A 57,082-nucleotide genomic window follows, 5' to 3' on the forward strand; every position below is an offset into this window, starting at 1 on the left:
CACTGAGTGGTTCTCGATGTACGGTCGGGAACACAACAATGACATTCGTTGTTGGTTTTTGAAACATCAATAGTGTTTCGGCGGCCATAGCGAGAGGGAAACGCCCGGTTACATTCCGAACCCGGAAGCTAAGCCTCTCAGCGCCGATGGTACTGCAGGGGGGACCCTGTGGGAGAGTAGGACACCGCCGGACTTCCTTTACACGAAATGGCCACCCAACGCTGGGTGGCCATTTCGCATATACGGACACATTCGTCCACAGGCGTCGGCCGATCTCTGTTCGCAGGGATCGGCCGACGCCTTTCGCCTTCGTCGGGATAGGCGAACCAGCGGGTAGTGTCGACACATATGAGCGGCTTCTCGGGACACGTGCCGGGGAGCCGCGAGTAACGGCGGCTCCTGATCGGTCTGTTCTTCGGGGGAGTAGCGACATTCGCGCAGCTGTACGCGACTCAAGCGCTGTTACCGCAGATCGCGTCGGCGACGGGTACGCAGCCGGCGCAGGCGGCGCTGACCGTGTCGGCATCCACGCTCGGGCTCGCGGTGGCTGTCCTGCCGTGGTCGGTTGTTGCGGACCGCATCGGGCGCGTCGCGGCGATGGCCATCGGAGTCGTGGCGGCGACGGTGCTGGGGGCGTTGTCGCCGCTGGCCCAGGACCTGGGAGTGCTCCTGGTGCTTCGGATCGTGGAGGGTGTCGCCCTCGGTGCGGTCCCGGCGGTGGCACTCGCCTACCTCAGCGAGGAGGTGGATGCCCGCCACGTCGCGGCAGCGGCAGGGTCGTACATCGCCGGGACTACTGTCGGGGGCCTCACCGGTCGTGTGGTGTCCGGTCTGTTCGGTGAAGCCGCGGGATGGCGATGGGGGGTGGCATCCGTCATCGGGGTGTGCGTCGTGGCATCCGCGATCTTCTTGGCTCTCGTGCCGCGCGCGAGAGGATTCGTGCCCGGCCGAACGCGGGCGATCGCCGGGCCGACGGTGGTGGCCCGGCTCCTGGTGAACCTGCGCTCGGGGCGCCAGCTGGCGCTGTACGCGCAGGGTTTCCTGCTCATGGGGGCGTTCGTCGCCGTCTACAACTACCTCGGCTTCCACCTGGCGGCCCCGCCGTTCCTGCTCGCGCCGGGCGTCGTCACACTCCTGTTCCTCGCCTATCTGGCAGGGACCGTATCTTCGCCGCGCGCCGGGGCGCTGGCCGTGCGACGCGGGCGGTTCCCCGTGCTCGTGGCATCCATCGGGGTGATGGCGGCGGGGGCGGCGCTCCTGGCGGTGCCGGTGACCCTCGTCGTCATCGTCGGGCTCGTCGTGTTCACGGCCGGCTTCTTCGCCGCGCACGCGGTGGCGTCGGGATGGACCCCTGTCGCGGCGGTTCCGGAGGCCCGAGCCCAGGCCTCCTCGCTGTACTACCTGGGCTACTACGGCGGCTCGAGTCTGTTCGGGTGGCTTCTCGGCGTGGTCTTCGCGCAGAGCGGCTGGTCGTGGTTCGTGGTCGTCGTCGTCGTGATGTGCGCGGTGTCGGCGGGGCTGGCGCTCCTCGCCCTGCGGCCTCGCCGCATCACCTGAGCGAAGCTCCCGACGCGCCGGGTCAATCCCTCACCACGATGTCGTCGATCACGACTAGCGTCGGTACGACGACATGAGGAGGTCGCGAGTGGACGACGCCGACGAGCTGCTGACGGCACGGACGCCGGAGGACGGGATCGAGGAGAGCGCGGCGGAGGATGCCGCCGAGAATCTCGTCGAGATCAGTTACGACGAGCAGCGCTATCCGGCACGTCCGCGACGTCTCCGTCCGCGTGATCAGTTCCGCGGCGGGACGCTCCGACGGTTCCTCACCGACCCGCGGAACGCGAACGGCGGCAATCCCTCGTACGTCGAGTGGCTCGTGCGGCAGTCGATGCTCAAGGACGCCGACGTCCTGAGCCGTCAGCTGTCCGGCCAGCCGTCGATGTGGCGAAACCCGTACGCGCGTCCGGATGCACGCCGCGCGATCGAATCCACCGACGTCTGGTTCACGGCGTACCCGATCTCCCTCATGGCGCGTCCGGGGGAGTCGTTCCTCGACGCGCTGGGTGATGAGGCGCTGTGGGAAGCCTTCGAGTGGGTGGGGATCAATGGCATCCATACCGGTCCGGTGAAGCGTGCCGGCGGGATCAGCGGCTGGCAGGAGACGCCCAGCGTCGATGGGCACTTCGACCGCATCAGCACGCAGATCGATCCGGAGTTCGGTGACGAGAACGCGTTCCGGAGGATGGCCGACGTGGCCGACGCGCACGGCGGCAGCGTCATCGACGACATCGTGCCCGGCCACACCGGCAAGGGCGCCGACTTCCGCCTCGCGGAGATGGCGTACAAGGACTATCCCGGGATCTACCACATGGTCGAGATTCCCCGCGAGGACTGGGGAATGCTGCCCGAGGTGCCGGCCGGGCGTGACTCGGTCAACCTCGACGCCCAGACCGAGCGCGAACTCAGCGCCCGCGGCTACATCATCGGCGAGCTCCAGCGCGTGATCTTCTACACCCCCGGGGTGAAGGAGACGAACTGGAGCGCGACGGCACCGGTCGTGGGCACAGACGGGCTCGAGCGGCGCTGGGTCTACCTGCACTACTTCAAGGAGGGGCAGCCCTCGATCAACTGGCTCGACCCGACCTTCGCCGGCATGCGGCTCGTCATCGGCGACGCGCTGCACTCCCTGGGCGACCTCGGGACGAGCGCGCTGCGCCTGGATGCCAATGGCTTCCTCGGCGTCGAGAAGAGCGCCGAAGGGCTGCCGGCGTGGTCGGAGGGACACCCCCTCTCGCACGCGGCGAACCACATCATCGCGGGGATGGTGCGCAAGGTCGGGGGCTTCACGTTCCAGGAACTCAATCTCACGATGGAGGACATCCGCGACACAGGTGCCGTGGGGGCCGACCTGTCGTACGACTTCGTGACGCGTCCCGGCTACCACCACGCCCTGGCGACGGCGAACACCGAGTTCCTGCGGCTGGCGCTGACGACCGCGCTCGAGACCGGTGTGGAGCCGGTGCAGCTCGTGCACGGGATGCAGAACCACGACGAGCTGACCTACGAACTCGTGCACTGGGCGACGACGCACCGGGACACGCTGTACCCGTTCCGTCACGGCGAGTCGACCGGTGCGGAGATCGCGGAGACCGTCCGCGCCGAGCTCACGCAGGCCCTCACGGTGGATGCGGACTACAACCTCGTCTTCACGCAGAACGGCATCGCGTGCACGACGACGTCACTGATCGCCGCCACGCAGGGCAAGGCGACGCTGGGCGACATCACCGAGGCCGACGTCCCCGCGATCCGCGACGCGCACCTGCTGCTGGCGAAGTACAACTCCTGGCAGCCGGGCGTCTTCGCGCTCTCCGGATGGGACCTCACCGGCTCCCTCACGCTTCCAGCCGATGAGGTGCGTCATCTGATCTCGTCCGGCGACACGCGGTGGATCGAACGCGGTGCCCACGATCTCCTCGACGTGGCCCCCGACGCCGCCACGTCGGCATCCGGGATGCCGCGCGCGCGATCGCTGTACGGGTCGCTCGCGCAGCAGCAGGCCGACCCCGAGTCGTTCCTGTCGGGGCTGCGGGAGATCCTGCGCATCCGTAGCGAGAACGAGATCGCCGTGGCATCCCAGGTCGACATCCCCCAGGTCGGGCACCCCAGCATGCTCGTGATGGTCCACCGACTGGACGGGGGCGACCGCCGCCGTGAGGACGCTCCGCTGCAGATCACCGTTCTGAACTTCTCGGGCGAGAGCATCGAGGGAACCGTGCGGTCCGAGTGGCTCGTCCCGCAGAGCACCGCGGTGGATGCCGCCACGGGCGACGTCGTGGGCCGGGTCGACGAGCTGCAGAGCTTCGCGCTCGAGCTCGGCCCGTACGCGGGGCTCTTCTTGCGGATGCAGGCGCCGGAGGCCGCCGAGGACTGACCGGCGCCGGTGTCGGCGGCCACGCGTACGCTCCGGCGTATGAGTGAGCCCTCGCGATGTGTGGTGCCCGGCTGCGGCGACGCGGCGGCCGCGGGTGCGCCGGTCGAGCTGTGCGCTCCGCATCTCGCGGCCGCCGCCGAGTGGGTGGGGCGCCGCGACGGCGTCACCGACGTGCTGCCGACACCGTGCCTGCTGTGCGGCGCGCGGCTCGGCGTGCGCTGGCCGAGCGGGTGGCTGTGCGCGGTGTGCGAGTGGCGGCACGGTGAGCCCGTGGATGCCGAGCTGCCCCCGCCGCGCGTCGACGTCGTGTACTACCTGCGATTCCGCGATCGCGTGAAGATCGGAACGAGCGCGCAGCCGCGGCAGCGGCTTCGAGCGATCCGCCACGATGAGCTGCTGGCGTTCGAGCGCGGCGATCGAACGGTCGAGCGGCGCCGTCACACGCAATTCGCGGCCGATCGTCTCGGCGGGTCGGAGTGGTTCGACCGCAGCGAGGCGCTCGACGCGCACATCGCCGCGCTCGCGTTCGGGGTCGACGATCCATGGGACCTCCTCGCGCGCTGGACGAGTGAGGCGTTCGCGCGGCAGGGCTGACGGATTCCGACGGCACAGGCGACTCCAAGGCATGCGCCCTAGCGTGAGAGTCCCGACCACCAGGAGGGCGTTCATGGGCTTCCTCGATCGACTGTTCGGCTCGGGCGACGACGACCGTCGTGTGCCCCCGCCACCCCCTGCTCCCGTTCCGGCGAGCGGATCGCGAGACGCCGAGGGGCGGTATGCCCCGCCGCCGCCGCCGGCCGCGAGCGGGACGGCATCCGGTCCCTCGTCCGACGACGCCCGCGCGCTCGAGCGGTACCGCTACCTCTTGCGGACGGCGCCGCCGGAGACCGTCGAACAGGTGCACGCGGAGGCCTTCGCACGGCTCACGCCGAGCCAGCGGCAGCAGGTCCTCCACGAGCTGTCGTCGGGGCTGCCGGCGGCCGAAAGACCGGCCGGGGACGATCCGGCGTCGCTCGCGCGCGCGGCCACCCGCGCCGAGTACAGCCGCCCGGGCTTCATGGAACGGACGTTCGGCGGACGATCCTTCGGCGGCGGCATGGGCGGTCCGAGCTTCGGGTCGATGCTCGGCGCGTCCATGCTCGGCACGATCGGCGGCTACGTCGTCGGTTCCGCCCTCGTCGGCTCGCTCTTCGACCCCGGCTACGCCGCCGGATACGAGGACGGCCTCCTGGCGGACGGCGAGGGCGCGGCATCCTTCGACGATCCGGGTGTCGCCGACGCCGCCGGGTTCGATGACTTCGGCGGGGATTTCGGCGGCGACTTCGGATTCTGACCCGGCGGACACACGGCGCGGCCGCCGCGGACGTGCCCGACCCGAGTATGCGGCGCGCGAAACCCGCCCGCGCGGCGGTCTCGCGCTAGGGTCGAGGCCATGTCCGGCTCGTCGCCGAGCGAGCGGCTCGGTCTTCACCGCAGCCTGCTGACCAGCCAGCTGCTGCAGGCCTCGGCGACCGTGCTCGCCGCGGCCGTCACGTTGGCGCTGGGGCAGATCCGGGATGTCACGCTTTTCCTCACGGGCGCGGGGATCATCTTCGCGTGCGCCGCGCTCGTCGTGCTGACCGCCCGCGAGGCCCTGCCGGCCTGGCTCGTCATCGCCGCACCGGTGATCGACATCGTCGCGATCGGCGTGATGCGCGAGAGCGCGCCGGTGGCCGGCATCGGTCTGTTGTGGGCCTTCCCGGCGGTGTGGCTCGGTTCGGTCTGCGGAATCGCGGGCGTCGTGGGTGTCACGGCATCCGCCTCGGCGATCATCACCTACCAGGCATTCGATGAGGCGCAGCGGATCGCCGCGTCGACCTTCGTCCTGCCGTTCACGCTCGCGGCGCTGGCGACGATGTCGCACTTCGCGGCACGCCGCACGCGCGCCCAGAGGTCCTTGTTGGAGGACCAGTCCGCGGAGTTGCGACGTTCGCTCGAACGCTCCCGGCGCCAGGGCGACCTGGTCACGGAGGTCCTGGATGCCGTCGACTTCGGCGTCATCCGGATCACCGCGGAGGGGGAGTACGCGGTCAGCAACGAGGCCCACGCCCGTCTGCAGGCGAGCGCCGACCCGCTCACCCCGTCGTCAGCGGCGTTCAGCGCCGACGGCATCACGCCTCTCGAGCCGGACAAGACCCCCCTCGCGCGCGCGAGGTCCGGCGAGGTCTTCGAGGGGGAGCTGGTCTGGTACGGGGTGCCGGGCGAGGACCGGCGCGCGCTCAACGTGACGGCTCGACGACTGCCCTCGCATGACGGTGTCGACAGCGGCAGCGTCGTCGTCTCGCGCGACGTCACGGCGGAGGAGCTGGCGCTCCGGGCGCGGGAAGACCTCGTCGCGAGCGTCTCCCACGAGCGCCGCACCCCGCTCACCTCGATCATCGGTTACCTCGAACTGGCCCTGGACGACGACGACCTCGCGCCGGCCACGCGGGAGCAGCTCGAGATCGCGGAACGCAACGCCACGCGACTTCGCGAGCTCGTGGCCGACATCCTGGCGATGTCCGCGGCCTCCCGTCACGGTGTCGGCTTCGCGCTGAATCCCGCCGTGGCCGACGTCGCGGAGATCGTCGAGAGCGCGGTGACCTCGGCCGCTCCACGCGCGGCGGCGCACGGCATCCGGATCGATGCGACGGACGTCCGCGCGTGCCCGGCCGTGGTCGACGCGCATCGGCTGCGCCAGGTCGTTGACAATCTGCTGTCCAACGCTGTGAAGTACAACCACCGTGACGGCGTCGTCACGGTGTCCGTCGGACGAGAGGACGACACCGTCGTGATCAGCGTCGCCGACGACGGCCAGGGCATCTCCGCCAACGAACAGGGGCGCATCTTCGAGCGCTTCTTCCGCGCCGACGAGGTCCGCAACTCCAGCGTGCACGGCAGCGGCCTGGGACTCGCCATCAGCCGCGACATCGTGCGCGCCCACGGCGGCGACATCACGGTGCGCAGCGAGCCCGGGGCGGGTTCGGTCTTCACCGTGCGACTGCCCCAGAAGGGAGGCGCGGCACCATGGTCTTCGACCCGCTGAGCCTGCAGACGGCCGCTTCCCTCGTGATCCTGGTGTCGGCGGTCATGTACCTGCTCGACACCCTCATGCTCCGCGACGCGCTGCCGGGGCGGTTATGGGCGGCGGCGTTCCTCTCCGGGCTCTTCTCCGCCGTCTGCTACCTCGTGTGGCTCGCGGTCCCGGGCTCGTTCATCGCCATCGCCCTGGGCAATGGGGCCTTCGTCGCCGCGACCGCCTTCATCTGGCTCGGGAGCGTGGCGTTCAACGGACGCCGCCTGCGCATCCCCGCCATCGTGACGGCGGTCGCGCTCCTCGCCGTCACGGCCGCAGCGCTCATCGACGGTGCACGGGGCGACTGGGCGGGTGCGGTTCCGCTGTTCGTGGGCAACGCCCTGTTCGCCGTCCTCGGCGCGATCGAGACACGCCGCGGAGCCATCCGGCGACGGTGGAGCGCGGCGGGCCTCACCGTCGTGCTGCTCATCGAGGCCGTGTGGTTCATCCTGCGCGTCATCGTCTTCCTCGCGCAGGGACCGGACAGTGAGGTGTTCCGCACCTACTTCGGAACCGTGATGTCGGCGTTCCTCACCATGACGCTCGTGGTGGCCGCGGTGGTGGTCACCGCGGTGCTGCGTTCGAGCGAATCGACGCTGCGCGGCAATCCCGAGACGCGGCATCTCATCGTCGATCGCAACGGCGTGCTGCTGAGGGAATCGTTCGGCACCGTGCTCACGATCCTCGTGAGCCGGGCGCGCGCCGCAGGCGAGGACCTCTGCGTCATCGGCATCCGCGTCGACGATCTGCGGCGCGTCGCGACCGCCTTCGGACCGGAGGAAGCCGAGGAGATGGCGCAGGCGTTCCGGTCCTCCGTCCGCCGACACGCCCCGACCATGGCCCTCGTCGGCGAAGCGGATGCCTCGGGACTGTCCGTCGCCTTCTCCACCGCGCTCGCCACGGATCACCGCCGGCTGGTGCGCATCATGCACGAACGCATCGTGACGGACCTGTCCGCGCTGGGCACCTCCGTCGTCCCGGTGGTGGGGATCGGAGTGGCCCTGGCCTCCGTGGACGGTTCGGACGGCCCGACGCTGGTGGACCGTGCGGACGCGAAGGCGGGTCTTGCCGCGACGACGGGCGAACAGCCCTTCGGCCTCACGACCGAATGACCGCGCGCCTCGTCAGTCGGTGACGGGAGAGTCGGGAGACCCCGCTGCGAGCGCCTGCACGCGCGCCCGCAGCTCGCGGGGGCGAAACGGCTTCGTCAGGTAGTCGTCGGCACCCGCTTCGCGGGCGAGGCGTTCCTCGGTGGCATCCACTCGGGCGCTCACCATCAGGATGCGGGTGTCGCTGAATTCGCGGATGCGGCGCGCGGTGTCGAAACCGTCCAGCCCCGGCATGCTCACGTCGAGCGTCGTCACCAGGGGGTCAGTGCGTCGGACGATCTCGATGCCGGAGAGGCCGTCGACCGCCGTGTGGACGACGAAGCCCGCCGGCTCGAGGACCGCGGTGATCAAGGAGCGGATATCGACGTCGTCCTCGATGACGACCACGACGTTCGAATTCGGCATGATGACACTCCGCCAACCTGTCGGGAGGCGCGAATGTCGCCCGGGAAAAGCGTAGTCCACCCCGCACGGGCCGGGTCCGCGGAAGGGGTGGCTGTGGCATCCTCGAGGGGTGACCCTCCTCGCGCTGACCGGCGGAATCGCGTCGGGCAAGTCCACGATCTCGCGGATGCTCGCCGAACACGGAGCGGTGGTGGTCGATGCCGACGCGATCGTGCACGACGTGCAGGCGCCCGGCTCGCCGGTGCTCGCGGCCATCGTCGATGAATTCGGGTCGGACGTCGTGCGGCCGGACGGCACGCTCGACCGGCCCGCGCTCGGGGCGCGGGTGTTCGGCCATCCCGAGCGGCTGGCCGCGCTGAACGCCCTCGTCCACCCGGCGGTACGCGAGGAATCGCAGCGCCGGTTCCGGGAGGCGCTGGCCTGCGACCCGCGAGCCGTCGTCGTCTACGACGTGCCGCTGCTCGCCGAGTCGCGCGGCACGGGGGAGTGGGACCTGGTCGTCGTGGCGCACGCACCGGCGGAGCAGCGTGTGCAGCGACTCGTCGCGCAGCGGGGGCTGTCGGAGGCCGACGCGCGCGCCCGCATCGCCTCGCAGGCCGGCGACGACGAGCGACTCGCGCTCGCCGACGTCGTGATCGACACGACCGGCGATCTGGATGACACCCGCCGTCAGGTCGACGAGCTGTGGGGGCGGATCGCCGGACGCTGATGTCGCGACAGCGCTCGCGCATGCCCATGGGCGGTGCGGGCGGATCGCCGGGTGCTGACGTCCCGGCAACGCGCGCGCTCGCGCATGGCGAACGTGTGGCGGCCCCGATGTCGGAGGCCCCGCCTACGCTGGAATCATGCAGGCCACGCGTTCCGTCCGCCCCTTCGAGGTCGTCAGCGAATACTCCCCGTCCGGCGATCAGCCGCAGGCGATCGCCGACCTTGCCGCGCGCATCAACGCCGGCGAAACCGACGTCGTGCTGCTCGGCGCCACCGGTACCGGCAAGTCCGCGACGACGGCGTGGCTCGTCGAGGCCGTGCAGCGGCCCACCCTGGTGCTCGCGCACAACAAGACCCTCGCGGCGCAGTTGGCGAACGAGTTCCGCGAATTGATGCCGAACAACGCCGTCGAGTACTTCGTCTCGTACTACGACTACTACCAGCCCGAGGCGTACGTCCCGCAGACGGACACCTTCATCGAGAAGGACTCCTCGATCAACGCGGAGGTCGAGCGCCTGCGGCACTCCACGACCAACTCGCTGCTGTCGCGTCGCGATGTCGTCGTGGTGTCGACGGTGTCCTGCATCTACGGCCTCGGTGCTCCCGAGGAGTACCTGCGCGCCATGGTCGCGCTGCAGGTGGGGGAGCGGTACGACCGCGACGCCCTCATCCGCAAGTTCATCGCGATGCAGTACAACCGCAACGACGTCGATTTCTCGCGCGGCAACTTCCGCGTCCGCGGTGACACGATCGAGATCATCCCGGTGTACGAGGAGTACGCGATCCGTATCGAGATGTTCGGCGACGAGATCGAAGCGCTGTACATGCTCCATCCCCTGACGGGTGATGTCGTCCAGAAGATGGACTCCGTGCCGATCTTCCCCGCCTCGCACTACGTCGCCGGGACCGATACCGTGCAGCGCGCGATCGGCACCATCGAGCACGAGCTGGGCGAGCGGCTGAAGGAACTCGAGTCGCAGAACAAGCTGCTCGAGGCGCAGCGGCTCCGCATGCGCACGACGTTCGACCTGGAGATGCTGCAGCAGCTCGGATTCTGCTCGGGCATCGAGAACTACTCGCGCCACCTCGACGGGCGCAACGCCGGCGACCCGCCCCACACGCTGCTCGACTTCTTCCCCGACGACTTCCTCCTCGTCATCGACGAGTCGCATGTGACCGTGCCGCAGATCGGCGCGATGTACGAGGGCGACGCCTCGCGCAAGCGCACGCTCGTCGAACACGGCTTCCGCCTCCCGAGCGCGATGGACAACCGCCCGCTGCGCTGGGACGAGTTCAAGAACCGCATCGGTCAGACGGTGTACCTCTCGGCGACCCCCGGGCGCTACGAGATGGGCATCGCCGACGGGGTGGTCGAGCAGATCATCCGCCCGACCGGCCTGGTCGACCCCGAGATCGTGGTGAAGCCCTCGAAGGGACAGATCGACGATCTGCTCGAGCAGATCCGTCTGCGCGTCGAGCGCGACGAGCGCGTGCTGGTCACCACCCTCACCAAGAAGATGGCGGAGGAGCTCACCGACTTCCTCGGCGATCACGGCGTGCGCGTGCGGTACCTGCACTCCGACGTCGACACGCTCCGCCGCGTCGAACTGCTCACCGAGTTGCGCGCGGGCGTGTACGACGTCCTCGTCGGCATCAACCTCCTGCGCGAAGGTCTCGACCTTCCCGAGGTGTCGCTCGTGGCGATCCTGGATGCCGACAAGGAGGGGTTCCTGCGCAGCGGAACGTCTCTCATCCAGACGATCGGTCGTGCGGCCCGCAATGTGTCGGGCGAGGTGCACATGTACGCCGACAAGATGACCGACTCGATGCAGAACGCCATCGAGGAGACCGAGCGACGCCGGGAGAAGCAGATCGCCTACAACAAGGCGAACGGCATCGACCCGCAGCCGCTGCGCAAGAAGATCGCGGACATCACCGAGGTGCTCGCGCGCGAAGCCTCCGACACCCGGAGCCTGCTGTCCCGCAACGACAAGGCCGGCAAGGGCAAGTCGCCCGCGCCGCAGCTGCGGCGCACCGGGATCGCCGCCGAAGGCGCCGATCAGCTGGAGTCCACGATCGCTGACCTCACGCAGCAGATGCTGGCGGCGGCGAGCGAGTTGAAGTTCGAGCTCGCCGGGCGCCTGCGCGACGAGGTTCAGGACCTCAAGAAGGAACTCCGGGCGATGGAGCGCGCCGGCCACGCCTGAGCGGGGGAGTCCGATGGAGCGAGGAGTCCGATGGAGCAGAGAGTCTCGCTGATCACGCTCGGCGTGGCGGACCTCGAGCGGTCGCTGCGGTTCTACGAGCGACTCGGTTGGCGTCGGCACGCCGATTCGGTCGACGGGGAGGTCGCGTTCTTCGACGTCGGCGGGATGGTCGTGGCGCTGTGGGGCCGCGAGAAGCTCGCCGCCGACTCGGCGGTTTCGGACGGCGGCGGCTGGGGTGGCGTCACTCTCGCGCACAACGTCCGCACGCCCCGCGAGGTCGACGGCATCCTCGCCGACGCGGTCGCGGCCGGCGCGACGCTGGGGCGCTCGGGCGCGCCGACCCCGTGGGGCGGATACTCGGGGGTGTTCGTCGATCCGGACGGTCACCCGTGGGAGGTCGCGGTCAACCCCGGCTGGCCCCTCGATGCCGACGGGCGACCGCGCCTCCCCTGACGGGCGGCCCTCACGCCGTTCGGGGTCTCGGCCGCGGGCAGGCCTCGGGTGTTCCAGCCTCGTGTCCTGTCTCAGGGGCAGTGCAGCAACGGCTTCGGTCCGGAACGGTCGACGCTGTGCTCCGACATGGGGTGACCGCACAGCGGGCACGGGCGCACGGTGCGCACCGGCTCGGGCGTCGTCTCGTAGGGGCCGACGGACGCCGGTCCAGCGAGGCGAATGAGTCGTGTGTTGATGTATTGATACCACCCGCCGGCGGCCCGGACGCGCGTGCGCAGCGGGGGTCGGTCGGCATCCTTTTGTGCCATGATTATTAGTGTACTAACTATTTGAGGAGGCGGGCAGGTGGACGATCCGTTGCGGTTGGAGAACCAGGTCTGCTTCGCCCTGGTCACGGCGGCGCGCAACATCGTGTCCATCTATCGACCCGTGCTCGAGCCGCTCGGTCTGACGCATCCGCAGTACCTCGTGATGCTCGCGCTGTGGGAACACGCGCCGCGGTCGCTCAGTGGGCTCGCCGCCGAGCTGGCCATGGAACCGGCCACGTTGTCGCCGCTGGTGAAACGTCTTGAGGCGCAGGGGCGCGTGCAGCGTACGCGGCGGGCGGACGACGAGCGCGTCCTCGATATCGACCTCACCGACGAGGGGCATGCGTTGCGTGAACGCGCCCTCGAGGTGCCCGCGCAGATCATGGCGCGGGTCGGCGTCGACGAGACCGCGCTCGTCGCGCTGCGAGACGGACTGGCGCCGTTCGCGGGGCGCTTCGACTCCGCGGGGTGAGGCCGCCGCGGCGCGCCGCGGGGCGCTTCGACTCCGCGGGGTGAGGCCGCCGCGGCGCGCCGCGGGGCTGCGCACTCTCGCACATCCGTGCGCCGGAGGCGAACCCGGGGCCGATGTCGGAGGGGGAACCTAGACTTGACGGGTGCCCATCGTTCCTGTCTCGTCTCCCGGAAACACCAGCGGAAAGCTCAGTGTTCGCGGTGCCCGCGTCCACAATCTGAAGAACGTCGACCTCGACATTCCGCGCGACTCGCTCGTGGTGTTCACCGGCCTCTCGGGGTCGGGAAAGTCGAGCCTCGCGTTCGACACGATCTTCGCCGAAGGGCAGCGTCGGTACGTCGAATCGCTGAGCGCGTATGCCCGCCAGTTCCTCGGCCAGGTCGACCGTCCCGACGTCGACTTCATCGAGGGCTTGAGCCCGGCGGTCTCGATCGACCAGAAGTCGACGAACCGCAACCCCCGGTCGACGGTCGGCACGATCACCGAGATCCACGACTACATGCGTCTGCTGTGGGCCCGTATCGGCGTGCCCCACTGCCCCGACTGCGGAGCCCGGATCCAGCGCCAGACGGTGCAGCAGATCGCCGACCAGCTCATGGAGCTCCCCGAGCGCACGCGGTACCAGATCGTGGCACCGGTCGTGACGCAGAAGAAGGGCGAGTTCGTCGACCTCTTCAAGGAGCTCAGCGCCAAAGGCTACGCGCGCGCCGTCGTCGACGGTGAGCTCGTGCAGCTCGCCGAGCCGCCGACCCTCAAGAAGAGCTACAAGCACGACATCGCGGTCGTGGTCGACCGACTCGTGGCATCCGGAGACATCCTGAGCCGCGTCACCGACTCCGTCGAGACCGCGCTCGGCCTCGCCGGCGGCATCATGCAGGTGAACTTCGTCGATGAGGAGGGGGATGCCGCCTGGCAGTCGTTCTCCGAGAAGCTCGCGTGCCCCAACGGCCACCCGCTGCAGCTGACCGAGATCGAGCCCCGCACGTTCTCGTTCAATGCCCCCTTCGGCGCATGCCCGGTGTGCTCGGGCCTCGGCACCCGCATGTCCGTGGACGTCGATCTGATGCTCGGCGACGAGGAGCTGTCGATCCGCGACGGCGCGATCCTGCCGTGGACGACGCAGGGCAAGGGGCTGTTCCAGTACTACGAGCGCCTGCTCGAAGGACTTGCGCGCGACCTCGACTTCTCGCTCGACACTCCCTGGCGCGACCTGCCGACCGACGTGCAGAACGCCGTCTTGCGCGGCGAGAACTACAAGGTCACCGTCAAGTGGAAGAACCGTTATGGCCGCGAGATGCGGTACTCGTCGGGCTTCGAGGGCGTCGTGCCCTACATCGAGCGGCAGTACCTGCAGGCCGAGTCCGACGCGCAGCGGCAACGCTGGTCGGAGTACCTGCGTGAGGTTCCTTGCGCGGTGTGCGACGGCGACCGGCTCAAGCCCGAGGTCCTCGCGGTGCTGGTCGACGGCACCTCGATCGCCGCGGCATCCCGCATGAGCCTGTCCGACGCGCGGGAGTTCTTCTCCAAGCTCACGCTCACCGAACGCGAAGCGACGATCGCCGCCGCGGTGCTCCGCGAGATCCGCGCGCGCCTCGACTTCCTGCTGCAGGTCGGCCTCAACTACCTCAGCCTCGGCCGCGCCGCCGGCACGCTCTCGGGCGGCGAGGCGCAGCGCATCCGTCTGGCGACGCAGATCGGGTCCGGCCTGACCGGTGTGCTCTACGTTCTCGACGAGCCGTCGATCGGCCTGCACCAGCGCGACAACCGCCGCCTGATCCAGACGCTCGAGACGCTTCGCGATCTTGGCAACACGCTCATCGTCGTCGAGCACGACGAGGAGACCATCCACGCGGCCGACTGGGTCGTCGACATCGGCCCGCGCGCCGGCGTCGACGGCGGCAACGTCGTGCACTCGGGACCCCTCGCCGAACTGCTCGACGACGACCGCTCGCTGACGGGCGCGTACCTGTCGGGGCGCCGGTCGATCGAGGCGCCGAAGAAGCGCCGCAAGATCGACAAGAAGCGCCAGATCACCGTCGTCGGCGCTCGCGAGAACAACCTGCAGAACGTGACCGTGGACTTCCCGCTCGGCGTGCTGACCTCGGTGACCGGCGTGAGCGGTTCGGGCAAGTCGACACTGGTCAACGGCATCCTGTACGAGGTGCTCGCCTCGAAGCTCAACGGCGCGCGCCGCGTGCCCGGCAAGCACACGCGCGTCACGGGCCTCGACAACCTCGACAAGGTCGTGCACGTCGACCAGGCGCCGATCGGCCGCACCCCGCGCTCGAACCCGGCGACCTACACCGGTGTGTTCGATCGCATCCGCACGCTGTTCAGCGAGACGCCCGAGGCGAAGGTGCGCGGCTACCAGGCCGGGCGCTTCAGCTTCAACGTCAAGGGCGGGCGCTGCGAGGCGTGCTCGGGCGACGGCACGCTCAAGATCGAGATGAACTTCCTGCCCGACGTGTACGTCGACTGCGAGGTCTGTCACGGCAAGCGGTACAACCGCGACACGCTGTCCGTGCACTACAAGGGCAAGAACATCGCCGAGGTGCTCGAGATGCCGATCTCGGAGGCCGCGGAGTTCTTCGAGCCGATCCAGGCGATCCACCGGTACCTCAAGACCCTCGTCGACGTGGGCCTCGGGTACGTGCGTCTGGGGCAGTCGGCGACGACGCTCTCTGGCGGCGAGGCGCAGCGCGTCAAGCTCGCGACCGAGCTCCAGCGTCGCAGCAACGGTCGCTCGATCTACGTGCTCGACGAGCCGACGACGGGTCTGCACTTCGAGGACGTCTCGCTGCTGCTTAAGGTGCTCAACGGCCTGGTCGACAAGGGCAACACCGTGATCGTCATCGAGCACAACCTCGACGTCATCAAGAGCTCCGACTGGGTCATCGACCTCGGCCCCGAGGGCGGTGCCGGCGGCGGCACGATCGTCGCGACCGGGACGCCCGAGCAGGTGGCGCAGGTCGCCGAGAGCCACACCGGCGCGTTCCTGGCCGAACTCCTCGAGACGGGTCGCACCGGCACGCAGCGCAACACCGCCGAGCGCGAGCCGGAACTGGCCCGCGCGGGGGCCTGAGCCGTGGCATCCCGGGAACGGGTGTCGCACCTGCCCTACCGTCCCAAAGCGGGGGAGATCCCCACGAACCCGGGGGTCTACCGCTTCCGGGATGCCGAGGGGCGAGTGCTGTACGTCGGGAAGGCGAAGAACCTGCGCGCGCGCCTGTCGAACTACTTCGCGCCGCTGTACTCCCTGCACGAGCGCACGCGGCGCATGGTCACGACCGCGGCGTCGGTGGAGTGGACCGTGGTACCCAGCGACGTCGACTCGCTGCAGCTCGAGTACATGTGGATCAAGGAGTTCGATCCGCCGTTCAACGTCCGGTACCGCGACGACAAGTCGTACCCGTTCATGGCGATCACCCTCGCCGATGAGGCGCCGCGGGTGATCGTCACGCGCAACCCCAAGATCCGCGGAGCCAAGTACTTCGGGCCGTACCCGAAGGTCTGGGCGGTCCACGACACGATCGACCTGATGATCAAGGTCTTCCCGATCCGCACGTGCAGTGACGCGTCGTACAAGAAGGCGATGCAGTCGGGCCGCCCGTGCTTCCCGGGGCAGATCGGGCGCTGCGGCGGACCGTGCTCGATGAAGGTGACCATCGAGGAGCACCGCGCGATCGTCGACGACTTCGTGGCCTTCATGTCGGGCGGCGACCAGAGGTTCACCAAGGCGCTCACCGCTCGCATGATGGAGGCCTCGGCCGCCATGGATTACGAGGCCGCTGCCCGCTACCGCGACAAGCTGCAGGCCATCGACGCGGTGCTCGGCAAGAGCGCCCTGGTCCTCCCGGCCGACACGGATGCCGACCTCTTCGGTATCGCCGAGGACGAGCTCGCGGCGACCGTGCAGCACTTCGTCGTCCGCGGCGGCCGCGTTCGCGGTGTGCGCGCGACCACGATCGAGAAGGAGATCGACATCTCCGGCGCCGACCTCGTCGACCAGGTGCTGCAGCGCACGTACGGCGACGCCACGGCCGCGGACATTCCGCGGCAGGTGCTCGTGCCCGAGCTGCCGGACGACGCCGAGCAGCTCGAGGCGTGGCTCCGGGATCGACGCGGTCGGCCGGTGTCGTTGCAGGTCGCGCAGCGCGGGCCCAAGGCCGACCTGCTCAAGACCGCGACGCTGAACGCACAGCAGGCGCTCGTGCTCCACAAGACGCGCCGCACGAGCGACTACGTCGCCCGCTCACAGGCGCTCACCGACCTGCAGGAGGCCCTCGGGCTGGCGGAGGCGCCCCTGCGCATCGAGTGCTACGACGTCTCGCACCTCTCGGGCACCAATGTCGTGGCATCCATGGTCGTGTTCGAGGACGGTCTGCCGCGCAAGGACCAGTACCGCTCGTTCGGCGTCGCCGAGACCACCGACGACACCGATTCGTTGTACCAGGTGCTCACGCGCCGACTGGCGTACGTCGACCGCCCCGAGGACGACGAACGCGAGACCGTCGGCGGAGCGATCGTCGCGGATGCCGAGAGCCCCGAGGCGACCGCTGACGGCGAGGTCGTGACGACGCGCAAACGCCCGCGGTTCGCCTACCGACCCCAGTTGCTCGTCGTCGACGGCGGGCAGCCGCAAGTCGCCGCCGCCGCGCGCGCCCTGGCGGACGCGGGCCACGAGGAGATCGCGCTGTGCGGCATCGCCAAGCGACTCGAGGAGGTGTGGCTGCCGGGGGAGGAGTACCCGGTGATCCTTCCGCGCACGTCCGAGGCGTTGTACCTGCTGCAGCGCCTGCGCGACGAGGCGCACCGGTTCGCGATCACGCATCAGCGCAAGCGCCGCAAGCGCGACATCTCCAGCGTGCTCACCGAGGTGCCGGGGCTGGGCGACGCCCGCATCAAGGCGCTGCTGCGGCACTTCGGTTCGGTGACGGCGTTGAAGAACGCCTCGCCCGAGGAGATCATGGAGCTGCCGGGGATCGGACCGACCCTCGCCGAGGCCATTCACGCCCGACTGTCTCGGTAGGCTGGGAACCCGACGAAAGGGCGCATCATGCAGGCGGGACCGGACACGCCCGGCGAGATCCTCATCGTCACGGGAATGTCGGGCGCGGGGCGTTCCACCGTCGCCAACGCCCTCGAGGACCTCGACTGGTACGTCGTCGACAACCTGCCGCCACGAATGCTGCGTCCGCTGCTCGATCTGACCGAGCGTGCCGCGGGGGCGGTGCCGCGCGTGGCCGTCGTCGTCGACGTCCGCGGGCGTTCGCTCTTCGGCGACCTGCCCGAGGCGATGCGCGCGCTGCAGGCCGACGGTCAGGTGCGCGTGGTGTTCCTGGATGCCTCGGACGCGGTGCTCGTGCGGCGGTTCGAGGCCGTGCGGCGACCGCATCCGCTGCAGGGCGACGGCACGATCCTCGACGGCATCCGGCGCGAGCGGGAGCGACTGACGCCCATCCGGGAGACGGCCGACGTCGTCATCGACACGTCCGCGTACAACGTGCACCAGCTGTCGCTCCGCACCGTCGAGCTGTTCGGCGAGGAGGGCGCGGCACGGCACACCGTGACGCTCATGAGCTTCGGGTTCAAGTACGGGCTGCCCACCGACGTCGACCTCGTCGCCGACATGCGGTTCCTGCCGAACCCGTTCTGGAACGAGGAACTGCGGCCCCTCACCGGCGAGGATCCGGCGGTGCGCGAGTACGTCCTCGCCCAGGAGGGCGCGCGGGAGTTCCTCGACGCCTACTCCGCGGTCCTGCGCCCCGTGCTGGCGGGCTACGAACGCGAGAACAAGCGGCATTCGGTCGTGGCGATCGGATGCACCGGGGGCAAGCACCGGTCGGTCGTGATGGTCCGTGAGCTCGCCGCCCGCATCGGCGAGCTGCCCGGCGTCGCGGTCAGGATGACTCACCGTGACCTCGGCCGCGAGTAGGCTGTACCCTCGTCCCCGCCGCCTCGGCAGCCTCACCCGCGCTGCTCGACGCGTTGCCCCATCGTCCTGAACCGAGGAGAACCGTGCCGCTGACCGCCGACGTGAAGGCCGAGCTGATCACCGTACGCGACCCGCGTCCGACGGCGCGTGTCGCCGAGCTCACGGCGATCCTCCGCTTCTCCGGCGGTCTGCACTCGATCGCGAACCGCGTGGCCGTCGAGGCCGAGCTCGACTCCGACATCCTGGCCCGCCGGGTGGCCCGCGACCTCATGGAGCTCTACGGCGTGCGCCCCGAGCTGCACCACGTGCAGGGCTCCGGCAGCCGCACGGGCGGGCAGTTCGCCGTCCGTGTCATCGAGGCCGGCGAGACGCTCGCACGCCAGACCGGTCTGCTGGATCAGCGCCGCCGCCCCGTGCGCGGCCTCCCCAACAAGCTCACCACCGGATCGCGCCCCGACCTGAGCGCCGTCTGGCGCGGCGCGTTCCTCGCCAGCGGTTCGCTCAGCGACCCGGGCCGTTCCGCGGCCCTCGAGATCGCGTGCCCTTCGTCCGAGGCGGCCATGGCGCTCGTGGGTGCGGGCCACCGCATCGGGATCCCGGCGAAGGCACGCGAGGTGCGCGGCGTTCCCCGTGTCGTCGTGCGCGACGGCGAGGCGATCCGCAGCGCCCTGTTCGAGATGGGCGCCCGCCGCACCGCGGGGGAGTGGGACCAGATGCGTCAGCGCCGCGAGGTGCGCGCCGGCGTGAACCGTCTCGTCAACTTCGACGACGCGAACCTCCGCCGCTCCGCCCAGGCCGCGGTCGCGGCGTGCGCGCGCGTGGAGCGCGCGCTCGAGATCCTCGGCGACGAGGTGCCGGCGCACCTGCAGCAGGCCGGCGAGCTGCGCCTGGCGCACCGTGACGCGAGCCTCGACGAGCTCGGGCACCACGCCGACCCGCCCCTCACCAAAGACGCCGTGGCCGGCCGCATCCGTCGCCTGCTCGCGATGGCCGACAAGAAGGCCGAGGCCGAGGGCATCCCCGGCACCGAGGCCGCGGTGCCCGTCGGCGCCGACGACTGACCCACGCCCTCACGCGAACGGATGCCGGAGATCCGGCATCCGTTCGCCGTTTCCGCGCCGCGGCCGGTGGCGACGCGCCCGGGCGAATACTCCGCGTCATTCGGGGAAGCAACCCCGTCGTCGCCGCGTTGCTGCTCAGTAGGATGAACACGTCACCCTCGCTGCGCCGAGGCTTCGGTGCAGCGCCGATTCGGAAGTAGAGAACATGGCGAAGTACACGCTGCCCGAACTGCCCTACGACTACGCCGCGCTGGAGCCGCACATCAGCGCGACCATCATGGAGCTGCACCACAGCAAGCACCACCAGACGTACGTCAACGGCGCGAACACCACGCTCGACCTCCTCGCCGAGGCGCGCGAGAAGGGCGATTTCGCGAACATCAACCGCCTCCAGAAGGACCTCGCGTTCAACCTGGGCGGTCACACCAACCACTCGATCTTCTGGACGAACCTCTCGCCCAACGGCGGCGACAAGCCGACCGGTGACCTCGAGGCCGCCATCGACGACCAGTTCGGTTCGTTCGACGCGTTCCGCGGCCAGTTCACCGCGGCGGCGCTCGGCGTTCAGGGCTCCGGCTGGGCGGGTCTGTTCTGGGACTCGATCGGTGAGAACCTCGTCATCCAGCAGTTCTTCGACCAGCAGGGTCAGATCGTGGCCGGCACGGTTCCGCTGCTCCTCCTCGACGTGTGGGAGCACGCGTACTACCTCGACTACAAGAACGTCCGTGCCGACTACGTGAAGGCGTTCTGGAACATCGCCAACTGGGCCGATGCGCAGGAGCGCTTCGCAGCCGCCCGTGAGAAGACCGCGGGTCTGCTGGTACTGTCGTAAACGGCGTGGGCGTCCCGACGGGACACCCCGTCGGGACGCCGTTGTCCGCCAGCGAACACCGCAATCACGCGCATCTCGCGCACAACTGATTCAGGAGATATTCCGTGACCGTCAAGATCGGAATCAACGGCTTCGGCCGAATCGGACGCAACTACCTCCGCGCGGCTCTCGCGCAGGGTGCAGACCTGGAAATCGTGGCGGTGAACGACCTCACCGACAACAAGACCCTGGCCCACCTCCTCAAGTACGACTCCGTCGGAGGCGTTCTGGCCGAAGAGGTCTCGTACACCGAAGACTCCATCACCGTGGGCGGCAAGACCATCAAGGTCTTCGAAGAGCGCGACCCCGCCAACCTCCCCTGGGGCGAGCTCGGCGTCGACATCGTCATCGAGTCGACCGGCCGTTTCACCAAGGCCGAGGATGCCAAGAAGCACGTCGCTGGCGGCGCGAAGAAGGTCCTCATCTCGGCGCCCGCCACGGGTGACGACGCGACCATCGTCATGGGCGTGAACGAAGAGACCTACAACCCCGAGACCGACGTCATCATCTCGAACGCGTCGTGCACCACGAACTGCCTCGCCCCGCTGGCGAAGGTGTTCAACGACGCCTTCGGCATCGAGCGCGGCTTCATGATGACCGCTCACGCCTACACGGCCGACCAGAACCTGCAGGACGGCCCGCACAGCGACCTCCGTCGTGCGCGTGGTGCCGCGATCAACATCGTGCCCGCCTCGACCGGTGCCGCCAAGGCCATCGGCCTGGTCCTGCCCGAGCTGAACGGCAAGCTGAGCGGCTCGTCGTACCGCGTGCCGGTCCCCACCGGCTCGATCGTCGACCTCACGATCGTCACGCCCACCGAGGGCCTCACGGTCGACCAGGTCAACGAGGTCTACAAGAAGGCCGCGGCCGAGGGCCGTCTCGCGGGCTACCTCGCCTACACCGAGGACCCGATCGTCTCGAGCGACATCCAGGGCAACCCGCACTCCTCGATCTTCGACGCCGAGCTGACCAACGTGTCCGGCAACCTCGTCAAGGTCTCGTCCTGGTACGACAACGAGTGGGGTTACTCCAACCGCCTCGTCGACCTGACCGAGTACGTCGCCGAGCGTCTCTGACCCTCCATGGCTCTGCGCACCCTCGAATCGCTGGGGTCGCTGGCCGGCACGCGCGTCATCGTCCGTTGTGACCTGAACGTCCCCCTCAAGGACGGCGTCATCACGGACGATGGCCGCGTGCGCGCGTCGCTGCCGACCCTCAACGCCCTGATCAACGCCGGCGCCCGCGTCGTCGTCTGCTCGCACCTCGGGCGCCCCGACGGGTCGCCCGACCCGAAGTACTCCCTCGAGCCGGTCGCGCAGCGCCTGTCCGAGCTTCTCGGCCAGCCGGTCGCGTTCGCGCGCGACACGGTCGGCGAGTCCGCGCGCGAGGCCGTCGCCTCGCTCGGGGACGGGGATGTCGCCGTCATCGAGAACCTTCGCTTCAACCCGGGGGAGACCTCGAAGGACGAGGCCGAGCGCCAGGCGTTCGCGCGTCAGCTCGCCGAACTCGGCGACGCGCTCGTCTCGGACGGCTTCGGTGTCGTGCACCGCAAGCAGGCCAGCGTCTACGACCTCGCGCAGATCGTGCCGTCCGCGGCGGGTCTGCTCATCCAGAAGGAGCTCGAGGTCCTCGACCGCCTGACCGAGAACCCCGAGCGCCCGTACACGGTCGTGCTCGGCGGTTCGAAGGTCAGCGACAAGCTGGGTGTCATCGAGCACCTGCTGCCGCGCGTCGACAAGCTGCTCGTCGGCGGCGGGATGATGTTCACGTTCCTCGCGGCCGAGGGCAACAAGGTCGGTTCGAGCCTGCTCGAGCAGGACCAGATCGACACCGTCAAGGGCTACCTCGCCACGGCGAAGGAGCGCGGCGTCGAGATCGTCCTCCCCGTGGATGCCGTCGTCGCGGCATCGTTCTCGGCCGACGCCGAGCACGTGGTGGCGGATGCCGTGGCGCTCGAGGACACCCCGTTCGGGGCATCGGGCCTGGGCCTCGACATCGGTCCCCGCACGGCGGACCTGTTCGCCGAGGCGATCCGCGACTCCCGCACGGTGTTCTGGAACGGCCCGATGGGCGTGTTCGAGATGGCCGCGTTCGCCGCGGGCACGAAGACCGTCGCGAAGGCGCTCACCGAGGTCGACGGTCTCAGCGTCGTCGGCGGCGGCGACTCTGCCGCGGCCGTGCGTCAGCTCGGCTTCGCCGACGACCAGTTCGGTCACATCTCCACCGGTGGCGGCGCCAGCCTGGAGTTCCTCGAAGGCAAGAAGCTCCCCGGACTGGAGGTCCTCGGATGGCAGTGACCAGAACCCCCCTCATCGCCGGCAACTGGAAGATGAACCTCGACCACCTTCAGGCGGTCGCGTTCGTCCAGAAGCTGCACTGGACGCTCAAGGAAGCCAAGCACGAGAACGGCAGCGTCGAGGTGGCGGTCTTCCCGCCGTTCACCGACCTGCGCACCGTGCAGACGCTCCTCGACGCCGACAAGATCGCGTTCGCGCTCGGCGGGCAGGATCTGTCGGCGCACGACTCGGGCGCGTACACCGGCGAGATCTCGGGGCAGTTCCTCGCGAAGCTCGACGCGAAATACGTCATCATCGGGCACTCCGAGCGTCGGCAGTTCCACCACGAAACCGACGAGATCATCGCGTCCAAGACCCAGGCGGCGCTCCGCCACGGTCTGGTGCCCGTGATCTGCGTGGGCGAGACCTCGGAAGACCTCGAGAAGTTCGGCGCCAGCGCCGTGCCCGTGGGGCAGCTCGAGGTCGCGCTCGAGGGCGTGGCATCCGATGCCGACATCGTCGTGGCGTACGAGCCGGTGTGGGCCATCGGCTCGGGCCAGGCGGCGACGCCCGACCAGGCGCAGGAGGTCGCGGCGAAGCTCCGGGCCGTCGTCGTCGACAAGCTCGGTATCGACGCGGCCGCGCGCACGCGCATCCTCTACGGCGGGTCGGTGAAGTCGGGCAACATCGCCGGCTTCATGCGCGAGCCCGACGTGGACGGTGCCCTGGTGGGTGGCGCGAGCCTCGTCGTCGACGAGTTCGCGGCCATCATCCGCTACCAGAAGCACGTCGGAGTCTGACCTCCTCGGATGCCCGCGGCCCCGTGCCGCGGGCATCCGTGTGTCCGCTCCGGCTCCCCGTATACTTGACGCTTGTGCGGTCGGTTCCGACCGCCGCGAAAGGCTTTCGACAGTGCAGATTCTCGAGTTCGTCCTGCAGGTTCTCCTGGGCGTGACCAGCCTCCTGCTGACCCTGCTCATCCTGCTCCACAAAGGACGCGGTGGCGGTCTGTCCGACATGTTCGGCGGCGGCATGAGCTCGGCACTGGGCTCGTCGGGCCTGGCCGAACGCAACCTCAACCGATTCACGATCGTGCTGGCGCTGGTGTGGTTCATCACCATTGTCGGTCTCGGTCTCCTCACCAAGTTCGCGGAGCTCTGACATGGCCACTGGCGGCAACGCCATCCGCGGCACGCGCGTCGGCGCGGGCCCGATGGGTGAACAGGATCACGGTTTCCACGCCGATCGCGTCGCGGTCTCGTACTGGGACGCGCTCGGCAACGAGACCGTCCGGTACTTCGCGGCGGGCATCCCCGACGACGAGATCCCCGAGACGATCGACTCACCGCACTCCGGCCTTCCCGCCGGACGCGACAAGAACAACCCGCCGGCCCTCGCGAAGACCGAGCCGTACAAGACGCACCTCGCCTACGTGAAGGAGCGTCGCACCGACGAGGAAGCGGCGTCGCTCCTCGACGACGCGCTCCAGCAGCTGCGCGAACGCCGGGGTCAGTAAGCCTCGAAACGAGAAGAGACCGGATGCCATGGCATCCGGTCTCTTCTCGTTTCAGCGTGCTCAGTACTCGCGGTCGATCAGCTGCGGCGGAACCTGGTCGGCCGCGGCCACGTCGACGAAGAAGGCGGTGCGGCGACGGCCCTTCGCCCCGGCGGCCGGGACGCTCTGGTAGCTCGCGCCCGCGAGGGCGAGGCCCAGGGCGGCGGCCTTGTCGGCTCCCGCGATGACCATCCACACGCGCTTCGACGAGTTGATGACCGGGCGGGTCAGCGAGATGCGCTCCGGCGGCGGCTTGGGGGAGTCGCGCACCGGCACCGTCGCCCGGTCGGTCACCGAGATCTCGGGCCGGTCGGGGAACAGCGAGGCGATGTGCGCGTCGGGTCCGACGCCCAGGAAGCAGATGTCGAACGCCGGCCACGGGCCCGTCTCGCTGCGGTCGGAGGGGGCGAACTGCGCCAGCTCGTCCGCGTAGGCGATCGCCGCGGCATCCAGGTCGAGGCCGTCGTCCGTGGACGCGGCCACGTGGATGTTCTCGGCCGGGATGTCCAGTCCGTCGAGGAACGCGACGCGTGCCTGCTTCTCGTTGCGGTCGTCCGAGTCGCGCGGGACGAAACGCTCGTCACCGAACCAGAAGTGGACCAGCGACCAGTCGATCTCGGCGATGCGCGGGTCCCGCGCGGCCGAGCGCAGAACGGCGCCACCCATCGTTCCGCCGGTGAGGCACACGTGCATGCGCTTGCCCTCGGCGACGCGCTTCACGATGCGATTGACGAACCGCGTCGCGACGTAGTCGGCGAGGGTGTCGGCATCCTTCTTGATGATGACCTGTTTGATCGAGCCGTTCTCGGTCATCGGGCGCTCTGGTCGTCGAGGGTGTGCAGCAGCTCGGTGCACTGCGTCAGGACGCGTCCGTAGAGCACGTCCGGATCGAGCCGCCGCAGTTCCTCGGCGAGGCATTCGCGCAGGGTGCGACGCGGGAAGTCGAGCTCGTGCGTCGGCTGTCCGGGCTGCGTGAGGACCGCGACGCCCGGAGTCGGACGCTCCAGCAGCGTGTCGCCGCTCGCGCGCCTGAGGCGCACCGACTTGATGCCGCCGGCCCACTCCTCCTCCGGGAGGTAGGTGTAGGTCACGGGCGCTTCGAGCTTGAGGCCGAGCCAGGCCGCGAGCAGCGCCGTCGACGGGGAGTCGCTCGAACCCGAGACCTCGATCGAGGTGACCGGCTCGTACGGCGGCTGGTCGAGCACGGCCGCGAGCTGCTCGCGCCAGCGCGTGACGCGGGTCCACGCGAAGTCGGTGTCGCCCGGGGCGTAGTGCTCGCCGAGGTGCGCGACCCACGAGGTGGGGTCGGGCTGCGACTTGGCGTCGGTGATGCGACGCTGAGCGATGCGGCCGATCTCCGACAGTGAGGGGTCGGTGGGAGCCTCCGCGGGCCACCAGGCCACCACGGGGGCGTCGGGGAGGAGCAGGCCGGTCACGAGGCTCTCGGCGTTCGAGGCGGCCGCGCCGTGGGCGCGGAGCACCACGACCTCGCTCGCGCCGGCGTCGCCGCCGACGCGGATCTCGGCGTCGAGGCGGGGCTCCTCGTCGTCGTCGCCGAACAGGACGGCGATGACGCGCATCGGGTGCTCGCGCGACGCGTCGTTGGCGGCCTCGATGACCTCTTCCTCAGCGCCGTGGTGCGTCACGATGATGAGGGTGAGCACGCGCCCGAGGGCGACGGCGCCGCCCTCCTCGCGGACGCTGACGAGCTTCTTCGAGATCGCGCTGACGGTGGTGTCGGGCAGGTCGATGATCACGGACGCCTCCAGGTGCGGCCATCGCGGGCGAGGAGTTCGTCGGCGGATGCCGGCCCCCATGACCCGGGAGAATACTGTTCGAGCGGTCCGCCCTGGGCGGCCCAGAACTCCTCGATCGGGTCGAGGATCTTCCAGCTGAGTTCGACCTCCTCGTGCCGGGGGAAGAGCGGCGGATCGCCGAGCAGGACGTCGAGGATGAGTCGCTCGTAGGCCTCGGGGCTCGCCTCGGTGAAGGCGTGGCCGTAACCGAAGTCCATCGTCACGTCGCGCACCTGCGTACCGTCGCCGGGGACCTTCGAGCCGAAGCGGATCGTCACGCCCTCGTCGGGCTGCACGCGGATGACCAGGGCGTTCTGTCCCAGCTCCTGCGTCTGGCTGCGCGAGAAGAGCTGCTGCGGGGCGCGCTTGAACACCACCGCCACCTCGGTGACGCGGCGTCCGAGTCGCTTGCCGCTGCGCACGTAGAACGGCACGCCCGACCAGCGGCGCGTGTTGATCTCGAGCTTCACCGCGGCGTAGGTCTCGGTGACCGACTCGGGGTTCATGCCGTCTTCCTCGAGGAAGCCGAGCACCTTCTCACCGCCCTGCCACCCGCCGGCGTACTGACCGCGCGCGGTCGCCTCGGCGAGGTTCTCGGGCAGGCGCACCGCCGCGAGGACCTTCTCCTTCTCGGCGCGCAGGTCGGCGGCGTTGAAGCTGATGGGCTCTTCCATCGCGGTGAGCGCGAGCAGCTGGAGGAGGTGGTTCTGGATGACGTCGCGTGCCGCGCCGATCCCGTCGTAGTAGCCGGCGCGACCGCCGACGCCGATGTCCTCGGCCATCGTGATCTGCACGTGGTCGACGTAGTTGCGGTTCCAGATCGGCTCGTACAGCTCGTTCGCGAAGCGCAGAGCGAGGATGTTCTGCACCGTCTCCTTACCGAGGTAGTGGTCGATGCGGAAGATCGAGTCGGCCGGGAACGCGCTCTCGACGACCTCGTTCAGCTCGCGGGCCGAGGCGAGGTCGTGACCGAACGGCTTCTCGATGACGACGCGCCGCCAGCCGGTGGTGTCGTCGGCGGTCTCGCCGACGAGCCCCGAGGCCTTGAGCTGCGTCGTCACCAGCGGGAACGCCTTCGGTGGGATCGACAGGTAGTACGCGTGGTTGCCCATGGTGCCGCGCTCGACGTCGAGCTTGTCGACCGTCTCCCGCAGGCGCGCGAACGCCTCGGGGTCGTCGAACTCGCCCTGGACGAAGCGGATGCCTTCCAGCAGCTCCTGCCACGTCTCCTCGCGGAACTCGGTGCGCGCGTACTGCTTGACCGACTCGTGGACGACCTTGGCGAAGTCCTGGTCCTCCCAGTCGCGGCGGGCGAAGCCGACGAGCGCGAAGCCGGGCGGGAGCAGGCCGCGGTTGGCGAGGTCGTACACCGCCGGCATGAGCTTCTTGCGTGACAGGTCGCCCGTCACGCCGAAGATCACCAGGGCGCTGGGCCCGGCGATGCGATTGAGTCGGCGATCCTCGGGATCGCGAAGGGGATTGTGACCGGGTGTGATCTCTACGACCATGCTTCTACTGCGCCGCCTCGAAGAGTGAGAGCACCTCGACCTGCGGGTCGGTGAGCGTGAGAGTGACGACGGGGCGGCCGTGGCCGTCCGCCAGCACGCTCGCGTCGCCCGCGGCCTGTGCGTGGATAAGTTCCCCGAACGTGAACGGGCGCCCGGGTATTTCCAGGTCGACGTCGGTGCGTTCGGTGATCTGCAGGAAGACGCCGTTCGCGGGTCCTCCCTTGTGGTACTGACCGGTCGAGTGAAGGAACCGGGGTCCCCACCCGAAGGTCGTGGGTCGACCGGCATCCGCCGCCACGAGCTCGCGGAGTCCCGCGAGCTGGGGGAGGTCGACCCGGTCGACGTAGGCCTGGATGCTGACGTACCCGTCCGCGGGGATGGCCGCCCACAGCGCGTCCAGCACGCTCGCGATCGTGCCCCCGGCAGCCAGCGCCGGATCGGAGACGCGGACCTCGACGCCGTCGAGCACGAGAGCCGGCTCCGTCGGCTCGGGGCGCGCGTCGAGGAGACCGCGCGCGGCGACCTTCGCCGACTCCACGTCGGGCTGGTCGAACGGGTCGATCCCGAGGAGGCGGCCCGCGATCGCCGTCGCGTACTCCCACACGACGAACTGCGCACCGAGCGATCCGCTGACCAGGATCTCGCCCTCGTGACGGTCGAACAGGTGGAACGCGTCCGCGTGGTCGACGAGCCGAACGACCTGAAGGTCGGCCGGCTTCGCCTCGAGTTCGGGGGAGACGGGCAGCAGGACGACGGGCAGGATGCCGGTGCCCTCCTTGCCCGTGGACTCGGCGATCAACTGCTCGATCCAGTCCGGCAGACCGGGCAGGTGGCTGCCGTCGGTGACCAAGCCGAGCTTGTCCCGGCGGAGCTCGCCGCCACCGGCGATGGCGGCCGCCAGGACGAGGGCCGGGTTCTCGGGCGAGTCGATCGCGATCTCGAGCAGGGTGGCATCCGCTTCGTCGAGGAGGTCGTCGATGTCGACGCCCGCGAGACCGGCGGGGACGAGCCCGAAGGCCGTCAGGGCCGAATACCGGCCGCCCACGGTGGGGTCGGCGGTGAACACGCGATAACCGTCGGCGCGGGCCGACTCGTCGAGCGGGGAGCCGGGGTCCGTCACCACGACGATGCGTTCGGCGGGGTCGATGCCCAGATCGCGGAACGCGGCCTCGAAGGCGCGCTTCGCGGAATCGGTCTCGATCGTCGAACCCGACTTGCTCGAGACCACGAGCACGGTCTCGCGCAGGCCGCCGGACTCGGCGTCGCCGTCGATCGCGGCGAGCACCTGCCCGGGCGCGGTGGAATCGAGGATCACGAGCGGAACGCCAGCGGACCGGGCGATCACCTCGGGGGCGAGCGACGAACCGCCCATCCCCGCCAGGACCACCCGGGTCACGCCCTGCGCGACGAGGGAGTCGCGCAGGGCCGTGATCTCCGGCACGAGCGGGCGCGAGACGGAGACCGCCTGCACCCACCCGAGTCGTCGGGATGCCTCGTCCTCGGCCGCGGGACCCCACAGCGTGGGGTCACCCGCCGTCAGAGCGGACGCGACCAGCGAGCCGACCAGACCGGGCAGCTCGGAGTCGACGACCGCCTTGGCGTGGCCGGTGGCCCTGACGGCGAAGGTCACTTCGCGGCCTGGGCGCTTCCGGCCTCGAGGGCGGTGGCGACCGTCTCCTGCAGCTCGTGCCAGGAGGCGATGAACTTCTCCACGCCCTCGTCCTCGAGCACCTGCGTCACGTCGGCGAAGTCGACGCCGACCGCGGCGAGCTGGTCGAAGACCTCGTGCGCCTCGGCGTATGCGCCGGTGATGGTGTCGCCGGTGATGACGCCGTGGTCGAACGTGGCCTCGAGCGTCTTCTCGGGCATCGTGTTCACGGTGCCGGGGGCGACGAGCTCGGTGACGTACAGCGTGTCGGGGAGCGCGGGGTCCTTGACGCCGGTCGAGGCCCAGAGCGGGCGCTGCACGGTCGCGCCGGCGGCGAGGAGCTCCGTGGCGCGGTCCTCGGCGAACTTCTGCTCGAAGAGCTCGTATGCGAGGCGCGCGTTGGCGAGGCCCGCCTTGCCCTTCAGCGCAGCGGCTTCGTCGGTGCCGATCGCGGCGAGGCGCTTGTCGACCTCGGTGTCCACGCGGGAGACGAAGAACGACGCGACCGACTGCAGGGTCGAGATGTCGTGTCCGGCCTCGCGGGCCTTCTCGACACCGGCGAGGTACGCGTCGATGACCTCGGCGTAGCGCTCGAGGCTGAAGATCAGCGTGACGTTCACCGAGATGCCCGCACCGATGACCTCGGTGATGGCGGGGAGGCCCGCCTTCGTCGCGGGGATCTTGATGAGGACGTTCGGGCGGTCGACGCGCGCCGAGAGGTCCTTCGCCTGGGCGATGGTCGCCTCGGTGTCGTGCGCCAGGTCGGGGGAGACCTCGATCGACACGCGACCGTCGACCCCGCCGGTCTCCTCGAACACGGGGAGGAAGATGTCGCACGCGTCGCGCACGTCGTCGGTGGTGATCGAGAAGATGGCTTCGTCGACGCCCGCGCCGTGGCCGGCGAGCTCGCGGACCTGACCCTCGTAGGCCTCGCCCTTCGAGAGCGCGCCGGCGAAGATCGTCGGGTTCGTGGTGACGCCGGAGACGTTGCGCTTCTCGATGAGCTCGGCGAGGTTGCCGGACTGGATGCGCTGACGGGACAGGTCGTCGAGCCAGATGCTGACGCCGACGGCGGAAAGCTGTTCGGTGGGAGTGCTCATTGTCTGTTCTCTCCTGGGATTACTTCGCGGCGGCGATCGACTCGTGGGCGGCCGACACGACCGCCTCGGCGGTGATGCCGAACTTCTGGAAGAGGGTCTTGTAGTCGGCGGAGGCGCCGAAGTGGTCGATGGCGACCGAGCGGCCGGCGTCGCCGACGATTCCCGCCCACGTGAGCGCGGAACCCGCCTCGACGGAGACGCGCGCCTTCACCGAGGACGGCAGCACGGACTCTCGGTACGCCTCGTCCTGCTCGGCGAACCACTCCAGCGACGGAGCCGACACCACGCGGGCGTTGATGCCGTCGGCGGCGAGGGTCTCGCGCGCCTGGACGGCCAGCTGTACCTCGGAGCCCGTGGCGATGAGGATCACGTCGGGCTTCCCGTTCGGGGCCTCCGCGAGGACGTACGCGCCCTTGACCGCGTTCGCGGCCGAGGCGAAGACGTCTCCGGATGCCTCGCCCTCTCCGCGCGCGAACACGGGGATGTTCTGCCGTGTGAGCGCGAGACCGGCGGGACCGGCGGTGCGACGGAGGATCTCGAGCCACACGACCGAGGTCTCGTTGGCATCCGCCGGACGCACGAGGGCGAAGTTCGGGATGGCGCGGAGGCTGGCGAGCTGCTCGATCGGCTGGTGCGTCGGGCCGTCCTCACCGAGGGCGACGGAGTCGTGCGTCCAGACGAAGACCGTCGGGATGTTCATCAGCGCGGCCAGACGCACCGGCGGGCGCATGTAGTCGCTGAAGATGAGGAACGTGCCGCCGAACGGACGCGTCGGTCCGTGCAACACGATGCCGTTGAGGATCGCGCCCATGGCGTGCTCGCGGATGCCGAAGTGCAGCACGCGGCCGTACGGGTCGCCGGACCACTCGTGCGTCGACCACGAGGTGGGGATGAAGGACTTGGCATCCTTGATCGTGGTCAGGTTGGACTCGGCGAGGTCGGCCGAACCGCCCCACAGCTCGGGGAGCTCGGCGGCCAGCGCGTTGATGACGGTGCCCGAAGCCGCACGCGTCGAGACGTCCTTGCCGGCCTCGAACGCGGGAAGCGCGTCGGCGATGTGCTCGGGGAGCTCGCGCGCCTGCAGGCGGTCCCACAGCTGCTTGCGCTCGGGGTGGGCGGCGGCCCACGCGTCGAACTTCTCCTGCCAGGCGGCCTTCGCGGCGGCGCCGCGCTCGACGAGCTGGCGCGTGTGGGCGAGGACGTCGTCGGCGACGACGAAGTGCTGCTCGGGGTCGAAGCCGAGCACCTCCTTCGTGGCCTTGAGTTCGTCGGCGCCGAGCGCCGAACCGTGGATCTTGCCGGAGTTCTGCTTGCCGGGGGAGGGCCAGCCGATGATCGTCTTGAGGATGATGAGCGACGGCTTGCTCGTCTCGCCCTTCGCGGCCTCGATCGCCGCGTTCAGCTCGGCGACGTCCTCGACGTACTGACCCGTCTTCTTCCAGTCGACGGTCTGCACGTGCCAGCCGTAGGACTCGTAGCGCTTCTGCACGTCCTCGGTGAAGGCGACGTTCGTGTCGTCCTCGATCGAGATCTGGTTGGAGTCGTAGATCGCGATGAGGTTGCCGAGCTCCTGGTGTCCGGCGAGCGAGGAGGCCTCGCTGGTCACGCCCTCCTGGAGGTCGCCGTCACCGGCGATCACGTAGACGTAGTGGTCGAAGGGGCTCTCGCCTGCGGGCGACTCGGGGTCGAACAGGCCGCGCTCGTAGCGGGCGGCGTAGGCGAAGCCGACCGACGAGGCCAGGCCCTGGCCGAGCGGGCCGGTCGTGATCTCGACGCCGTCGGTGTGGCCGTACTCGGGGTGACCCGGGGTCAGCGAGCCCCACGTGCGCAGCGCCTCGAGGTCCTTCAGCTCGAGGCCGAAACCGCCGAGGTAGAGCTGTACGTACTGCGTGAGCGAGGAGTGGCCCACGGAGAGGATGAAGCGGTCGCGTCCGGGCCAGTGCGTGTCGGCCGGGTCGTGGCGCAGGACGCGCTGGTAGAGCAGGTAGGCCGCGGGTGCGAGGGACATCGCGGTACCGGGGTGCCCGTTCCCCACCTTCTCGACGGCATCCGCCGCCAGAACGCGTGCGGTGTCCACCGCGCGCCGATCGATCTCGTCCCATTCGAAGTCCGACAACACGGTGCCTTTCTCGTCACTTTGCGCCCGGGGTCACGATCCGACGCCGCACTCGACGCCGTAGGGGCGGGAGTGGGGTGGGGTGGTCGGCGCGGGGCGCGCGTTCATCGCCAGCATAGCGAGAACGTACGAAGCCCCGGGACTGTTCCCGAGGGGGTCGACAGGCGGCCGGGGGTGTGTACGGGATGCCATAGAATCGTGGGGATACGCTCGCTCTACCCCGGGGGACGATGGACATCTCGACGACGTCGCACGTCACTGCGACGACCGATCGCCGCTCCGTCGGACGCACCGTTCGCGCTTATGTCGCTCTGACCAAGCCGCGCGTGCTGGAACTGCTGCTGGTCACGACCGTTCCGGTCATGATCCTGGCGGCACGCGGACTGCCCGACATCTGGCTCATCTTCGCCACCGTCATCGGCGGTTCGCTGAGCGCCGGTTCCGCCGCCGCGTTCAACATGTACCTCGACCGCGACATCGACGCCCACATGCAGCGCACCGAGAACCGCCCGCTGGTGACCGGCGAGGTGTCGCCGCGCGGAGCCCTGACGTTCGCGTGGACGCTCGCCGTCGTCTCGACCGTGTGGCTGTGGGCGTTCACCAACGCGCTGGCGGCCGGACTGTCGGCCGCGGCCATCTTCTTCTACGTCGTGATCTACACGATGATCCTCAAGCGCCGCACCGAGCAGAACATCGTCTGGGGCGGGATCGCCGGCTGCTTCCCGGTGCTCATCGGCTGGTCGGCCGTGACCGGCTCGCTCTCCTGGGCGCCGTTCATCCTGTTCGCGCTGGTGTTCCTCTGGACGCCCCCGCACTACTGGCCGCTGTCGATGAAGTACGCCGACCAATACGAAGAGGTCGACGTCCCGATGCTCGGGGCCACCCGCAGCGGCTCGCAGGTCGGGCTCCAGGTGATCCTGTACGCGTGGGCCACGGTGGCGTGCTCGCTGCTGCTCATCCCGGTGGCATCCATGGGCCTCGTCTACAGCGTCTCGGCGCTCGTGTTCGGCGGCTGGTTCGTCTACGAGTCGCACCGCCTGTACTCGCGGGCCGTGCAGGGCGTGCAGCCGCGGCCGATGCGCGTGTTCCACGCGTCGATCACGTACCTCACGCTGCTGTTCGTCGCGATCGCGATCGACCCGCTGCTGCCGTTCTGAGTTTCCGGAATCCACGAGAAACGCCCGCCCCCCCCCGAGGGGAGCGGGCGTTTCGCGTTCGTGCGGGCTGATCAGGCGCGCGGGGTGTCGTCGCCCGTGTCGAGCTTCGGCGCGTCGTGACTCGCGGCGGCGGCCGCGGCGGGAGCCGGAGCGTCGGACGGGGTCTCGACGTCCGCGTCCTCGAGGACGAGGGGTGCGGCCGGCGCGGTCGTAGCCGCAGCCGCCACGGTGGGGGCGGCGGCGAAGGGTGCGCTCTCTTCGTCGCTGGTCCAATCGATCGTCTCGACCGAAACGTCCGGGCGCGGACGCGTGGAGATCACGGCGGCCACCGCGAGGGTCGTCAGGATGCCGAGCGCACCGGCGCCGAGGAGCACGGCGCCGACGATCGCCCACGACTGGGCGACGTAGACGGTGACGACCGTCGCGTTGGGGTCGTCGAGCACGGCCTGCATCGCGTCGATCTGCTGGAAGACGATGACGAGTCCGCCGATCACGGAGGCCAGGGAGAGCACCAGGAGCACCCAGAACGGGATGCTGGTCACCAGGCGGGGGCGGGTCTGCATGAAGAAACTCCTTCGATTCCCGGGCACGGTCGGCACGGGTCGCAACAGAGTCTCGCACTCACCGGTGCGGGGACTCTGGGCGCTCGATGAAATCCCTATGAACGCGCTAAGGTCAGCGCTGCGCGGCTCCGACGGCGTCGCGCCGGTCCACGGAATCCGTGGCGACGGGAGCCTTCAGCCGCAGGACCACGACCGTCATGGTCGCCGCGGCGAGGGCCGCGAGCACCATGTGCACGCCGACCGCGAGTTCGGGCAGACCGTTGCGCGCCTGGTAGAGGCCGACGGCGATCTGCACCAGCTCGACCCCCAGGAGCGCCGTGGCCCAGCGGCGCACCGGAAGCCGCAGACGCCAGGCGAGCGCGACGATGACGAGGGTCAGCGCAAAAAGGGCGTAGCCGGGCCACGCGTGGACGTGCTCGAGCACCTCGGCGTCGAAGCCGTTGCGCTGCACGGCCGCCGCGTCTCCGGAGTGCGGGCCCGCGCCCGTCGTCAGGACGCCGAACACGACCGTGAGGGCCAGGACACCGGTCGTGGCGTGCACGAGACCGGCGAACCACGCGGGGACGACGCGCTCGCGCGCGCCGGCGGGGAGGTACATGAGGACGAGGAACGCCGCGCACACGGTGACCAGGACCACCGAGGCGATGTAGTGGAACCCGACGATGAAGGGGTTCAGGCCCGTCAGCACCGTGATGCCGCCGACAACCGCCTGCGCGACGATCCCGCCGAGCACGATCAGGGCCAGCACGAACATGCCGCGGCGGTCTTTCCGCATCCGCCACATCAGCACGACGACCGCGAGCGCGAGGAGGCCGACGAGCCCCGTGAGCGTCCGGTTGCCGAACTCGATGATGCCGTGGATCCCCATCTCGGGGGTGTTGACCAGGGAGTCCGGCGTGCAGCGCGGCCAGGTCGGGCAGCCGAGTCCCGAACCGGTGAGCCGGACAGCTCCGCCGGTCCCGATGATGAGCACCTCGGCCACGAACGACAGCCATGCGAACACGCGCACGCGCCGGTCGGGGTGCGTCGGCAGCCAGCCGACGAGGCGTCCGAGGACGCGGGGGGACGAAGCGGTGGACATGCGCGCAGCCTCCTGGCGGCGGGGCGCTCGGGTCGCGGCGGCGGGTCTGCGCCGTGCCGGGAGCGGGTCTTGCCTGTAGAATCAAAGGGTCTTCGGGTGCAGCGCTCACGCGTCCCGCACCCCTGACAGTCTAGGCGCGCAGCCAGCGCCTTCGAGCGGGCCCACCAGCGACGTTCCTGTGACTCCGACCGGAGTCGCTGCCGGAATGTCGGGGCGGATGACACCGTTGTGGCCCGAGAAGGAGAGTGACCACCATGTCCGACGTGCTCATCGACCGTCCCGAACTCGAGGGACTGGGGGTGTACGAATTCGGCTGGCACGACACGGATGCCGCCGGGGCCGTCGCCCAGCGAGGCATCAATGAAGAGGTCGTGCGCGGCATCTCCGCGCTGAAGTCCGAGCCCGAATGGATGCTCAAGACCCGTCTCAAGGGCTATCAGCTCTTCGGTCGCAAGCCCATGCCCACGTGGGGTGCGGACTTGTCGGAGATCGACTTCGACAACATCAAGTACTTCGTGCGCTCGACCGAGAAGCAGGCGCAGTCGTGGGAGGAGCTCCCGGAGGAGATCCGCAACACGTACGAGAAGCTCGGCATCCCCGAGGCCGAGCGTCAGCGCCTGGTCGCCGGTGTCGCCGCCCAGTACGAGTCCGAGGTCGTCTACCACCAGATCCGCGAGGACCTGGAGGAGCAGGGCGTCATCTTCATGGACACCGACACGGCGCTCAAGGAGCACCCGGAGTTCTTCGAGGAGTACTTCGGCACCGTCATCCCCGCCGGTGACAACAAGTTCGCGGCGCTGAACACCGCCGTGTGGTCGGGCGGGTCGTTCGTGTACGTCCCGAAGGGCGTGCACGTCGAGATCCCGCTGCAGGCGTACTTCCGCATCAACACCGAGAACATGGGCCAGTTCGAGCGGACCCTGATCATCGCGGACGAGGACAGCTACGTCCACTACATCGAGGGCTGCACCGCCCCGATCTACAAGAGCGACTCGCTGCACTCGGCCGTCGTCGAGATCATCGTGAAGAAGAACGCCCGCGTGCGGTACACGACGATCCAGAACTGGTCGAACAACGTCTACAACCTCGTCACCAAGCGCGCCGTCGCCCACGAGGGCGCGACGATGGAGTGGGTCGACGGCAACATCGGCTCCAAGGTGACGATGAAGTACCCGTCCATCTACCTCATGGGCGAGCACGCCAAGGGCGAGACCCTCTCGGTCGCTTTCGCGGGCCCCGGTCAGCACCAGGACGCCGGCGCCAAGATGATCCACATGGCGCCGTACACGCAGTCGTCGATCGTGTCGAAGTCGATCGCCCGCGGCGGCGGTCGCGCCGGTTACCGCGGCGAAGTGCGTGTGGATGCCAACGCGCACCACTCCGCGAACACGGTGCGCTGCGACGCGTTGCTGGTCGACACGATCTCGCGCTCGGACACCTACCCCGCGATCGACATCCGCGTCGACGACGTGCAGCTCGGTCACGAGGCCACCGTCTCGAAGGTCAGCGAGGAGCAGCTGTTCTACCTGCAGTCCCGCGGCCTGCCCGAGGACGAGGCCATGGCCATGATCGTGCGCGGCTTCATCGAACCGATCGCCCGCGAGCTGCCGATGGAGTACGCCCTCGAACTGAACAAGCTCATCGAGATGGGCATGGAAGGCAGTGTCGGATGATCATCGCTCTCGCGACGAACGGAGAGTCGGCTAAATGACGACTGCGACCCAGACCCCCGCCGGTGCGGCGGAGGGTCATATCGACCCTGCCGCTCTGGTGGCATCCGTCGTTCCCGTCCAGACCCGGTCGGAGCGTCCGACGTCGTTCGACCCGAGCGACTTCGGCACCCCGACCGGCCGCGAGGTCAACTGGAAGCTGAGCCCGGTCGACCGGCTCGCGCCGCTGTTCGTCGACGAGGCGGGCCCCGAGGGCATCATGCGCGTCGAGGTCACAGCGCCCGACGCCGTGGAGCAGCTGCGCCTCGCCGTCGGCGACGCGCCGCGCGGTGAGCACTTCCGGCCCGAGGATCTGCCCGCGGCCCTGGCGTGGACGCACGAGCCCGAGGCTCCGCTGCTGCGCATCCCGGCGAACGTCGAGCTCGACGAGCCGATCGTCGTGCGGCTGACCGGCACGGGCGGCCTCGCGCACGCCCACGTCGTGATCGAGGCGCAGCCGAACTCCCGCGGCACCGTGGTGCTGCGGCACGAGGGGAGCGTGCAGCACGCGCAGAACGTCGAGATCCTCGTCCGCGACGGCGCCGAGCTGACCGTGGTGTCGGTGCAGCGCTGGGACGACGACGCCGTGCACGCCTCCTCGCACCAGGCGCGCGTGGACCGCGACGCCAAGCTCACGCACGTCGTGGTGAGCTTCGGCGGCGGCGTCGTCCGCGTGAACCCTTCCGTCGAGCTCGCGGGTGCCGGCGCCGAGGGGCGCCTGTACGGCCTGTCCTTCGCCGATGCCGGCCAGCACCTCGAGTCGCAGGTGTACCTGCACCACAAGGGTCCGCACACCGTCGGCGACGTTCTCTACAAGGGTGCTCTGCAGGGCATGAGCGCGCGCAGCGTCTGGATCGGCGACGTCCTCATCGGACCGGATGCCACTGGCACCGACTCGTACGAGGCGAACCGGAACCTGGTCCTCACCGACGGCGCGCGCGCGGACTCGATCCCGAACCTCGAGATCGAGACCGGCGACATCCAGGGCGCAGGTCACGCCAGCGCCACGGGGCGTTTCGACGACGAGCAGCTGTTCTACCTGCAGGCCCGCGGCATCGCCGAGGACGAGGCGCGGCGCCTTGTCGTGCTCGGGTTCCTCAGCGAGATCGTCCAGCGCATCGGCATCCCGGAGCTCGAGACCGAGCTGACCGAGGCGATCGAGCGCGAGCTGGCCGAAGGAGCCGCGGCGTGAGCGCGTCCCGCGTGTGCGGGCTCAGCGAGCTCGTGCAGGACGAGGCTCGCCGCGTCGAGGTCGACGGCGTCGCGATCGCCGTCGTGCTCGACGGCAACGGCGACGTCCACGCGATCGGCGACGTCTGCACACACGGCGACATCTCGCTCTCCGACGGTTTCGTCGAGGGCGAGACGCTGGAGTGCTGGGCGCACGGATCGGCGTTCTCGCTGAAGACCGGCCGTCCCCTGAACCTGCCGGCGTACGAGCCGGTCCCCGTGTACGAGGTCGTGATCGACGGAGACGACGTGCTCATCGATCCCGCCGTCACGAAATCTCTCTGAACTACCGAGTAAGGAACCCCATGTCTGTCCTCGAGATCCGCGACCTCCACGTGACGGTCGAGACGGATGCCGGCACGACCCCGATCCTCAACGGTGTGACGCTGACGCTGCGCACCGGCGAGACCCACGCCATCATGGGCCCCAACGGCTCCGGCAAGTCGACCCTGGCGTACACGATCGCCGGTCACCCCAAGTACACCGTGACGAGCGGCTCCATCACCCTCGACGGTGAGGACGTCCTCGAGATGAGCGTCGACGAGCGTGCGCGCGCCGGCCTCTTCCTCGCGATGCAGTACCCGGTCGAGATCCCGGGCGTCACCGTGACGAACTTCCTCCGCACCGCCAAGACGGCGATCGACGGTGAGGCGCCGGCGATCCGTACCTGGACCAAGGACGTCAAGGGCGCCATGGAGAACCTGCGGATGGATGCCAAGTTCGCCCAGCGCAACGTCAACGAGGGTTTCTCGGGCGGCGAGAAGAAGCGTCACGAGATCCTCCAGCTCGAACTGCTCAAGCCGAAGATCGCCGTGCTCGACGAGACCGACTCCGGCCTCGACGTCGACGCGCTGAAGATCGTCTCGGAGGGCGTGAACCGCGCGAAGGAGAACACCGACCTGGGCGTGCTCCTCATCACCCACTACACCCGCATCCTGCGCTACATCCGCCCCGACTTCGTGCACGTCGTCGTGAAGGGCCGGATCGTGGAAGAGGGCGGCCCCGAACTCGCCGACCGACTCGAGGAAGAGGGTTACGACCGTTTCCTCGAGGCCGGTGCCCCGGTCGACGCGTAAGATCGTTACATGACCGCAACACTCGCTCCCGAGAAGTACGACGAGGTCACCGAGGCGCTCAAAGACGTCATGGACCCCGAACTGGGGATCAACGTCGTCGACCTGGGCCTGATCTACGACCTCGCGTGGGACGACGAGAACGACGCGCTCGTCATCCACATGACCCTCACGTCGGCCGGCTGCCCGCTGACCGACGTGCTCGAGGAGCAGACAGCTCAGGCCCTCGACAACGTCGTGGACCGCTTCCGCATCAACTGGGTGTGGATGCCGCCGTGGGATCCCGAACGGATCACCGACGACGGCCGCGACATGATGCGCGCCCTCGGCTTCGCGATCTGAACTTCTGCGAACGCCCACCCCTTCGTCGGGGTGGGCGTTCGTGTTTCCGTCTCTGACGCGCGGGTTCGTCGGCATCCGAGCCTCTCATTAGGCTCGTGAAGGTGAGTGTCCCCCCGTTGAAGGCCCTGCCGCTCGAGCTGCTCCGTCAGCGTTCGAGCACGAAGTGGAGATCGTACGGGGACGACGTGATCCCGATGTTCGTCGCCGAGACGGATTTCCCGCTCGCGCCCGCGATCACCGCGGCCCTCGCCCGCGCGGTGGAGATCGGGGACACCGGGTACACCCCGCCGCGTCCCGGGATCGACCTCGACTTCGCGGACTTCGCCGAGCGCCGGTGGGGGTGGCGTCCCGATCCCGCGCGGATCCGGTGGACCGGCGACGTGATGATGGGCGTCGTCGAGGTCCTGCGCGCGGTGACCTCGCCGGGCGACCGGGTCGTCGTCACGCCTCCCGTGTACCCGCCGTTCTACGACACCGTCGAGGAAGCGGGCGCCGTCGTCGAGCGGGTACCCCTGCGGGACACGGGGGAGCGGTGGGAGCTCGATCTCGAGGGGATCGCCGGGGCGCTGGCATCCGGAGCGAAGGCCGTTTTGCTCTGCAACCCGCACAACCCCACGGGCACCGTGCACACGCGGGAGTCGCTCGCCGAGCTGGCGCGGCTCGCGGCTCGGTACGGCGCGGCTGTCGTGAGTGACGAGATCCACGCGCCGCTCACCTTCGCGCCGACCGTGTTCACCCCCTTCCTGAATGCCGCTCCCGAGGCCGCCGAGGTGGGCTACGCGGTCACGAGCGCGAGCAAGACGTACAACCTCGCGGGGTTGAAGTGCGCCGTGATCGTCACGGGGTCGGATGAGAACGCCGCGGTCGTGCGGGCGCTGCCGTGGGAGGTCGAGTGGCGCGCAGGCCTGTTCGGGGTTATCGCCAACCGCGCCGCGTTCGCGGCCGAGAGCGACGCGTGGCTCGAGCAGCTCCTGGTCGCCCTGGACGACAACCGTCGGCTGCTGGCCGAGCTCCTCGCCGAACACCTTCCGCTCGCGCGCTATCGCGTGCCCGAGGCGGGGTTCCTCGCGTGGGTGGATGTCTCCGCGTACGGGTGGGGAGACAACCCCGCGCCGTACGTCCGGCGCGAGGCCAAGGTCGCGCTGCACCACGGGCCGCTGTTCGGGGAGGAGGGCGTGGGACACGTCCGCATCAACGTGGGCTGCGACCCCGACGTGCTGCGGGAGGCGATCCGCCGCATCGGGGCGCTCGTCGAGTAGTTCGGCGGCGGCCTTTCCGGCCGTCTCGGCGTGGCATCTAGAGGATAGGTAAGGATATCCTTATCCCGTGAAGACAGCCACGCGTCCCGCCTACCGCCCGTACGTCGCCGTGGTGAAGGAGGCCCGTCGGCTGTCGCCGCACTTCGCGCGGATCACGTTCACGTCGCCCGACTTCGAGGTCTTCGGCACCGATCGCCGCGACCAGCGGGTGAAGCTCGTGCTGCCCGGCCCCGACGGCCGCCTGTGCGACATCGGCCAGGAGGATCCCGTCGCGATCGACAACGGCGAGTGGTACACGCGCTGGCGCGACCTGCCGGACGAGGAGCGGATGCCGTTCCGCACCTACACGGTGCGCCGGATCGACCCCGGAGCGCTCGAGCTCGACATCGACTTCGTACTGCATCACGACGCCGGCCCCGCGGGGGCGTGGGCGGAGGTCGCCGCGATCGGCGACCGGATCCTCGTGGTGGGACCCGACGCGCGGAGCGAGGAGTCGGCGCAGGGCATCGACTTCCATCCCGGCACCGCGCAGCGCCTGCTGCTCGCGGGTGACGAGACCGCCGCTCCGGCGATCTGCGCCATCCTCGAGGGGCTCGGACCGGGATTCGTCGTGGATGCCTTCATCGAGGTGCCCACGGACGATGACGCGCTTCCCGTCCGCACGGACGCGCGGGTGCGGTGGCTGGCGCGCGACGACCGTCCGCACGGCGAGGCCTTGATCGAGGCCGTGGAGGCCTGGACGACGGCATCCGGTGACGTCCTCGCGCGCGCCGCGGCTCCGCGTCCGCAGCAGCTGGACGACATCGACGTCGACGTCGACCTGCTGTGGGACAGCCCCGCCGACGCCGAGGGCGAGTTCTACGCGTGGATCGCGGGCGAGTCGCAGACCGTGAAGGTGCTGCGGCGCCTGCTCGTCCAGGGCTGCGGCATCGACCGCAAGCGCGTGGCGTTCATGGGCTACTGGCGCATGGGCCAGGTCGAGCGCACGGGCTGAGCTCGGACCGCGGCGGGTCGTGGGGGCGCGCGGGTGTTCAGACCCGCGCCCCCGGACGTTCAGCCCTGCGTGGGCTCGCTCACCGTGTGGTGTCGGCCGATCGGGATCACCATGGGGCGCCCCGTCAGCGGGTCGGGGACGACGCGGCTGTCGAGGCCGAACACCTCGCGCACCGTCTCCTCGGTGATGACGTCGCCGGGGTCTCCCGCCGCGATCACGCGGCCGCCGGCCATGGCGACGAGGTGGTCCGCGTAGCGCGCGGCGAGATTGAGGTCGTGCAGGACCATCGCGACGGTCGTGCCGCGCTGCCGGTTGAGGTCGGTGAGCAGGTCGAGCACGTCGATCTGGTGGCTGATGTCGAGGAACGTCGTGGGCTCGTCGAGGAGGAGCACGTCGGTCTCCTGCGCGAGGGCCATCGCGATCCACACGCGCTGCCGTTGCCCGCCGCTCAGCTCGTCGACGTGGCGGTCGGCGAGGTGCGCGGTGTCGGTGGCCTCGAGCGCGCGCGCGACGGCGGCGTCGTCGGTGCGCGTCCACCGGGACAGCGCTCCCTGGTGCGGATGCCGTCCCCGGCTGACGAGGTCGGACACGGCGATGCCGTCGGGCGCCACCGGCGACTGGGGGAGGAGCCCCAGCACGCGCGCGACCTGTTTGGTCGGCATCCGGTGAATGGCCTTGCCGTCCAGCAGCACCTGCCCGCCCGTGGGGGCGAGCAGGCGCGCCATCGCCTTGAGCAGGGTGGACTTGCCGCACGCGTTGGCGCCGACGATCCCGGTCACCCGCCCGGGGGGAAGGCGGAGGTCGAGCGTGTCGACGATCGTGCGGTCGCCGTAGCCGAGCGTGACGGCTTCGGCGTGCAGGCTGCGTTCCGTGGTCATCGGCGGGGTCCTTCCCGGTGGGGGCGAGCGCGGGGGCGGGTGCGGGGACGCGGCGACGTCATAGCGTGGTGCCTCCGGATCGGCTGCTGCGGATGAGCAGGTAGATGAGGTACGGCGCGCCGAGCACACCGGTGATCACGCCCACCGGCAGCCGGGTGCCGAACGCGTACTGCGCGCAGAAGTCGGCCACGAGGACGAGGAGCGCCCCGACGAGCCCCGCGGGGAGGACGGGGGAGCCGACGGGACCGAGGATCCGCACGGCGATCGGCCCGGCCAGGAACGACACGAACGCGATGGGGCCGGCGGCGGCGGTGCCGAAGGCGAGGAGGCCCACGGCCGCGACGATGAGGAGCAGGCGGCTGCGCTCGACGGGCAGCCCGAGCGCGGCGGCGGTGTCGTCGCCCATGCGCAGGATCTCCAGGCGGCGCGCGAGCACGAGCAGCACGGGGCCGAGGACGATCACGGCGCCCACGACCGGGAGCGCGCGGTCCCACGTCGCGTCGTTGAGGTTGCCGGTGATCCAGCGCATCGCGGCGGGGAGGTCGTACTCCGCGGCGCGGGCGATCACGTACGACACGACGGCCTGGCACATCGCGGCGACGCCGATGCCCACGAGGATGAGCCGCGCGCCCGACCCGCCGTCGCGATAGGCGAGCAGGTAGATCGCCAGGGCCGCGGCGAGCGCGGCGGCCATCGCGAGGAACGACACCATGGTCTCGCCGAGTCCCAGCACGACGATGCCGATGACGGCGGCGGCGCTGGCTCCGGTGTTGATGCCGATGACGTCGGGGCTCGCGAGGGCGTTGCGCAGCATCGTCTGGAAGACGACGCCGCCCATGCCGAAGCACAGGCCGGTGAACAGTGCGGTCACGGCGCGGGGGAGACGGAGCTCGCCGACCGTGAACGACGCGCCCGGGACGCGCTGTCCGGTCAGGACGCCCCAGACTTCGGCGGGGGAGTAGTTCGTCTGGCCGAGCATCAACGACAGCGCGAACGCGGTGGCGACGAGCAGGGCCAGGATGCCGGTGACCAGCGCCCAGCGCCGGCGGCGGCGGTGTCGACCGGCGGTGACGGATGCCAGGGCGGAGGAAGCGGGGGGAGTCAGTGTCACGCTCACAGTGCTCGCATCCTCTGCCGGCGCACGAGCGCGATGAAGAAGGGGGCGCCGACGAGGGCGGTGACGATGCCGACCTCGATCTCCTCGGGTCGGGCCACGACACGACCGATGACGTCGGCGAGCGTGAGGAGGACGGCTCCGCCGAGCGCGGAGACCGGGAGGAGCCAGCGGTGGTCGACGCCGACGGCGAGACGGATCATGTGCGGGACGATGAGGCCGACGAAGCCGATGGGGCCGGCGACGGCGGTGGCGGCGCCGCACAGGATGACGGCTCCCGCGGTGGAGACCAGGCGTGCGGTGCGCACGCGGGCGCCGAGGCCGGTGGCGAGCTCGTCGCCGAGCGCGAGGGTGTTCAGCGCCGAGGCGCTGCCGAGGCAGATCACGAGACCGACGAGGAGGAAGGGCAGCACCTGCAGGATCGTCTCCGAGGTCGCCCCGCCGACGCCGCCGATCTGCCAGAACCGGAACACGTTCATGACGGCGGTGTTCGGGAGCAGGATCGCGCTCGTGAGCGAACTGAAGGCGACGGCGGTGACCGCGCCGGCGAGGGCCAGGCGAAGCGGTGTCGCGCCGCCGCGTCCGAGCGAGCCGATCGCGTAGACCAGGACGGCGGCGGCACCCGCGCCGAGCATGCCGACCCAGATGTAGGAGGTGGCGGAGGACAGGCCGAAGAACGCGATGCCCGTGACGATCGCGAGCCCGGCCCCGCCGTTGATCCCGAGGATCTGCGGGTCGGCGAGCGGGTTGCGCGTGGCCCCCTGCAGCACGGCGCCGGAGACGGCGAGCGCCGCGCCGACGAGGATCGCCAGCACGGTGCGCGGCACGCGCTTGGCGACGGCCGCCGCCGAGGCCGTGTCGGTGGAGCCGATGAGTCCGCTCCACACGTCGGTGAGGGAGACGTCCCGTGCGCCGAACGTGACCGAGAGGACGGCCGCGACGACGAGGGCGACGACGAGGATCGTGACGCCGACGGCCCGTCGCCGCCCCCAGCGACGCGTGCGGGCGTCGCCGGGGGCGGTCGGAGCCGGAGCGAGAGCGGTCATCGCGCCGTGACGTCGGGGACGTGCATCAGGAGGCGGCCTTCGCGGCCGCGGCTCCGACGAGCCCGATGTACTCGTCGCCGAGCGGGGTGCCGATCGACAGCGGGCTCGGGTTGGCGACCGCAGCGAGCGACGTGTTGTCGGGCAGCATCACGACGGCGCCGGATGCGACGGCGGGGATGCGCGACCACAGCGGATCGGCCTGCAGCTGGGCGAGCGTGGCATCCGTTCCGTAGCCGACGAGCGTGTCGACGTCGGAGAAGTTCTCGATCTGCTCGGCGCTCTGCGTGAACCAGAAGGTGTCGCCCTGGGCGCTGGAGGTCTCGACCGCGGACGACGGCGTCGTCCCGAGCTCACTCAGGTACATCGCCCGCGGGTCCTTCAGCGAGTAGTAGCCGACGGTGCTGAGGTCGGTGGGGTCGATGTACGTGAACATCTGCTTCTTGCCGGCCAGCGCCGGATACTTGGCGGCCTCGTCGGTGACGTGCTTCTCGAGGTCGCTGACCAGCTGCTCGGCCTGGCTCTCGCGGCCGAGGGCCTTGGCATCCGTCAGGGTCATCTCCTGCCAGGTGGTGCCCCACGCGATCTCGGGGTAGGCCACCACGGGGGCGATCTTGCTGAGGGTGTCGTACTGCTCCCGCGTCATGCCGGAGTAGGCGCCGAGGATCACGTCGGGCTTCGCGTCGGCGATGGCCTCGTAGTCGAAGCCGTTCGTCTCGTCCATGAGCGTGGGGGTCGCGGCGCCCAGTTCGTCGAGCTTGTCCTTGACCCAGGGGAGGAGTCCGTCGCCGTCCTCGTCGCCCCACGTGACCTTGGGCATCGCGACCGGCACGATCCCGAGGGCGAGCGCGGCCTCCTGGTTGCCCCAGCTGACCGTCACGACGCGCTTCGGCTCGGCGGGGATCGTCGTCTCGCCGAAAGCGTGGTCGATCGTGACGGGGAAGGTTCCGTCCGCCGTCGTGGAGCCCTCCGAGGCGCCGGGTGCGGCGGCGGAGGTACCGGCGCAGCCGGTCAGGACGAGGGCCGTGGCGGCGGCGACAGCAGCCAGCGCGCGGAATCGGGACACGAAGAGCCTCCAAGAAGTTAGGTAAGGATCGCCTTAGTTTAGATCAGGCCCCGCGGCGGACCGCAAACCCGGGAGCTCCCGCGGTGGGCGGAACCTCTCGACGGCGAGGTAATGCCGCGCCGCCGTATACTGGGTGGCTGGCCACCTCGGCCGCTTCTCCCTCTCCTCTAGCGAACGGACGTCTGCTGTGCTCGCCGTGCACGATCTCGAGATCCGCGTCGGCGCGCGCGTGCTCATGTCGGAGGTGTCGTTCCGCGTCTCGGACGGCGACAAGATCGGACTCGTCGGCCGCAACGGTGCCGGCAAGACGACGCTCACCAAGGTGCTCGCCGGCGACCTGCTGCCCGCGAACGGCGGCGTCGAGCGCAGCGGCGAGCTCGGTTACCTGCCGCAGGACCCGCGCTCGGGCGACCCCGAGATGCTCGCGCGCACCCGCATCCTCGACGCGCGCGGCCTGGGCTCTCTCGCGCTGGGCATGCACGAGGCCTCGATGGCCATGGGCGACGACGACCCCGCGGTCGCCGCCAAGGCGATGAAGAAGTACGCCCGGCTCACGGAAGAATTCGAATCGGCCGGCGGCTACGCGGCCGAAGCCGAGGCGGCATCCATCGCCCACAACCTCTCGCTGCCGGACCGCATCCTCGACCAGCCGCTGAAGACCCTGTCGGGTGGTCAGCGTCGCCGCATCGAGCTCGCGCGCATCCTGTTCTCGGACGCGCAGACGATGATCCTCGACGAGCCGACCAACCACCTGGATGCCGACAGCGTGGTGTGGCTGCGCGAGTTCCTCAAGGGCTACAAGGGCGGGCTCATCGTGATCTCGCACGACGTCGAGCTCGTCGGCGAGACGGTGAACCGCGTGTTCTACCTGGATGCCAACCGCCAGGTCATCGACGTCTACAACATGAACTGGAAGAACTACCTGCGCCAGCGGGTGGCCGACGAGGAGCGCCGCAAGAAGGAGCGCGCCAACGTCGAGAAGAAGGCCACGGCGCTGCAGTTGCAGGCTGCGCGCTTCGGCGCCAAGGCCTCGAAGGCCGCCGCCGCGCACCAGATGGTCGCGCGCGCCGAGAAGATGCTGCAGGGACTCGACGACGTGCGTCAGGACGAGCGCGTCGCCAAGCTCCGGTTCCCAAAGCCTGCTCCCTGTGGCAAGACGCCGCTCATGGCGTCGGGCCTATCGAAGTCGTACGGGTCGCTCGAGATCTTCACCGACGTCGACCTCGCGATCGACCGCGGCTCGCGCGTCGTCATCCTCGGGTTGAACGGTGCCGGCAAGACCACGCTGCTGCGCATCCTCGCGGGCGTCGACAAGCCCGATACCGGTCAGCTCGAGCCCGGACACGGCCTCAAGATCGGCTACTACGCGCAGGAGCACGAGAACCTCGACGTCAACCGGTCGGTGCTGGACAACATGATGTCCGCGGCCCCCGACATCACGGCCACCGAGGCGCGCAAGGTGCTCGGCTCGTTCCTGTTCGTCGGCGACGACGTGCTGAAGCCCGCCGGGGTGCTCTCGGGCGGTGAGAAGACGCGTCTGTCGCTCGCGACGCTCGTCGTGTCGTCGGCGAACATGCTGCTGCTCGATGAGCCCACCAACAACCTCGACCCCGCCTCGCGCGAGGAGATCCTCGGCGCCCTGGCGCACTACGAGGGCGCCGTCGTGCTCGTATCGCACGACGAGGGCGCCGTCGAGGCGCTCAACCCCGAGCGCGTGCTCATCCTCCCCGACGGGGTGGAAGACATCTGGGGTCGCGACTACGCGGATCTGGTGACGCTGGCATAAGCCGGACGTTCTTCGATGATGTCTGTGGAGGACATCTGGGGTCGCGAGGACGTGGATCTGGTGACGCTGGCATAGCGATCAGCGCACGTCCTGCCCGCGTTCACCGCGCGTCGAGCAGCGCGTCCTCGTCGGCGGCGTCATTGTCGCGCGGACGCTTGCGGTCGCGGTGTGCGGCGACCGGGTCGAGCTTCGTGCGCGGTGCCGGAGCGGGCGGTTCCTCGCCGCGCTCGAGAGCGTCCTCGATCTCTTCCCGACGGATCCGGCGCTCGCTCCGGATGACGTAGACCAGGAACCCGAAGCCCATGATCGCGAACAGGATCCACTGGATCGCGTAGGAGAGGTATGGGCCCGGGTCGTTGTCGGGCGGGTCGACCGCCTCGGGGGCATCGGCGGGCGCGGGGTTCTCCGACGCGAGGAGACCGTACGCGCCCTGCTCGAGCGGCCCGGTCTGGTCGGCGACGAGTCCGAGGTTGATGGTGGGCACCTGACCCGGCTCGGTGGTCCGCTCCGACGACGGCGCCGCCTCACCCGGACGCAGTCGCACGACGATCTCGACCTGCCCGCTCGGGGGTGCCGGAATGGCATCCGGTTGCGCCTGACGCTCGCCGGGCGGGAGCCAGCCGCGATCGACGAGGAGGACCCGGCCGTCGTCGAGGCGGAACGGCACGAGCACCTCGTACGCGGCGGATCCCGCGTGCGCGCGATTGCGCACGAGCAGTTCCTTGTCGGCCTCGTACTGCCCCGTGAGCCGCACGGGACGCCATTCGTCACCGGGGGCCAGGTCGGTGCCGGGCGCGAGGAGCTCGCCGAGCGGCACCGGCGTCGCGTCGTAGTTGTCGGCGACGAGCTGCAGCTGTGCGGACCGGTCCGCGTTGCGGGAGAACTGCCAGTGCGACAGGAAACCACAGGCGATCGCGAACAGCACGGCGATCCCGGCGTACATCGCCCAGCGGGCCGCCGGGGGCATCGTGCGGGCGCTCACGCCGGATCTCCCGCGAGCGCGGCGACCTCGACGGGGAAATCGCGCGCCCGGAGGAACTCGCGCAGGTAGCCGACGTGCTCGTCGCAGGCGACCCAGGTCTTGCGGCGGTCCGCGGCGTGGATGCGCGGGTTGCGCCACCGGATCGCCCACACCGCGGGGGCCTGGCAACCCGCCCGGGAGCAGTCGACGGACTCGTCGATCACGACCGGTCGTCGCGCGGCTGCTCGAGGCGCGGGGTCTCGGCGATGCGGATGACGGTCGGGGCCGGGGTCGCGGGAGCGGCGGGCGTCGAGGGTGCGGCCTCGATCATGCGTTCGGGGTTCACGGCCTCGGTGACCTGCGCGTCCTGGCCGACGTTGGCGACGATGACCGCGAGGTAGGGCAGGAAGATCGCCCCAGCGGCGAACACGAAGGTGTACCACCCGTACGGCGTGACGAGGGCCATCGCGGCGAAGCACGCGATGCGGATCCCCATCATCACCATGTACTTGGCGAAACGGAAACCGGCGTCGTCCCGCGGGGCCTGCGGGAGCGACGTCGCTGACTGGGCACGGGGCGATGTCTTCACGGTGAACCCAAGGGTACGCCCGTCCAGCCCGGGCCGGGCGCGATTAGGCGCCGTATCGAGACGACTGGCTCGCCGCTACGCCGATGAAGACGATGAAGAAGAAGAGGATGATGAGGAGCGCGACACCGATGCCCGCCCAGCCGATGATCGTGCCCGCGAGCGCCATTCCGCGGCCGTTCTCCCCGGTGCGCTTGATCTGCGCGAGCGAGATGTGCCCGGTGATGACACCCGCGATCGGCCCGATGACCGGGACGACCCAGAGAAACCCCGCGATGGATGCCACGAGCGAGATGATCGCGAGCACGTTCGTCCGCACGGTGGACCCGTAGCCCGCACCGTACGGAGCGGCGCCGGAGGGCGAAGGTGCGCCGTACGCCGGGGCGGCGCCGTACGCCGGGATGCCGTGTGCCGGGGCGCCGTACGCCGGGGTGCCGTATGCCGGGGCGGCGTTATGGGCGGGCGCACCGTACGCGGGAGCGGCGGGCGCACCGTACGCGGGAGCGGCAGGTGCCGCCGGGGCACCGTACGCGGGAGCAGCGGGGATCTCGGGCGCGCCGTATGCCGGGGCGGGCGGAGCCTCGGGGGCCGGAGTGTCGTATGCAGGTGCCGAGGGGGCGTCGTACTTCGGAGCGGGCGGCGCCGGGGGAGCCGCTGACGTCTCGTTCGCTGCTGCGCCGGGGGCTGCCTCGGGGGGGCGTGGGCGTCGCGTTCCCGTCGTGCGGGGCGGGGTTCTGGTCGTCGCTCACGAGCGTCCCTTTCGTCGTCCGGAATCCCAGGCTTTCAGCGTCACGCGGGCCGTGTCAAACGTGCGCGACGGCGAGTGACACGGGGGCATCGGTAGGCTGGGCCGGTTCCGTCCCTCGCACCGCAGGAGTCTCACATGTCCCAGGACCGCGTCGTCGTCGTCACCGGAGGAAACCGCGGGATCGGGCGCGCCATCGCCGAGCGCTTCGTCGCCGAGGGGTGGCGGGTGGCGGTCACGGCCCGTTCGGGCGAAGGCCCCGAGGGCACACTGACCGTGCGTGCCGACGTCACCGACGCCGCTGCCGTGGACGCCGCGTTCACGCAGATCGAGTCCGAGCTCGGGCCCATCGCCGTGGTCGTGGCCAACGCCGGGATCACGAAGGACACGCTGCTGCTGCGCATGAGCGAGGACGACTTCGACAGCGTCGTGTCCACGAACCTCGGCGGTGCCTTCCGCGTCGTCAAGCGCGCCTCCAAGGGCATGCTCAAAGCGCGCTGGGGCCGCGTCATCCTCATCTCCAGCGTGGTCGGCCTGTACGGCTCGGCGGGGCAGATCAACTACGCCGCGTCGAAGAGCGCGCTCGTCGGCTTCGCCCGGTCGCTCACGCGCGAACTCGGCGGCCGCGGCATCACCGCGAACGTCGTGGCCCCCGGTTTCATCGAGACGGACATGACCGCCGAACTCCCCGCCGACACCCAGGCCGAGTACAAGAAGAACATCCCCGCGGGGCGCTTCGCCTCGGCCGATGAGGTCGCCGGCGTCGTCACCTGGCTCGCGGGCGACGACGCCGCGTACATCTCCGGCGCCGTCATCCCGGTCGACGGCGGGCTCGGGATGGGGCACTGAAAGTCCGACAACCCTCCTCAGCGCACCGCCGCCGTCAGCTTCTCCGCGAACGCTTCCGGCTGCGAGAACTGCGGCCAGTGACCCGACCCCAGCGTGACGACCTCGGTGTCGCGGATGGCCCCGAACTCGTCGGCCCAGGGACCCCATTCGGCCAGCGCCTGCTGCGCCGAATCCGCGTCCAGCTGACCGGACAGCACCGTGACCGGGATGTTCCACCGCCGCTCGTCGGACAGGGGCAGTCGGTCGGTGGGCACCGTGCCGGGCACGTCGACCACGCGCTCGGCGACGCGGCGCCGGGTGTCGTCGTCAAGGTCGGCGGTGTCGGGCTCGTCGAAGAAATCCCACCCGGGGAACGGCACGACGCCGTCCACGACGGGGAATTCGGAGATCATCGCACCGGGCGGCGGCGGCATCGTGTCGACGAACACCACGCGCACGACGCGGTCGGGACGGGCGTCGGCGGCTCCCCACACGACGTTTCCGCCCCCGGAGTGCCCGACCAGGATCACGGGCTCCGCGGCGGCATCGATCCGTTCGACGACCGCGTCGACCCAGTCCTGGATCGTCGCGGTGGGATCGGCGGGCAGAGTCAGCGGGTGCACGGCGTGCCCCGCCTCGGTGAGCGCGGGAGTCACGGCATCCCACGAGGAAGCATCGAGCCACAGGCCCGGAACCAGAATCACGTCCATGCCGTGACCCTACGCGGGGGTTCCGACATCGCGGGAGGGGCTCTGAAGACGGGGAGCCGTCAGCGCGGCAGCAGGGGGATGACCTCGGCCAGATCCACGGGCCCGATCACGAGGTCGGCGCTCGCGCGGACCGCCGGTTTGGCGTTGAAGGCGAGGCCGAGGGCCGCGCCCTCCATCATGCGCAGGTCGTTGGCGCCGTCGCCGATCGCGAACGTGAGGTGCGCCGGCACGCCGTGATCGGACGCCCACTGCCGGAGGGTGTTGGCCTTGGCCGTGGCATCCACGATCGGCCCGTCCACCTCGCCGGTCAGCACGCCGTCGGCGGTGACCAGGCGGTTCGCGCGCCACACGTCGACGCCCAGGTCGGGGGCGACGGTGTCGAGCACTTCGTGGAACCCTCCGGAGACCACGCCGACGAGACCTCCGCGGGCGTGGACGGCCTCGATCAGCTCGCGCACGCCGGGCGTCGGCTCGATGCGCGCGATCGCCCGGGCGAACGCCGCGACCGGGACCCCGGCGAGCTCCGCGACCCGCGAGCGCAGGCTCGTGGCGAAGTCCACCTCGCCGCGCATCGCCGCCTCGGTCGCCGCGGCCACCTCGGCTCCGCGCCCGGCTTCGTCGGCGAGCAGTTCGATCACCTCGTTGCGGATGAGGGTGGAATCGGCATCCAGGACGACGAGGAAACGGGCGGTCTCGGGCACGGCCTCGACCCTAGCGCGTCACGCGGCGACGCACGCGGCACCGGTCGGAGGCGCCGCGCGTAGGCTCAGAAGACCCGTGCCCGATTCCGGAAGGACTTCCCCCATGGCCGACGTCGAAAGCTTCACGCTCGATCACACCGCCGTTCTCGCTCCCTACATCCGCCTCATCGGCACCGAATCGGGTCCGCGCGGCGACGTCATCTCCAACTTCGACGTGCGCCTCGTGCAGCCGAACGAGGGCGAGATCCCCACCGCGGGGATCCACACGATCGAGCACCTCCTCGCGAGCCTGCTGCGCGACCGCATCGGCGGCGTCATCGACATCTCGCCCTTCGGATGCCGCACCGGCTTCCACCTGATCATGTGGGGCGAGCCCGACCTCGGTGATGTCGTCACCGCCGTGACCGACTCGCTGCGTGCGATCGCCGAGGACGTCGAGTGGGAGGACGTCCCGGGTGTCGACGCGTTCAGCTGCGGCAACTACCGCGACCACAGCCTCCACACGGCCCGGGAGTGGTCGAAGCTGGTGCTCTCGCAGGGGATCAGCCGCGACGCCTTCGCGCGCGTCGGCGTCTGATGTCCGACGAACGCTGACATCGAGGCCGAGGACCGCTCCCAGCCCAGGGATGCCGAAAGGGGCGGCGACCGTCATGGTCGCCGCCCCTTCCTGGCATCCGGGATCACGCGTCGACGCGCACGTCCTTCCCGACGACGGTGATGCCCGTCTCGGTGACGGTGAAGCCGCGTGCGAGGTCGCGTTCCCGGTCGACGCCGATCGTCGCACCCGGCGCGAGAGTCACGTTCTTGTCGAGGATCGCGCGGTGGATGCGGGCTCCCGCACCGACCTGCACGCCGTCGAACAGCACCGAGTCGGTGATCGTCGATCCGCCGCCGGCGAGCGCCCACGGTCCCACGACGCTGCGCTCGAGGTGGGTGCCGGAGAGCACCGATCCGAGCGAGACGATCGAGTCGATCGCGTTGCCGATGCGACCCACCGAGTCGCGGACGAACTTCGCCGGGGGAGCGTTGAACGTCTGCGAGAAGATCGGCCAGGCGTCGTTGTAGAGGTTGAAGACCGGCAGCGTCGAGATCAGGTCCATGTGGGCGTCGTAGAACGACTCGATCGTGCCCACGTCCCGCCAGTACGACCGGTCGCGCGGGGTCGATCCCGGCACGTCGTTGCGCTGGAAGTCGTACACCGCCGCCTCGCCGCGGTTGACGAAGTACGGGACGATGTCGCCGCCCATGTCGTGCGCCGAGGTCGGCAGTTCGCCGTCGTGCGTGACCGCCTCGACGAGCGCGTCGGCGTCGAAGATGTAGTTGCCCATCGAGGCGAGCACCTCGTGCGGCGCGTCGGCGAGCCCGGTCGGGTTCTGCGGCTTCTCGAGGAACTCGCGGATCTTCGTGGGGTCGCTCGGGTCGGTGTCGATGACCCCGAACTGGTTCGCCAGCGAGATGGGCTGACGGATGCCGGCGATCGTGGCCCGCGCGTCCGAGGCGATGTGCGCGTCGAGCATCTGCGCGAAGTCCATGCGGTACACGTGGTCGGCGCCGATGACGACGACGATGTCGGGCTTCTCGTCACGGATGAGGTTCATCGACTGCAGGATCGCGTCGGCCGAGCCGGAGAACCAGCGCTTCCCGAGCCGCTGCTGGGCCGGAACGGATGCCACGTAGGAGCCGAGCATCGGTGACATCCGCCACGTCTGCGAGATGTGGCGGTCGAGGCTGTGCGACTTGTACTGGGTCAGCACGACGAGCTGACGCAGGCCCGAATTGATGAGGTTCGAGATCGCGAAGTCGATGAGGCGGTACTGGCCCCCGAACGGCACGGCCGGTTTCGCGCGGTCGGCCGTCAGGGGCATGAGTCGTTTGCCCTCGCCGCCGGCGAGGATGATTCCGAAGACCTTCGGCGCTGCAGGCATGGCACCACCATAGGGCGCGAGCGCGATCCCGGGAACCGACGCGCGGCGGGGGTTGCGCTGCGCTACGGTTCGTCTCATGCGCGTCGATGTCGTCACCAAGGAGTACCCGCCGGAGATCTACGGGGGAGCGGGTGTCCACGCGACCGAGCTGGTCCGCGCGCTCCGCGCCGAGGGCACCGAAGTGCAGGTGCGGGCGTTCGGCGCACCGCGCGACGAGGCCGACACGACGTCGTACGCGGTGCCGTCCGAACTGGCCTCCGCGAACGGCGCGATCCAGACGCTCGGCACCGATCTCGAGATCGTCTCCGACATCGCGGGTGCCGACGTCGTGCACTCCCACACCTGGTACGCGAACTTCGCCGGGCACCTCGCCTCGCTGCTGCACGGCATCCCCCACGTCGTCACCGCGCACAGCCTCGAGCCGCTGCGCCCGTGGAAGGCCGAGCAGCTCGGCGGCGGATACGCCGTGTCCAGCTACATCGAGAAGACCGCGTACGAGGGTGCGGCGGCCGTCGTCGCGGTGAGCGCGGGCATGCGCGCCGACATCCTGCGCAGCTACCCGTCGCTCGACCCCGACAAGGTGCGGGTGATCTACAACGGCATCGACACCGAGGCGTGGCATCCGGTCGACGATCCCGGGGTGCTCGCACGCTTCGGCATCGATCCGGCCCGCCCGTCGGTCGTGTTCGTGGGGCGCATCACGCGCCAGAAGGGCCTGCCGTACCTGCTGCGCGCGGCGGAGCAGCTGCCGCCCGAGGTGCAGCTCGTGCTGTGTGCGGGCGCGCCCGACACCCCGCAGATCCTCGCCGAGGTCGAGGGGCTCGTCCGCGGGCTGCAGGCCACTCGCGACGGTGTCGCGTGGATCGACGAGCTGCTCCCGCGCCACGAGCTGTGCGCGATCCTCACGTCCGCGACGACGTTCGTGTGCCCCTCGGTGTACGAGCCGCTCGGCATCGTGAACCTCGAGGCCATGGCGTGCGGCGCGGCCGTCGTGGGCACCGCGACCGGTGGCATCCCCGAGGTCGTCGTCGACGGCGTCACCGGGCGTCTCGTGCCCATCGAGCAGGTGCAGGACGGCACCGGCACCCCCGTCGACCCCGAGCGTTTCGTCGACGATCTCGCCCGGGTGCTCACCGAAGTGGTGACGGATGCCACCCGCGCGGCCGAGTACGGCGAGGCGGGGCGTCTTCGCGCGATCGAGGACTTCAGTTGGACCGCGATCGCGCAGACCACCGCGGCACTGTACGCGGAGGTCGCGGGACGGTAGGTGCAGCACGGGGCCGGGGGAGCCGCTCCGTTGCTGTGATGTACGCGGAGGTCGCGGGACGGTAGGTGCAGCACGGGGCCGGGGGAGCCGCTCCGTTGCTGTGATGTACGCGGAGGTCGCGGGGCGGTAGACCTCGCGCGCCGAGGGGTGCGCTGGTGCCGGGCATCGGCGTCTCAGGCCGTTAGGCTGGACGCATGCCGCAGGTTCTGGAGTTCTCCGACGTCGTCGTCCGCCGGAACGCCCGGGACATCGTGTCCCACCTCGACTGGACCGTCTCCGACGATGAACGCTGGGTGGTGCTCGGCCCGAACGGCGCCGGCAAGACCACGGTGCTCCAGCTCGCCGACACGCTGCTGCACCCCACGTCGGGTGCGGTGACGATCCTCGGCGAGCGTCTGGGCCGGACCGACGTGTTCGAGCTTCGCCCGCGCATCGGGTTCGCGTCGTCGGCGATGGCGCGGCGCGTGCCGCCCGAGGAGACGGTGCTCGACGTCGTGCTGACCGCCGCCTACTCGGTGACCGGCCGCTGGCGCGAGGAGTACGACGACATCGACGAGCGGCGCGCGCTGCGCGTGCTCGCCGAGTGGCGCCTCGACCACCTCGCCGACCGCACGTTCGGCACGCTGTCGGACGGCGAGCAGAAGCGGGTGCAGATCGCGCGGGCCGTCATGACCGACCCCGAACTGCTGCTCCTCGACGAGCCGACCGCGAGCCTCGACCTCGGCGCCCGCGAGGAGCTCCTCGCGCTGCTCTCCGGGTACGCGCAGGCTCCCACCACTCCGGCGATGATCATGGTCACGCATCACGTGGAGGAGATCCCCGTCGGGTTCACCCACGTGCTGCTGCTGCGTGACGGTGAGGTCGTGGCATCCGGGCCCCTGTCCGAGGCGCTGACGGCCGAGAACCTGTCCGCGACGTTCGGGGTGCAGATCACGCTGACACAGGATGCCGGCCGCTACGCGGCGCGCGCGTCCTGAGGGCTCCGTGACTCGCGTCGTGCGGGGCCTTCGGGCCTGGTAGACTCGTCCTTTGGTGCCTCCGGCGCCGCAGACTTTGACCGTCCTGGCAGAATCCAGGGCACCACTTCTCAAAGGACCTCCCATGAAGACTGACATCCACCCGGACTACCGCGCCGTCGTGTTCCGCGACCTCGGCTCGGGCGAGACGTTCCTCACCCGTTCGACGGTGACGAGCGACAAGACGATCGAGCTCGACGGTGTCGAGTACCCCGTCATCGACGTGGAAATCTCGTCGGCCTCGCACCCCTTCTACACGGGTAAGCAGCGCATCATGGACTCGGCCGGTCGCGTCGAGAAGTTTAACCAGCGCTTCAAGAACTTCGGCGCGCGCTGAGCCGCGGAGGTTCTCGCCGGAAGCCCTCGTCCTTGGGGACGGGGGCTTCCGTCATTTCCTCGCGGCGGCGTCGCGCGTGCGGTGGTCGAGCGTGCGCTGCGGTCCGAGGTCGTCGCGGCGGTCGGCCCACATCCGCTGGTGCGCGCGCGTGCGCG

Annotated in this window: 56 protein-coding genes and 1 rRNA gene (1 of these 57 cut by a window edge); 35 read left to right on the forward strand and 22 right to left on the reverse strand. The window is 69.9% G+C overall.

The annotated features are described in order from the left end of the window. Window positions 1-76: 76 nt before the first annotated feature. The 7 genes from rrf to AVW09_RS09625 all read left to right on the forward strand — a co-directional run bounded on the left by rrf (window position 77) and on the right by AVW09_RS09625 (window position 8,140). Window positions 77-193: ribosomal RNA gene (gene rrf, locus AVW09_RS09595) — 5S ribosomal RNA — on the forward strand. A gap of 215 nt (window positions 194-408) precedes the next feature. Then, window positions 409-1,557, forward strand: a complete 1,149-nt coding sequence (locus AVW09_RS09600) for an MFS transporter (RefSeq protein ID WP_269454559.1) — start codon at window positions 409-411, stop codon at window positions 1,555-1,557. A 73-nt stretch (window positions 1,558-1,630) separates the two neighbouring features. Further along, window positions 1,631-3,934: a maltose alpha-D-glucosyltransferase gene (gene treS, locus AVW09_RS09605; protein ID WP_442922744.1), complete on the forward strand. Its 2,304-nt coding sequence runs from the start codon at window positions 1,631-1,633 to the stop codon at window positions 3,932-3,934. Between the two features lie 39 nt (window positions 3,935-3,973). Then, window positions 3,974-4,528 carry a hypothetical protein gene (locus AVW09_RS09610; RefSeq protein ID WP_063257868.1) on the forward strand — a complete coding sequence of 185 codons (555 nt, stop codon included), beginning with the start codon at window positions 3,974-3,976 and terminating at the stop codon, window positions 4,526-4,528. Window positions 4,529-4,601: 73 nt separating this feature from the next. Next, window positions 4,602-5,267 (forward strand): hypothetical protein, encoded by a 666-nt coding sequence (locus AVW09_RS09615; RefSeq protein WP_063257869.1) that lies wholly within the window; start codon window positions 4,602-4,604, stop codon window positions 5,265-5,267. Between the two features lie 99 nt (window positions 5,268-5,366). Beyond that, window positions 5,367-6,998 carry a sensor histidine kinase gene (locus AVW09_RS09620; protein WP_063257870.1) on the forward strand — a complete coding sequence of 544 codons (1,632 nt, stop codon included), beginning with the start codon at window positions 5,367-5,369 and terminating at the stop codon, window positions 6,996-6,998. After that, the gene (locus AVW09_RS09625) at window positions 6,980-8,140 is read left to right on the forward strand and encodes a hypothetical protein (RefSeq protein ID WP_063257871.1); all 1,161 of its coding nucleotides are present in this window, start codon (window positions 6,980-6,982) and stop codon (window positions 8,138-8,140) included. Before AVW09_RS09620 ends, AVW09_RS09625 begins: the two co-directional genes overlap by 19 nt. A gap of 12 nt (window positions 8,141-8,152) precedes the next feature. On the opposite strand, the gene AVW09_RS09630 is transcribed toward AVW09_RS09625, so the two are convergent. Next, window positions 8,153-8,542, reverse strand: a complete 390-nt coding sequence (locus AVW09_RS09630) for a response regulator transcription factor (protein WP_063257872.1) — start codon at window positions 8,540-8,542, stop codon at window positions 8,153-8,155. Window positions 8,543-8,651: 109 nt separating this feature from the next. Here AVW09_RS09630 and coaE point away from each other — a divergent pair, with 109 nt between their 5' ends. The 3 genes from coaE to AVW09_RS09645 all read left to right on the forward strand — a co-directional run bounded on the left by coaE (window position 8,652) and on the right by AVW09_RS09645 (window position 11,910). Next, window positions 8,652-9,251, forward strand: coding sequence for a dephospho-CoA kinase (coaE, locus tag AVW09_RS09635; protein WP_063257873.1), 600 nt, complete (start codon window positions 8,652-8,654; stop codon window positions 9,249-9,251). A gap of 136 nt (window positions 9,252-9,387) precedes the next feature. After that, window positions 9,388-11,457, forward strand: a complete 2,070-nt coding sequence (gene uvrB / locus AVW09_RS09640) for an excinuclease ABC subunit UvrB (RefSeq protein WP_063257874.1) — start codon at window positions 9,388-9,390, stop codon at window positions 11,455-11,457. Between the two features lie 30 nt (window positions 11,458-11,487). Continuing rightward, window positions 11,488-11,910, forward strand: a complete 423-nt coding sequence (locus AVW09_RS09645; protein ID WP_063257875.1) for a VOC family protein — start codon at window positions 11,488-11,490, stop codon at window positions 11,908-11,910. Between the two features lie 71 nt (window positions 11,911-11,981). Here AVW09_RS09645 and AVW09_RS17260 read toward each other — a convergent pair whose 3' ends face one another. Continuing rightward, on the reverse strand, window positions 11,982-12,218 hold the full coding sequence (locus tag AVW09_RS17260) for a hypothetical protein (RefSeq protein ID WP_082822910.1): 237 nt from the start codon (window positions 12,216-12,218) through the stop codon (window positions 11,982-11,984). Between the two features lie 37 nt (window positions 12,219-12,255). On the opposite strand from AVW09_RS17260, the gene AVW09_RS09650 reads away from it, so the two are divergent. From AVW09_RS09650 to AVW09_RS09700, 11 genes are all read left to right on the forward strand, one after another. Continuing rightward, entirely contained in the window at window positions 12,256-12,690 is a 435-nt protein-coding gene (locus AVW09_RS09650) for a MarR family winged helix-turn-helix transcriptional regulator (protein ID WP_063257876.1), read from the forward strand. Window positions 12,691-12,832: 142 nt separating this feature from the next. After that, a complete protein-coding gene (gene uvrA, locus AVW09_RS09655) occupies window positions 12,833-15,772 on the forward strand; it encodes an excinuclease ABC subunit UvrA (protein ID WP_063257877.1) in 2,940 nt (979 codons plus the stop codon). 3 nt (window positions 15,773-15,775) lie between these two features. Continuing rightward, a complete protein-coding gene (gene uvrC, locus AVW09_RS09660) occupies window positions 15,776-17,719 on the forward strand; it encodes an excinuclease ABC subunit UvrC (RefSeq protein WP_197462604.1) in 1,944 nt (647 codons plus the stop codon). A 27-nt stretch (window positions 17,720-17,746) separates the two neighbouring features. After that, complete coding sequence (gene rapZ / locus AVW09_RS09665; RefSeq protein ID WP_063257879.1) at window positions 17,747-18,625, forward strand: RNase adapter RapZ; 879 nt, start codon at window positions 17,747-17,749, stop codon at window positions 18,623-18,625. A gap of 83 nt (window positions 18,626-18,708) precedes the next feature. Next, window positions 18,709-19,686, forward strand: a complete 978-nt coding sequence (gene whiA, locus AVW09_RS09670) for a DNA-binding protein WhiA (RefSeq protein ID WP_063257880.1) — start codon at window positions 18,709-18,711, stop codon at window positions 19,684-19,686. Between the two features lie 205 nt (window positions 19,687-19,891). After that, a complete protein-coding gene (locus tag AVW09_RS09675; protein ID WP_063257881.1) occupies window positions 19,892-20,518 on the forward strand; it encodes a superoxide dismutase in 627 nt (208 codons plus the stop codon). Window positions 20,519-20,622: 104 nt separating this feature from the next. Then, entirely contained in the window at window positions 20,623-21,633 is a 1,011-nt protein-coding gene (gene gap / locus AVW09_RS09680) for a type I glyceraldehyde-3-phosphate dehydrogenase (RefSeq protein WP_063257882.1), read from the forward strand. 6 nt (window positions 21,634-21,639) lie between these two features. After that, window positions 21,640-22,854, forward strand: coding sequence for a phosphoglycerate kinase (locus AVW09_RS09685; protein ID WP_063257883.1), 1,215 nt, complete (start codon window positions 21,640-21,642; stop codon window positions 22,852-22,854). Continuing rightward, window positions 22,845-23,633, forward strand: coding sequence for a triose-phosphate isomerase (tpiA, locus tag AVW09_RS09690; protein WP_063257884.1), 789 nt, complete (start codon window positions 22,845-22,847; stop codon window positions 23,631-23,633). Before AVW09_RS09685 ends, tpiA begins: the two co-directional genes overlap by 10 nt. 112 nt (window positions 23,634-23,745) lie before the next feature. Beyond that, entirely contained in the window at window positions 23,746-23,994 is a 249-nt protein-coding gene (secG, locus tag AVW09_RS09695) for a preprotein translocase subunit SecG (protein WP_063257885.1), read from the forward strand. A 1-nt stretch (window position 23,995) separates the two neighbouring features. Beyond that, window positions 23,996-24,349: an RNA polymerase-binding protein RbpA gene (locus AVW09_RS09700; protein ID WP_063257886.1), complete on the forward strand. Its 354-nt coding sequence runs from the start codon at window positions 23,996-23,998 to the stop codon at window positions 24,347-24,349. Window positions 24,350-24,409: 60 nt separating this feature from the next. On the opposite strand, the gene pgl is transcribed toward AVW09_RS09700, so the two are convergent. The 6 genes from pgl to tkt are packed head-to-tail and all read right to left on the reverse strand — an operon-like array spanning window position 24,410 to window position 32,556. Beyond that, window positions 24,410-25,201, reverse strand: coding sequence for a 6-phosphogluconolactonase (gene pgl, locus AVW09_RS09705; protein WP_063257887.1), 792 nt, complete (start codon window positions 25,199-25,201; stop codon window positions 24,410-24,412). Next, complete coding sequence (locus AVW09_RS09710) at window positions 25,198-26,145, reverse strand: glucose-6-phosphate dehydrogenase assembly protein OpcA (RefSeq protein WP_063257888.1); 948 nt, start codon at window positions 26,143-26,145, stop codon at window positions 25,198-25,200. The genes pgl and AVW09_RS09710 overlap by 4 nt, the downstream gene beginning before the upstream one ends. Beyond that, window positions 26,142-27,692: a glucose-6-phosphate dehydrogenase gene (gene zwf, locus AVW09_RS09715; protein WP_063257889.1), complete on the reverse strand. Its 1,551-nt coding sequence runs from the start codon at window positions 27,690-27,692 to the stop codon at window positions 26,142-26,144. The genes AVW09_RS09710 and zwf overlap by 4 nt, the downstream gene beginning before the upstream one ends. Before the next feature lie 4 nt (window positions 27,693-27,696). Then, the gene (locus tag AVW09_RS09720) at window positions 27,697-29,322 is read right to left on the reverse strand and encodes a glucose-6-phosphate isomerase (protein WP_063257890.1); all 1,626 of its coding nucleotides are present in this window, start codon (window positions 29,320-29,322) and stop codon (window positions 27,697-27,699) included. Then, on the reverse strand, window positions 29,319-30,440 hold the full coding sequence (gene tal, locus AVW09_RS09725) for a transaldolase (RefSeq protein WP_063257891.1): 1,122 nt from the start codon (window positions 30,438-30,440) through the stop codon (window positions 29,319-29,321). Before tal ends, AVW09_RS09720 begins: the two co-directional genes overlap by 4 nt. Before the next feature lie 19 nt (window positions 30,441-30,459). Then, complete coding sequence (tkt, locus tag AVW09_RS09730) at window positions 30,460-32,556, reverse strand: transketolase (RefSeq protein WP_063257923.1); 2,097 nt, start codon at window positions 32,554-32,556, stop codon at window positions 30,460-30,462. A 230-nt stretch (window positions 32,557-32,786) separates the two neighbouring features. On the opposite strand from tkt, the gene AVW09_RS09735 reads away from it, so the two are divergent. Continuing rightward, complete coding sequence (locus AVW09_RS09735) at window positions 32,787-33,713, forward strand: heme o synthase (protein WP_063257892.1); 927 nt, start codon at window positions 32,787-32,789, stop codon at window positions 33,711-33,713. Between the two features lie 71 nt (window positions 33,714-33,784). Here AVW09_RS09735 and AVW09_RS17945 read toward each other — a convergent pair whose 3' ends face one another. Both AVW09_RS17945 and AVW09_RS09745 read right to left on the reverse strand, forming a co-directional pair. Next, window positions 33,785-34,276, reverse strand: coding sequence for a dinucleotide-utilizing enzyme (locus AVW09_RS17945; protein ID WP_197462605.1), 492 nt, complete (start codon window positions 34,274-34,276; stop codon window positions 33,785-33,787). A 112-nt stretch (window positions 34,277-34,388) separates the two neighbouring features. Continuing rightward, a complete protein-coding gene (locus tag AVW09_RS09745) occupies window positions 34,389-35,357 on the reverse strand; it encodes a COX15/CtaA family protein (RefSeq protein WP_082822911.1) in 969 nt (322 codons plus the stop codon). 254 nt (window positions 35,358-35,611) lie between these two features. Here AVW09_RS09745 and sufB point away from each other — a divergent pair, with 254 nt between their 5' ends. The 7 genes from sufB to AVW09_RS09780 all read left to right on the forward strand — a co-directional run bounded on the left by sufB (window position 35,612) and on the right by AVW09_RS09780 (window position 41,964). Continuing rightward, complete coding sequence (gene sufB / locus AVW09_RS09750; protein WP_063257893.1) at window positions 35,612-37,030, forward strand: Fe-S cluster assembly protein SufB; 1,419 nt, start codon at window positions 35,612-35,614, stop codon at window positions 37,028-37,030. A gap of 34 nt (window positions 37,031-37,064) precedes the next feature. Then, window positions 37,065-38,258 (forward strand): Fe-S cluster assembly protein SufD, encoded by a 1,194-nt coding sequence (gene sufD, locus AVW09_RS09755; protein ID WP_063257894.1) that lies wholly within the window; start codon window positions 37,065-37,067, stop codon window positions 38,256-38,258. Beyond that, on the forward strand, window positions 38,255-38,581 hold the full coding sequence (locus AVW09_RS09760; RefSeq protein WP_063257895.1) for a non-heme iron oxygenase ferredoxin subunit: 327 nt from the start codon (window positions 38,255-38,257) through the stop codon (window positions 38,579-38,581). Before sufD ends, AVW09_RS09760 begins: the two co-directional genes overlap by 4 nt. A gap of 20 nt (window positions 38,582-38,601) precedes the next feature. Then, complete coding sequence (gene sufC / locus AVW09_RS09765) at window positions 38,602-39,372, forward strand: Fe-S cluster assembly ATPase SufC (RefSeq protein ID WP_063257896.1); 771 nt, start codon at window positions 38,602-38,604, stop codon at window positions 39,370-39,372. 9 nt (window positions 39,373-39,381) lie between these two features. Next, on the forward strand, window positions 39,382-39,711 hold the full coding sequence (locus tag AVW09_RS09770) for a metal-sulfur cluster assembly factor (RefSeq protein ID WP_063257897.1): 330 nt from the start codon (window positions 39,382-39,384) through the stop codon (window positions 39,709-39,711). A gap of 101 nt (window positions 39,712-39,812) precedes the next feature. Beyond that, window positions 39,813-40,970 carry a MalY/PatB family protein gene (locus AVW09_RS09775; protein ID WP_063257925.1) on the forward strand — a complete coding sequence of 386 codons (1,158 nt, stop codon included), beginning with the start codon at window positions 39,813-39,815 and terminating at the stop codon, window positions 40,968-40,970. 67 nt (window positions 40,971-41,037) lie between these two features. Next, window positions 41,038-41,964, forward strand: coding sequence for a siderophore-interacting protein (locus AVW09_RS09780; protein WP_063257898.1), 927 nt, complete (start codon window positions 41,038-41,040; stop codon window positions 41,962-41,964). A gap of 59 nt (window positions 41,965-42,023) precedes the next feature. Here AVW09_RS09780 and AVW09_RS09785 read toward each other — a convergent pair whose 3' ends face one another. Genes AVW09_RS09785 through AVW09_RS09800 form a run of 4 tightly spaced genes read right to left on the reverse strand, consistent with a single transcriptional unit; the run spans window position 42,024 to window position 46,065 of the window. Then, window positions 42,024-42,842, reverse strand: coding sequence for an ABC transporter ATP-binding protein (locus AVW09_RS09785; RefSeq protein WP_063257899.1), 819 nt, complete (start codon window positions 42,840-42,842; stop codon window positions 42,024-42,026). A 58-nt stretch (window positions 42,843-42,900) separates the two neighbouring features. Further along, window positions 42,901-43,953 carry a FecCD family ABC transporter permease gene (locus AVW09_RS09790; protein WP_156496051.1) on the reverse strand — a complete coding sequence of 351 codons (1,053 nt, stop codon included), beginning with the start codon at window positions 43,951-43,953 and terminating at the stop codon, window positions 42,901-42,903. Window positions 43,954-43,955: 2 nt separating this feature from the next. Continuing rightward, complete coding sequence (locus AVW09_RS09795) at window positions 43,956-45,002, reverse strand: FecCD family ABC transporter permease (RefSeq protein WP_063257901.1); 1,047 nt, start codon at window positions 45,000-45,002, stop codon at window positions 43,956-43,958. A gap of 25 nt (window positions 45,003-45,027) precedes the next feature. Next, a complete protein-coding gene (locus tag AVW09_RS09800) occupies window positions 45,028-46,065 on the reverse strand; it encodes an iron-siderophore ABC transporter substrate-binding protein (RefSeq protein WP_063257902.1) in 1,038 nt (345 codons plus the stop codon). 187 nt (window positions 46,066-46,252) lie between these two features. Between AVW09_RS09800 and AVW09_RS09805 the strand changes: the two genes are divergently transcribed. Then, window positions 46,253-47,851 (forward strand): ABC-F family ATP-binding cassette domain-containing protein, encoded by a 1,599-nt coding sequence (locus tag AVW09_RS09805; RefSeq protein ID WP_063257903.1) that lies wholly within the window; start codon window positions 46,253-46,255, stop codon window positions 47,849-47,851. 100 nt (window positions 47,852-47,951) lie between these two features. Here AVW09_RS09805 and AVW09_RS09810 read toward each other — a convergent pair whose 3' ends face one another. Genes AVW09_RS09810 through AVW09_RS18225 form a run of 4 tightly spaced genes read right to left on the reverse strand, consistent with a single transcriptional unit; the run spans window position 47,952 to window position 49,717 of the window. Further along, window positions 47,952-48,833 carry an SURF1 family cytochrome oxidase biogenesis protein gene (locus tag AVW09_RS09810; RefSeq protein WP_331709262.1) on the reverse strand — a complete coding sequence of 294 codons (882 nt, stop codon included), beginning with the start codon at window positions 48,831-48,833 and terminating at the stop codon, window positions 47,952-47,954. Further along, window positions 48,830-49,036, reverse strand: coding sequence for a hypothetical protein (locus tag AVW09_RS09815; RefSeq protein WP_063257904.1), 207 nt, complete (start codon window positions 49,034-49,036; stop codon window positions 48,830-48,832). The genes AVW09_RS09810 and AVW09_RS09815 overlap by 4 nt, the downstream gene beginning before the upstream one ends. Continuing rightward, complete coding sequence (locus AVW09_RS09820) at window positions 49,033-49,401, reverse strand: DUF3099 domain-containing protein (protein WP_082822912.1); 369 nt, start codon at window positions 49,399-49,401, stop codon at window positions 49,033-49,035. The genes AVW09_RS09815 and AVW09_RS09820 overlap by 4 nt, the downstream gene beginning before the upstream one ends. A 43-nt stretch (window positions 49,402-49,444) precedes the next feature. Then, the gene (locus AVW09_RS18225; protein ID WP_231901814.1) at window positions 49,445-49,717 is read right to left on the reverse strand and encodes a DUF4190 domain-containing protein; all 273 of its coding nucleotides are present in this window, start codon (window positions 49,715-49,717) and stop codon (window positions 49,445-49,447) included. Window positions 49,718-50,281: 564 nt separating this feature from the next. Here AVW09_RS18225 and fabG point away from each other — a divergent pair. After that, window positions 50,282-50,992 carry a 3-oxoacyl-ACP reductase FabG gene (fabG, locus tag AVW09_RS09830; RefSeq protein ID WP_063257906.1) on the forward strand — a complete coding sequence of 237 codons (711 nt, stop codon included), beginning with the start codon at window positions 50,282-50,284 and terminating at the stop codon, window positions 50,990-50,992. A gap of 17 nt (window positions 50,993-51,009) precedes the next feature. On the opposite strand, the gene AVW09_RS09835 is transcribed toward fabG, so the two are convergent. Together AVW09_RS09835 and serB are read right to left on the reverse strand one after the other, a co-directional pair. After that, window positions 51,010-51,681, reverse strand: coding sequence for an alpha/beta fold hydrolase (locus AVW09_RS09835; RefSeq protein WP_063257907.1), 672 nt, complete (start codon window positions 51,679-51,681; stop codon window positions 51,010-51,012). Between the two features lie 59 nt (window positions 51,682-51,740). Further along, window positions 51,741-52,382 carry a phosphoserine phosphatase SerB gene (gene serB, locus AVW09_RS09840; protein WP_063257908.1) on the reverse strand — a complete coding sequence of 214 codons (642 nt, stop codon included), beginning with the start codon at window positions 52,380-52,382 and terminating at the stop codon, window positions 51,741-51,743. Between the two features lie 103 nt (window positions 52,383-52,485). Between serB and AVW09_RS09845 the strand changes: the two genes are divergently transcribed. After that, window positions 52,486-52,959, forward strand: coding sequence for an S-ribosylhomocysteine lyase (locus tag AVW09_RS09845; RefSeq protein WP_063257909.1), 474 nt, complete (start codon window positions 52,486-52,488; stop codon window positions 52,957-52,959). Window positions 52,960-53,062: 103 nt separating this feature from the next. On the opposite strand, the gene glgC is transcribed toward AVW09_RS09845, so the two are convergent. Next, window positions 53,063-54,307, reverse strand: coding sequence for a glucose-1-phosphate adenylyltransferase (glgC, locus tag AVW09_RS09850; protein ID WP_063257910.1), 1,245 nt, complete (start codon window positions 54,305-54,307; stop codon window positions 53,063-53,065). A 76-nt stretch (window positions 54,308-54,383) separates the two neighbouring features. On the opposite strand from glgC, the gene glgA reads away from it, so the two are divergent. From glgA to AVW09_RS09865, 3 genes are all read left to right on the forward strand, one after another. After that, window positions 54,384-55,574, forward strand: coding sequence for a glycogen synthase (gene glgA / locus AVW09_RS09855; protein ID WP_063257911.1), 1,191 nt, complete (start codon window positions 54,384-54,386; stop codon window positions 55,572-55,574). Window positions 55,575-55,768: 194 nt separating this feature from the next. After that, on the forward strand, window positions 55,769-56,551 hold the full coding sequence (locus tag AVW09_RS09860) for an ABC transporter ATP-binding protein (RefSeq protein ID WP_063257912.1): 783 nt from the start codon (window positions 55,769-55,771) through the stop codon (window positions 56,549-56,551). A gap of 124 nt (window positions 56,552-56,675) precedes the next feature. Continuing rightward, on the forward strand, window positions 56,676-56,927 hold the full coding sequence (locus tag AVW09_RS09865; protein ID WP_063257913.1) for a type B 50S ribosomal protein L31: 252 nt from the start codon (window positions 56,676-56,678) through the stop codon (window positions 56,925-56,927). A gap of 51 nt (window positions 56,928-56,978) precedes the next feature. Here AVW09_RS09865 and AVW09_RS09870 read toward each other — a convergent pair whose 3' ends face one another. Beyond that, window positions 56,979-57,082, reverse strand: partial view of a carbon-nitrogen hydrolase family protein gene (locus tag AVW09_RS09870; protein ID WP_063257914.1) — the 3' end only. The gene runs 715 nt beyond the window's last position; the window shows 104 of its 819 coding nt (coding positions 716-819); its start codon lies beyond the right edge, outside the window; its stop codon occupies window positions 56,979-56,981.

The organism is Microbacterium sp. T32 (assembly GCF_001619615.1).
In the GTDB taxonomy this organism is placed as follows: domain Bacteria; phylum Actinomycetota; class Actinomycetes; order Actinomycetales; family Microbacteriaceae; genus Microbacterium.

Coding starts and splice junctions, on each gene's coding strand:
- treS (WP_442922744.1), top strand. CDS start 1,631: ATGAGGAGGTCGCGAGTGGACGACGCCGACGAGCTGCTGACGGCACGG.
- AVW09_RS09610 (WP_063257868.1), top strand. CDS start 3,974: ATGAGTGAGCCCTCGCGATGTGTGGTGCCCGGCTGCGGCGACGCGGCG.
- AVW09_RS09615 (WP_063257869.1), top strand. CDS start 4,602: ATGGGCTTCCTCGATCGACTGTTCGGCTCGGGCGACGACGACCGTCGT.
- AVW09_RS09620 (WP_063257870.1), top strand. CDS start 5,367: ATGTCCGGCTCGTCGCCGAGCGAGCGGCTCGGTCTTCACCGCAGCCTG.
- AVW09_RS09625 (WP_063257871.1), top strand. CDS start 6,980: ATGGTCTTCGACCCGCTGAGCCTGCAGACGGCCGCTTCCCTCGTGATC.
- AVW09_RS09630 (WP_063257872.1), bottom strand. CDS start 8,542: ATGCCGAATTCGAACGTCGTGGTCGTCATCGAGGACGACGTCGATATC.
- uvrB (WP_063257874.1), top strand. CDS start 9,388: ATGCAGGCCACGCGTTCCGTCCGCCCCTTCGAGGTCGTCAGCGAATAC.
- AVW09_RS09645 (WP_063257875.1), top strand. CDS start 11,488: ATGGAGCAGAGAGTCTCGCTGATCACGCTCGGCGTGGCGGACCTCGAG.
- AVW09_RS17260 (WP_082822910.1), bottom strand. CDS start 12,218: ATGGCACAAAAGGATGCCGACCGACCCCCGCTGCGCACGCGCGTCCGG.
- rapZ (WP_063257879.1), top strand. CDS start 17,747: ATGCAGGCGGGACCGGACACGCCCGGCGAGATCCTCATCGTCACGGGA.
- AVW09_RS09675 (WP_063257881.1), top strand. CDS start 19,892: ATGGCGAAGTACACGCTGCCCGAACTGCCCTACGACTACGCCGCGCTG.
- AVW09_RS09685 (WP_063257883.1), top strand. CDS start 21,640: ATGGCTCTGCGCACCCTCGAATCGCTGGGGTCGCTGGCCGGCACGCGC.
- tpiA (WP_063257884.1), top strand. CDS start 22,845: ATGGCAGTGACCAGAACCCCCCTCATCGCCGGCAACTGGAAGATGAAC.
- AVW09_RS09700 (WP_063257886.1), top strand. CDS start 23,996: ATGGCCACTGGCGGCAACGCCATCCGCGGCACGCGCGTCGGCGCGGGC.
- pgl (WP_063257887.1), bottom strand. CDS start 25,201: ATGACCGAGAACGGCTCGATCAAACAGGTCATCATCAAGAAGGATGCC.
- zwf (WP_063257889.1), bottom strand. CDS start 27,692: ATGGTCGTAGAGATCACACCCGGTCACAATCCCCTTCGCGATCCCGAG.
- tal (WP_063257891.1), bottom strand. CDS start 30,440: ATGAGCACTCCCACCGAACAGCTTTCCGCCGTCGGCGTCAGCATCTGG.
- AVW09_RS09735 (WP_063257892.1), top strand. CDS start 32,787: ATGGACATCTCGACGACGTCGCACGTCACTGCGACGACCGATCGCCGC.
- AVW09_RS17945 (WP_197462605.1), bottom strand. CDS start 34,276: ATGCAGACCCGCCCCCGCCTGGTGACCAGCATCCCGTTCTGGGTGCTC.
- AVW09_RS09745 (WP_082822911.1), bottom strand. CDS start 35,357: ATGTCCACCGCTTCGTCCCCCCGCGTCCTCGGACGCCTCGTCGGCTGG.
- sufB (WP_063257893.1), top strand. CDS start 35,612: ATGTCCGACGTGCTCATCGACCGTCCCGAACTCGAGGGACTGGGGGTG.
- sufD (WP_063257894.1), top strand. CDS start 37,065: ATGACGACTGCGACCCAGACCCCCGCCGGTGCGGCGGAGGGTCATATC.
- sufC (WP_063257896.1), top strand. CDS start 38,602: ATGTCTGTCCTCGAGATCCGCGACCTCCACGTGACGGTCGAGACGGAT.
- AVW09_RS09770 (WP_063257897.1), top strand. CDS start 39,382: ATGACCGCAACACTCGCTCCCGAGAAGTACGACGAGGTCACCGAGGCG.
- AVW09_RS09785 (WP_063257899.1), bottom strand. CDS start 42,842: ATGACCACGGAACGCAGCCTGCACGCCGAAGCCGTCACGCTCGGCTAC.
- AVW09_RS09795 (WP_063257901.1), bottom strand. CDS start 45,002: ATGACCGCTCTCGCTCCGGCTCCGACCGCCCCCGGCGACGCCCGCACG.
- fabG (WP_063257906.1), top strand. CDS start 50,282: ATGTCCCAGGACCGCGTCGTCGTCGTCACCGGAGGAAACCGCGGGATC.
- AVW09_RS09835 (WP_063257907.1), bottom strand. CDS start 51,681: ATGGACGTGATTCTGGTTCCGGGCCTGTGGCTCGATGCTTCCTCGTGG.
- AVW09_RS09845 (WP_063257909.1), top strand. CDS start 52,486: ATGGCCGACGTCGAAAGCTTCACGCTCGATCACACCGCCGTTCTCGCT.
- glgC (WP_063257910.1), bottom strand. CDS start 54,307: ATGCCTGCAGCGCCGAAGGTCTTCGGAATCATCCTCGCCGGCGGCGAG.
- glgA (WP_063257911.1), top strand. CDS start 54,384: ATGCGCGTCGATGTCGTCACCAAGGAGTACCCGCCGGAGATCTACGGG.
- AVW09_RS09860 (WP_063257912.1), top strand. CDS start 55,769: ATGCCGCAGGTTCTGGAGTTCTCCGACGTCGTCGTCCGCCGGAACGCC.
- AVW09_RS09865 (WP_063257913.1), top strand. CDS start 56,676: ATGAAGACTGACATCCACCCGGACTACCGCGCCGTCGTGTTCCGCGAC.